Source organism: Aeromicrobium sp. Root472D3, assembly GCF_001426485.1.
Taxonomy (GTDB): domain Bacteria; phylum Actinomycetota; class Actinomycetes; order Propionibacteriales; family Nocardioidaceae; genus Aeromicrobium.
On record NZ_LMET01000001.1, the window covers coordinates 2,587,562 to 2,645,232 of the forward strand.

Consider the following 57,671-nt stretch of genomic DNA (forward strand, 5'->3'; position numbering starts at 1 on the left):
ATGGACTTCGCCTACGGCGGCGCCTTCGTCGAGAGCAGCCCCGAGGCGTACGAGCGCCTGATCCTCGACGTCCTGCTCGGCGATCCGCCGCTGTTCCCGCAGCACGAGGAGGTCGAGCTGGCCTGGAAGATCCTCGATCCCGTGATCGAGCACTGGAGCCGCAGCCCCACGATCGACACCTACCCGTCCGGCACGTGGGGCCCCGCGTCCGCCGACGAGATGATGGCCCGCGACGGCCGCACCTGGAGGCGTCCGTAGCCATGGAGATCGCACTCGAGAAGACCAACTCGTCGCGCATCGCGCGCGCCCTGGTGAAAGCCCGTTCCGCCGCGGGAAGCCCTGCGATGGACATGGTCCTGACGCTGCTGGTCGTCACCGACGACGAGAACGTCAGCGAGGCCCTGCGCACCGCGACGGCACTGTCGCGCGAGCACCCCTCGCGCGTCATCGGCGTCATCCTCGGCGACGGACGCGGCGCCGCCCAGCTCAACGCCAAGGTCAGGGTCGGTGAGAGCTCGTCCGGCGAGTCGATCCTGCTGCGCATCTCGGGCGAGCTGACCCGGCACGCCGAGTCGGTCGTCCTGCCGCTGCTGCTGCCCGACTCCCCCGTCGTCGTCTGGTGGCCCGGCAAGCCGCCGACCGATCCGTCCAAGGACGCGATCGGTCAGCTGGCGCGGCGTCGGCTCACCGACGCGGAGGCGACGTCGTCGCCCGTGCGCTCGCTCAAGGCCGTCGCCCGCTCCTACTCCCCCGGCGACACCGACCTGTCGTGGACGCGACTGACGCCGTGGCGGGCGCTGCTCGCCGCGGCGCTCGACCAGTCGCCCGGCACCGTCACGGGCGGAACCGTCGTCGCCGGGTCGGGCAATCCCGCCGCTACGCTGCTGGTCGCGTGGCTCGAGAGCCGCCTCGGCATCGACATCGTGACCCGGCGCAGCGAGTCGGCGCAGATCGCGTCGGTCGTGCTGAACACCTCGGCCGGCGACGTCGTGATCGAGCGCATCGACTCGGGCTCGTGCCACTTCAGCGTGCCGGGCTCGTCGCCGCGCGAGGTGCCCCTGGGCGCCCGGACGCTGGCCGAGCTGCTCGCCGAGGACCTGCGCCGGCTCGACGCCGACGACATCTACGAGGACACCATCGCCCACATGCTGGAGAGGGACTCATGAGCACCACCGAGATCTTCCCCGACGCCGACGCGCTGGCCGACGCGATCGCCCGTCGGGTCGTCGACCGGCTGGCCGAGGTGCAGCGCAGCGGACGCACGCCGTCGATCGTCCTGACGGGTGGCACGATCGCCGTGAAGGCGTACGAGCGCATCGAGGCCGGTGACGTCGACTGGGCCTCGGTCGACGTCTACTGGGGCGACGAGCGCTTCGTGCCGGCCGGCCACGCCGATCGCAACGACCAGCAGGCGCGCGACGCGTTCCTCACGCGCGTGGGGGTGCCCGCCGAGCGGCTGCACGCCATGCCGGCGTCCGACGAGGGCTTCCCCAGCATCGGGGCGGCCGCCGACGCGCACGCGTCCGTGCTGCCCGACGAGCCGTTCGACCTGGTGCTGCACGGCGTCGGACCCGACGGTCACATCGCCTCGCTGTTCCCCGGGTTCGCCCAGCTGCACGAGACCGAGCGCCGCGTCGTCGACGTCGAGAACTCGCCCAAGCCGCCGCCCGAGCGGCTCTCGCTGACGCTCGCGACGCTGAACCACGCCGCCAGCGTCTGGCTGCTGGTGTCGGGCGACGGCAAGGCCGAGGCCGTGGCGCGTGCCCTGGGCGACGGCACGCTGGACGACTCCCCCGCGTCCGCCGCCCGCGGCACGGCCGAGACCGTCTGGCTGCTCGACGAGGCCGCGGCGTCCCGCCTGCCCTAGGGCCGGCCGCGGGACCCGCACGAACCGCGTCCGCCCACGGCACGATGGCCGTGGGCGGACGCGGTGAGTCGCAGGAGCGGGCTAGAAGATGATCTCGCCGGACTTGCGCTTGGCGCGCAGGCCCTCGACGGCTTCCTTGAGGATCTCGTCGGCCTCGGTCTCGGAGCGACGCTCCTTCACGTAGGCGAGGTGCGTCTTGTACGGCTCGATCTTCTTGGCCGTCGGACGGTTGTCGGAGTCGACGCTCGCCGGCATGCCGCACCGGGGGCAGTCCCACGACTCCGGCACCTCGGCCTCGATCGCGAACTGCAGCTCGGTCGTGTGGTTGTTGATGCAGAAGAACGTCACGAACTGGCGCGGAGCCGCCTCGCCACGCTCGGCCTCACCCATGGGACCGGAGCCGATGCGGCTGCCCCGGATAGCACCTGCTGCCACTAGTTACTCACCTTCAGGAGCAGGCCGAGTGCCACGATGCACACGACCCAGACGACTGCGATACCGACCGTGATGCGGTCGAGGTTGCGCTCGGCGACCGAGGAGCCGCCGAGGGAGCTGGACACGCCGCCACCGAACATGTCAGAGAGGCCGCCACCGCGTCCCTTGTGCATCAGGACCAGCACGATCATCAGCACACTGCTGATCGCGAGGATGACCGAGAAAATCAGAATCACAACATGCCTTCGTTCGTCAGGCGCCGGACAGGTCCGGCATGGCGTAGAAGCGGGCGATCCCGGCGAACTCCTCCGGCTGGAGGCTTGCTCCGCCGACCAGGGCTCCGTCGACGTCCGACTTCGCCATGATGGCGGCGATGTTCGCCGCTTTCACCGACCCGCCGTAAAGGATACGCAATGCAGCGGCCGTCTCCGACGACCAGGTCTCCTCGACCCGTCCGCGGATCGCGGCGCACACCTCCTGCGCGTCCTCGGGCGTCGCGACCTCGCCGGTGCCGATGGCCCACACGGGCTCGTAGGCGATGACGACGTCGGCGAGCTGGTCGGCGGTCAGACCGGCCAGCGAGCCGTCGAGCTGCTCGAGGGTGTGGGCGACGTGGTCGCCGGCCTGGCGGACCTCGAGGCCCTCGCCGACGCACACGATCGGGCTGATGCCCGCCGCGAGCGCCTTGGTGGCCTTGACGTTGACGACGGCGTCGCTCTCGGCGTGGTGCTCGCGCCGCTCGGAGTGACCGACGACGACGTACGAGCAGCCCAGCTTGGCCAGCATGGCCGCCGAGATCTCGCCCGTGTAGGCGCCGCCGTCGTGCTCGGACACGTCCTGCGCGCCGTAGCCGATCGCCAGGTGGTCACCGTCGACGAGCGTCTGCACGCTGCGGATGTCGGTGAACGGCGGGATGACGACGACCTCGGCCTTCTCGAAGTCGTGCTTCTTGTCCTGCAGCGTCCAGGCGAGCTTCTGGACGAGGACGACGGCTTCCTGGTGGTTGAGGTTGGACTTCCAGTTGCCGGCCATCAGGGGCGTGCGTGCGGAGCTCATGCGTCTGCGTTCCTGTCGGTGGATTCTTCGAGGATGTCCAGGCCCGGGAGCGTCTTGCCCTCGAGGTACTCCAGGCTCGCGCCGCCACCGGTCGAGATGTGACCGAACTGCGCGTCGTCGAAGCCCAGCTGCCGGACGGCTGCGGCGGAGTCACCGCCGCCGACGACCGACAGGCCGTCGACCTCGGTCAGGGCCTGCGCGACCGAGCGGGTGCCCTCGGCGAACGACGCCATCTCGAACACGCCCATCGGGCCGTTCCAGAAGACCGTCTTCGAGCCGCGGATCACGTCGGCGAACGCCGCCGCCGAGTCGGGGCCGATGTCGAGCCCGAGCTGGTCGGACGGGATCGCGTCGGCCGCGACGGTCGTCGCATCGGCGTCGGCGAAGGCCGGTGCCACGACGATGTCGGTCGGCAGCACCAGCCGGACGCCCTGCGCCTCGGCCTGCTCGATGTAGCCGCGGGCGACGTCGAGCTGGTCGTCCTCGAGCAGGGACTTGCCGACCTCGTGGCCCTGGGCCTTGAGGAACGTGAAGACCATGCCGCCGCCGATCAGCAGGTTGTCGGCCTTGGACAGCAGGTTGTCGATGACACCCAGCTTGTCGGAGACCTTCGACCCGCCGAGCACGACGGTGTACGGACGCTCGGGGCTCTCGGTCAGGCGCTCGAGCACCGTGACCTCGGCCTCGACGAGCCCGCCGACGGCTGCCGGCAGACGCGTCGCGACGTCGTAGACGCTGGCCTGCTTGCGGTGGACGACGCCGAAGCCGTCCGAGACGAACACGTCGGCCAGGGCCGCGAGCTCGTCGGCGAACGCACCGCGCACGGCGTCGTCCTTGCTGGTCTCGCCCTCGTTGAACCGGACGTTCTCGAGCACCGCGACCTGGCCGTCCTGCAGGGCGGCGCTGATGCGGTGCGCCTGCGCGCCGACCGTGTCGCCCGCGAACAGCACGGGCGAGCCGAGCAGCTCACCCAGCCGCTCGGCGACCGGCTCGAGCGAGTAGTCGGGGTTGGGAACGCCGTCGGGACGGCCGAGGTGCGCCGTCACGAGCACGCGAGCGCCCGCGTCGGCGAGCCGCTTGATGGTCGGCACGCTGGCGCGCACGCGTCCGTCGTCCGCGATCTTCTTGCCGTCGAGCGGCACGTTGAGATCGCTGCGGACGAGAACGCGCTTGCCGCGCAGGTCGCCGAGGTCCGAGACCGTGAGCACGCGCTTAGAGCGTCGAGCCGACGTGGACGACGAGGTCGGCGAGGCGGTTGCTGTAGCCCCACTCGTTGTCGTACCAGCCGACGACCTTGACCTGGTCGCCGATGACCTTGGTGAGGCCCGAGTCGAAGATGCACGACGACGGGTCGGTCACGATGTCGGCCGAGACGATCTCGTCCTCGGTGTAGACCAGGAAGCCCTTCATGGCGCCCTCGGCCGCAGCCTTGACGATCGCGTTGACCTCCTCGACCGTGGTCTCGCGCGAGGCGGTGAACGTCAGGTCGGTGGCCGAGCCGGTGGGCACGGGCACGCGCAGCGCGTAGCCGTCGAGCTTGCCCTTGAGCTCGGGCAGCACGAGGCTGACGGCCTTGGCGGCGCCGGTCGACGTCGGGATGATGCTGAGGTTGGCGGCCCGCGCGCGCCGCAGGTCGCTGTGGGGGGCGTCCTGCAGGTTCTGGTCCTGCGTGTACGCGTGGATCGTCGTCATCAGGCCCTTCTCGATGCCGAGGCCGTCGTTGAGCGCCTTGGCCATCGGTGCGAGGCAGTTCGTCGTGCACGACGCGTTGGAGATCACGGTGTGCGCGGCCGGGTCGTAGAGCTCGTGGTTGACGCCCATCACGACCGTGATGTCCTCGTTCTTGGCGGGCGCGGAGATGATGACCTTCTTGGCGCCGCCGTCGACGTGGGCCTTGGCCTTGGTCGCGTCGGTGAAGAAGCCGGTCGACTCGATGACGATGTCGACGCCGACGCTGGCCCAGTCGAGCTTGGCGGGGTCGCGCTCGGCGAAGGCCGCGATCTTCTGGTCGCCGACGAAGATGTTGGCGTCGTCGTACGTGACGTCGGCGTCGAGACGGCCGAGGATCGAGTCGTACTTGAGCAGGTGGGCGAGCGTCTTGTTGTCCGTCAGGTCGTTGACGGCGACGATCTCGATGTCAGCGCCGGCGGCACGCGCCGCGCGGAAGAAGTTGCGGCCGATGCGGCCAAATCCATTGATGCCTACGCGTACGGTCACGGGAAACTGATCTCCTGCTGGATCGGGTGGGTAACGTCCCCACCCTACCGAGGTGCCGGCCCTACCGGCGAGTCACCTGCGTGTCGCGTTCCCCAGGGAGCCCGCCCGCGGCCGAACGAGATGCTCGTTCCCCAGGGAGGCCGCCCGCGGCCGAACGAGACCCTCGTTCCCCAGGGAGGCCGCCCGCGGCCGACCGTGAGCGAAGCGAGGGGAACCCACCCAAGCCCGATCGCTGACGTCCGCCTCGGTCGCTGGCGCTCCCTCACGGTCGCTCCGCTCCCTGGCGAACGAGACGCTCGTTCCCCAGGGAGGCCGCCCGCGGCCGACCGTGAGCGAAGCGAGGGGAACCCACCCCAGCCCGATCGCCGACCTCCGCCACGGTCGCTGGCGCTCCCTCACGGTCGCTCCGCTCCCTGGCGAACGAGATGCTCGTTCCCAGGGAGGCCGCCCGCGGCCGAACGAGATGCTCGTTCCCGGGGAGGCCGCCCGCGGCCGAACGAGACGCTCGTTCCCCAGGGAGGCCGCCTGCGGCCGACCGTGAGCGAAGCGAGGGGAACCCACCCAAGCCCGATCGCCGACCTCCGCCACGGTCGCTCCGCTCCCTGGCGAACGAACGGGTGGGGTCAGTCGTCGGCGAGGGCGTCGTCACCCAGGGTCGACTCGGTGTCGGGGATGCCGAGGTCCTCGGCGCGCTTGTCGGCCATCGCCAGCAGACGGCGGATGCGGCCCGCGATGGCGTCCTTCGTCAGGGCCGGCTCGTGCAGCTGGCCGAGCTCCTCGAGGCTCGCCTGACGGTGCTCGACGCGCAGCGTGCCGGCCATCTTGAGGTGGTCGGGCACCTCGTCGCCGAGGATCTCCAGGGCACGCTGGGCGCGGGCGCCGGCCGCGACGGCGGCACGGGCCGAGCGGCGCAGATTGGCATCGTCGAAGTTGGCGAGCCGGTTGGCGGTCGCGCGCACCTCGCGGCGCATGCGGCGCTCCTCCCACGCCAGGAGCGACTCGTGGGCACCCAGGCGCGTCAGGAGCGCACCGATGGCCTCGCCGTCACGGATGACGACGCGGTCGATGCCACGCACCTCACGCGCCTTGGCGCTGATGCCGACCCGCCGTGCGGCGCCGACGAGCGCGAGGGCGGCCTCGGGGCTCGGGCAGCTGACCTCGAGGGCCGACGAGCGTCCGGGCTCGGTCAGCGAGCCGTGCGCCAGGAACGATCCGCGCCAAGCCGCGACGGCGTCGCACGACGAGCCCGAGACCACCTGCGGCGGGAGACCGCGGATGGGACGTCCGCTGCCGTCGATCAGCCCGGTCTGACGGGCGAGGGCCTCGCCGTCCTTCGAGACCCGGACGACGTAGTGGGTGTCCTTGCGGATGCCGGCGTTCTGCATCACGAGGATCTCGCTGTCGTGGCCGTAGATCTCGGCGATGTCCTTGCGCAGGCGACGCGCGGCCGCTCCGGTGTCGAGCTCGGCCTCGACCACGATGCGTCCCGACACGATGTGCAGGCCGCCCGAGAAGCGCAGGATCGAGGACACCTCGGCCTTGCGGCAGCACGACTTCGTGATGGTGGTGCTCGCGAGTTCCGCCTTGACCTGGGCCGTCATCGCCATGCAGAAGTTCCCCTACCGAGTCGTCGTCGTCAGGCGTCCGGTCGTGCCGAGACCGCCTGAACGGATCGTGGACACCCTACGCCTGTCGCATGACGTGGCCGAATGCGGCCGCAAGACGTGCGGGGTCGTGCTGGTCGGAGTCGGGGCCCGTCGCCAGGTCGGAGACGAACAGCCGCGCGCCGAGTGCGTGGGCCGTCGCCTCGAGGGTTCCGCGGTCGTCGACCAGGCTCGTGTCGGCGATGACGGCGTCGAGTCGCAGCTCGGGCGCGTGGGCCGCCAGGACGTCGAGGTGGTCGGTGGGGCTCAGCCCCTCGGTCTCGCCGTGCTGCTCGGTCAGGTTGAGCACGAGCGCCCGCCTGGCCGGCGTCGAGATGAGGACGTCGCGCAGCCCCGGCACCAGCAGCGTCGGCATGATGCTCGTGAACCACGACCCCGGGCCGACGACGACCCAGTCGGCCGCCTCGACGGCCCGCACGGCCTCGGGGCATGCCGGCGGGTCGCTGGGGTCGAGCCGCACCGAGATGACCTGGCCGTCGGTCGACGCGACCTCGACCTGGCCGCGGACGACCGTCAGCCGGTCGGGCGCCGACCGCAGGTGCACGTCGGCCTCGATGTCGAGCGGCACGTCGGCCATCGGCAGCACGCGTCCCTGCGCGCCGAGGAGGTCGCCGACCAGGTCGAGCCCGGCGACCTGGTCGCCGAGCTGGTCCCAGATCGCGGCGATCAGCAGGTTGCCGACCGCGTGACCGTCGAGCGGGCCGTCGCTGGAGAAGCGGTGCTGCAGGATGCCGGCCCACGTGCGCCCCCACTCGTCGTCGCCGCACAGCGCCGCCAGCGCCATGCGCAGGTCGCCGGGCGGCAGGCCGCCGAGCTCCTGGCGCAGACGTCCCGACGAGCCGCCGTTGTCGGCGACCGTGACGACCCCGGTCAGCTCGGTCGTCAGCCGGCGCAGCGCCGACAGGCTCGCCGCGAGACCGTGCCCTCCCCCGAGCGAGACGACCCGCAGGTCGCCCTCGAAGCGTTCGGGCCTCTCGGGGCGGGCGGGGCGCGCGATCACTCCCGCCCCAGGTCGCGGTGGACGACCAGGGTGCGGACGCCGCGGGCGCGCAGGCGGTCGGCGAACGCCTCGGACATCGCGACGCTGCGGTGGCGTCCGCCCGTGCAGCCGATCGCGATCGTCAGGAAGTGCTTGTCCTCGTTGAGGTAGCCGCCCGTGAGCAGCGCGACGAGCTTCTCGTACTGCTCGAGGAACTCCTCGGCCCGCGGCTGACCGAGCACGTACTCGCTGACGGGCTGGTCGAGCCCGCTGAGGGGCCGCAGGTCGTCGACCCAGAACGGGTTGGGCAGGAACCGCAGGTCGGCGACCATGTCGGCGTCGATGGGGATGCCGTACTTGAAGCCGAACGACATGACGGACGCGCGCAGGCCCGAGTCGGCGTCCTCGAAGGCCGCGTTGATGCGCTGGCCCAGCTGGTGGACGTTGAGGGTCGTGGTGTCGACGACGATGTCGGCGCGCCCGCGGATGCGGCGCAGGAGCTCGCGCTCGCGGTCGAAGCCGTCCATCAGGCGTCCTTCGCGGCTGAGCGGGTGCGGCCTGCGGGCCGCCTCCTGCCGGCGCACCAGCACCTCGTCGGACGCCTCGAGGTAGAGGATGCGCGACATCACGCCGACGTCGCGCAGCGACTCGAGCGCCTCGACCAGTCCCCCGAAGAACTCGCGCGACCGGGCGTCGACCACGACGGCGAGCTTGTCGATGTCGTCGGAGGCGCTGATGGTCTGGACGGCCCCCGACAGCAGCTCGGGCGGGATGTTGTCGATGACGTAGTAGCCGAGCTTCTCGAGGACCTTCGCGGCCGTCCCGCGTCCGGCACCGGTCATGCCCGTCACGATGACGAACTGCCTGAGCTGGGACATCTAGTCCTCCAAGATCTCGCCGGTCGCGGTGTTGACGGCCGGTGCGGCGTCGCCGGTCGCGAGCGCCTCCACGATGGATTGTGCCGTAGCCGCGCCGATGCCGGGTACCGTGGCGATCTCCTCGGCGCTGGCCGCCCGCAGCTTCTTGACCGAGCCGAACGACTTCAGCAGCGCCTTGCGCCGCGTCGGGCCCAGACCGGCCACGGGATCGAGCACGCTCTCGATCATCGACTTGCTGCGACGCCCGCGGTGGTGGGCGATCGCGAAGCGGTGCGCCTCGTCGCGCAGGTTCTGCAGCAGGTACAGGCCTTCGCTGTCGCGGGGCAGGATGACCGGGTCGTCGTCGTCGGGCAGCCACACCTCCTCGAGGCGCTTGGCCAGGCCGACCAGGGCCACGTCGGTGACGTCGAGCGCCTGCATCGCGGCGTGGGCCGCGGCGACCTGCGGCGGTCCGCCGTCGACGACGACCAGGGCCGGCGTGTACGCGAAGCGCTTGGGCTTGCCGGTCTCGGGGTCGATGCCCGGCCCGTCGTCGTCGTTGTCCTCGCGCGCCTTGAGCAGCGCGGTGAAGCGACGCGTGATGACCTCGTGCATCGCGGCGACGTCGCTCTGCCCCTCGTTGCGGATCGTGAACCGCCGGTACTCGGACTTGCGGGGCAGCCCGTCCTCGAAGACGACCATCGACGCGACGGTCTCGGTGGCACCCAGGTTGGAGATGTCGTAGCACTCGATGCGCAGCGGAGCGGTCTGCAGGTCGAGCGCCGCCTGGATCTCCTCGAGCGCGAGGCTGCGGGCCGTCAGGTCGGACGACCGCTTCATCTTGTGGCGCATGAGCGACTGCTTGGCGTTCTGCTCGACGGTCTGCATCAGGGCGCGCTTGTCGCCGCGCTGCGGGACGCGGATCGTGACGGGCCCCTCGCGCCGCTCGCTGAGCAGGGCCGTGACGGTCGCCGAGTCGGCCGGCATCGCCGGCACCAGCACCTCGCGCGGCACGGCGGACGCCGAGGCGTCCTGGTAGAGCGTCATGAGGGCGCGCTGCACGAGCTCGGGGAACTCGGCCTCGTCGGCCTTCTCAGCGACCCAGCCGCGCTGGCCGCGGATGCGTCCGCCGCGCACGGAGAAGATCTGCACCGCGATCTCGAGCGGGTCGTCGACGAAGCCCAGGACGTCGGCGTCGGTGCCGTCGCCGAGGACGACGGTCTGCTTCTCGAGCACCCGGCGCAGGGCGCCGAGGTCGTCGCGCAGCTTGGCCGCGAGCTCGTACTCCTCGCGTCCGGACGCCTCGAGCATCTTGGTCTCGATGCGCTTGGTGAACCCGGACGTCTGGCCGCCCATGAACGCCAGGAAGTCGTTGACGATCGCACGGTGCTGGTCGGGGCTGACCCGTCCGACGCACGGGGCGGCGCACTTGCCGATGTCGCCCAGCAGGCACGGGCGGCCGATCGCCTTCGACCGCCGGAACACCCCCGCCGAGCACGAGCGCATCGGGAACACCCGCAGCAGCGTGTCGACGGTGTCGCGGATGGCCCACGCGTGGCCGTAGGGGCCGAAGTAGCGGACGCCCTTGCGCTGCGCCCCCCGCATGACGGTGACCCGCGGGAACTCCTCGCCGACCGTGACGGCCAGCCACGGGTACGACTTGTCGTCGCGGTACTTGACGTTGAAGCGCGGGTCGAACTCCTTGATCCAGGAGTACTCCAGCGCCAGGGCCTCGACCTCGGTGCTGACGACCGTCCACTCCACCGAGCTCGCGGTGCGCACCATCTGCTGCGTGCGGGGGTGCAGGTTGGAGATGTCCTGGAAGTACGAGCTGAGGCGGGGACGCAGCGACTTGGCCTTGCCGACGTAGACCACGCGTCGTTCGGCGTCGCGGAACTTGTAGACGCCCGGCTCCGTGGGGATCTCCCCCGGAGCCGGACGGTACGTCGTCGGATCTGCCACCGAGCCGGCCTACGAGCCTGCGAGCGCGGGCGTCGCGGACCGGGCCTCGGCGAGCAGCGGCTTGAGGAACGAGCCGGTGTAGCTCGCCTCGACCTCGGCGACCTGCTCGGGCGTGCCCTGCGCCACGAGCATGCCGCCGCCGCTGCCGCCCTCGGGGCCCATGTCGATGACCCAGTCGGCGGTCTTGATGACGTCGAGGTTGTGCTCGATGACGATGACCGAGTTGCCGGTGTCGACGATGCGCTGCAGGACGAGCAGCAGCTTGCGGATGTCCTCGAAGTGCAGGCCCGTGGTGGGCTCGTCGAGCACGTAGACGGTGCGTCCGGTCGACCGCTTCTGCAGCTCGGCCGAGAGCTTGACGCGCTGCGACTCGCCGCCCGACAGCGTCGTGGCGGGCTGGCCCAGGCGGACGTAGCCCAGACCGACCTCGACGAGGGTGCGCAGGTGGCGGGCGATCACGGGGATGGCCTCGAAGAACTCGACGGCCTCCTCGATCGGCATGTCGAGGACGTCGGCGATCGACTTGCCCTTGTAGTGCACCTCGAGCGTCTCGCGGTTGTAGCGCGCGCCGTGGCAGACCTCGCACGGCACGTAGACGTCGGGCAGGAAGTTCATCTCGATCTTGATCGTGCCGTCGCCGGAGCACGCCTCGCAGCGCCCGCCCTTGACGTTGAACGAGAAGCGCCCCTGCAGGTAGCCGCGCATCTTGGCCTCGGGCGTCTGCGCGAACAGCTTGCGCACGTGGTCGAAGACGCCCGTGTACGTCGCCGGGTTGGACCGCGGCGTGCGGCCGATCGGCGACTGGTCGACGTGGATGACCTTGTCGACCTCGTCGAGACCCGTGATGGTGCGGTGGCGCCCGGGGATCGTGCGCGCACCGTAGATCGAGCGTGCCAGCTGCGTGTAGAGGATGTCGTTGACCAGGCTCGACTTGCCCGAGCCGGAGACACCCGTGACCGCGACGAACATGCCGAGCGGGAAGGCCACGTCGATGCCGCGCAGGTTGTTCTCCTTGGCGCCGAGCACCTTGAGCTCGCGGCCCTTGACCTTCTTGCGACGCTTCTCGGGCACGGGGATCGACTTGCGGCCCGACAGGTACTGGCCGGTCAGCGACTGCTCGCTGGCGTAGAGCTCGTCGACGGGGCCCGAGACGATGACCTGCCCGCCGTGCTCGCCGGCACCGGGGCCGATGTCGACGGCCCAGTCGGCGGCGCGGATCGTGTCCTCGTCGTGCTCGACGACGATCAGCGTGTTGCCGAGGTCGCGCAGGCGCACGAGGGTCTCGATGAGGCGCTGGTTGTCGCGCTGGTGCAGGCCGATCGACGGCTCGTCGAGGACGTAGAGCACACCGACCAGACCTGCGCCGATCTGCGTCGCGAGTCGGATGCGCTGCGCCTCGCCGCCGGACAGGGAGCCGGCGGCGCGGTCGAGCGCCAGGTAGTGCAGGCCGACGTCGAGCAGGAACCGCAGGCGCTCGTTGATCTCCTTGAGCACCCGCTCGCCGATCTGCCGCTCGCGGTCGCTCATCTCGAGGGTCGCGAGGTAGTCGCTCGCCTCGCGGATCGACATGGCCGACACCTCGGCGATGTTCTTCGGGCCGTGCTCGGTGGAGTTGAGGGTCACCGCGAGGATGACGGGGCGCAGCCGGGTGCCGTTGCAGACGCGGCACGGGACCTCGCGCATGAAGCCCTCGAGCCGCTCCTTGCTCGTCTCGGACTCGGTCTCGGCGTGACGGCGCTCGATGTAGGTGATCGCGCCCTCGAACTCGGTGTAGTACGAGCGGACGCGCCCGTAGCGGTTCTTGTAGCGGACGTGCACCTTGGTCGAGTGGCCGTGCAGGATCGCGTCCTGCACCTCGCGCGACAGGTCGCCCCACGGGGTGTCGGCGCTGAAGCCGAGCTCGTCGGCCAGCGCCCCGACCAGGCGCGAGTAGTAGTCGGCCACGTGCGCGGACGCCCACGGGACGACGGCGCCGTCGTTGAGCGACTTCGCGTCGTCGGGGACGACGAGCTCGGGGTCGACCTCCATGCGCGTGCCGAGGCCGTGGCACTCGGGGCACGCGCCGAAGGGGGCGTTGAACGAGAACGAGCGCGGCTCGAGCTCGTCGACCTCGAGCGGGTGGTCGTTGGGGCACGCGAGCTTCTCGGAGAAGCGACGCGTGCGGTTCTCGTCATCCTCGTCGAGGTCGACGTAGTCGATGATCACGAGGCCGTCGGCGAGGTTGAGCGCGGTCTCGATCGACTCGGTGAGCCGCTGCTGCGAGCTGGCCTTGACCTGCAGGCGGTCGACGACGACGTCGATTGTGTGCTTCTTCTGCTTGGCGAGCTTGGGCGGCTCGTCGGACAGCATGTGCACCTCGCCGTCGACGACGGTGCGGCTGAAGCCCTGCGTCTGCAGCTGGCGGAATAGCTCGAGGTACTCGCCCTTGCGGCCGCGGATGACCGGCGCGAGCACCTGGAAGCGCGTGCCCTCGTCGCCGGCCATGATGCGGTCGACGATCTGCTGCGGGGTCTGGCGGGCGATCGGCTCGCCGCACGTCGGGCAGTGGGCGCGTCCGGCGCGGGCGTACAGCAGGCGCAGGTAGTCGTACACCTCGGTGATCGTGCCGACCGTCGAGCGCGGGTTGCGGCTCGTGGACTTCTGGTCGATCGAGACCGCCGGTGACAGGCCCTCGATGAAGTCGACGTCGGGCTTGTCCATCTGACCGAGGAACTGCCGCGCGTACGCCGACAGCGACTCGACGTAGCGGCGCTGGCCCTCGGCGAAGATCGTGTCGAACGCGAGCGACGACTTGCCCGAGCCCGACAGGCCCGTGAAGACGATCAGCGAGTCGCGCGGAAGATCGAGCGAGACGTCCTTGAGGTTGTGCTCGCGTGCGCCGCGGATGACGAGGCGATCGGTCACTGGCTCCCCTGAAAAGTTGTGGATGCAGGGCAGAGTTCTGCCCTCGGTCATGGTAACGACGGCCCCCGACAGTTTCTTTCCGCGGAGCGGGTCGGGCTTCTCACACGTCCCCCGGTTGCGGCGGCGGCGCGGCGCCGCGTGCTCTGGCAGGCTGTGACCCATGACCTACACCGGAGAAGTCGAGGTCGGCGGTCCCGCCGACGTGCAGTCCGCGGGCGACCTGCAGATCACCAAGGTCGCCGTCGGCGAGATGAACAACAACGCGTACCTGCTGCGGTGCACGCTGACCGGCGAGCAGGTGCTGGTGGACGCCGCCAACGAGGCCGACCGTCTGCTCGAGCTGGTCGGCGGCGACGGCCTGGCCCGCGTCGTCACGACCCACCGCCACGGCGACCACTGGCAGGCCCTCGAGACCGTGGTCGAGCGCACCGGCGCCGAGACCGTCGCCGGCGAGCGCGACGCCGACGAGCTGCCCGTGCCCGTCGACGTCCGCGTGCAGACCGGCGCGCGGGTGCGCGTCGGGTCGTGCGAGCTCGAGGTCGTCGAGATCGTCGGCCACACCCCCGGCTCGATCGCCCTCGCGTACGACGACCCCGACGGCATCGTGCACCTCTTCACGGGCGACTCGCTGTTCCCCGGCGGCGTCGGCAAGACCTGGTCGCCCGAGGACTTCGCGACGCTGGTCGACGAGGTCGAGTCCAAGATCTTCGGCGCCTACCCCGACGACACCCGCGTGTACCCGGGCCACGGGCACGACACGACGCTCGGCGTCGAGCGTCCGCACCTCGCGGAGTGGCGCTCCCGCGGGTGGTGACGGCGGTCCCGTGAGCGGGTGGTGGCAGGTGCTGCCGGCCCTCGCGGCCGCCATCGCCGTGACGTGGGCGGTGCTGGTCGCGACGCTCTACGTGGTCGGACGACGCCACGACGACCCAGTGCGGCTGCGCGACGCGCTGCGCCTGATGCCCGACCTCGTGCGTCTGCTGCGCCGGCTGGCGTCGGACGCCTCGCTCCCCCGCGGCGTGCGGCTGCGCGTCGTCCTGCTGGGGCTGTACCTGGCGATGCCGATCGACCTCGTGCCGGACGTGATCCCCGTCGTGGGGTACGTCGACGACGTCCTGGTCGTGATCCTGGTGCTGCGGTCGGTGACGCGCCGGGCCGGGCCGCAGGCGCTCGACCGGCACTGGCCCGGCACGCGCGAGGGCCTGCGCGCCCTGCGCTCGCTGGCCGGGCTCGCCCCGGACGCCCCCACATGACCGCCCGCTGCGCCACACTGGTGCCGTGCTGCTCGCCATCGTCCTCGCCGTCCTCGCCGTGCTCGCCCTGTCGCTGTGGTCGCTGGTGCAGGCCGAGCGCCTGCGGCCCGTCAGGGCCGTGCTCTCGATGGCGGTCGCGATGGTCGCGATCGGCGCGTGGCTGATCACGGCGTGCGGTGTCGAGAGTCTCGACGTCGGCTACGGCTACGTCGCCAGCGGCGGGCCGCTGCCGACCCTGATCGTCGCGAGCCGGCCCCAGCTGGTCGGCGCCGCGCTCGTCTGGGGCGCCTCGATGCTCGTGGCCGGGGTCGTGGGCCGACACCTCACGAGGCGATCCACGCGCACCGCAGACTGACGGCACGAGCGGACGTCACTGCCGGGGCTTGAGCTTGCTGGCCGGCAGCCACGCGATCTGCGAGGCGTCGCTGTGCCGCTGCGTGCGGCTCGGGACGACGTAGACGACCTGCGCCTCGTAGCCGTCGGACGTGCGCCGCCAGCCCAGGACGAGCCCCGGGTACTCCTGCGCGACCTGCGTCGTGAGGTTCGAGAGGTTGACCCAGACGTGGTAGACCGGCGGGGGCTGCGGCACCTCGATCGCGTACGGGTCGGCGGCGGCGAGCGGTCGTCCGTCGATCGAGCCGTTGGGGTTCACCCCCGCAGGATACGTCGATTCGAACAGGTGTTCTAGTCCGCCCCCGACCTCTCCGTCACGGCGCACGGCGAGGTGCTGCCGGTGCACCGAGCCGTGAACCCGTCGGGCAGCCGGGGCGCGGTCGACGGGGAGGCGAACGGCGGCTCGTCCCGCCACGGCCCCTGCTCGATCGTGACCTCGGGCACGGGCAACGGCGTCGTGGTGCGCGGGAACGGCACCACCTCGGCCACCCGCCGGGCATCGGCCACGTCGTCGTCCGAGGCGATCTGCACCCCCGCCCCGACGCACGCGGCCACCGCTGCGGCGGCGAGGACGAGACGTCTCATGCCCGCATTCTGCCCCACCGCGCCGGCGCTCGTCTCGAGTAGCGGATCGACGCCCAGCGCCTACCGTGGTGGCATGAAGCTCATCGGCCCGGTCGCGCTCGCCGTCGTGCTCGCCGTCGCGCCGGCGGCCTGCAGCGGCTCGTCCGACTCGTCCGACGGCGGCACGCCCCGGCTCTCGGCCGCCGAGGCGATGGACGCCACCTGCACCGAGGTGCGGGCCGGCATCGACGAGTTCAACCGCGAGGACTACGCCGGGACCGTCGAGCACTTCGCCAAGGCCAAGGTGCCGGCGAAGGTCTACGCCAAGGTCAACGAGGAGCCGGAGGCCGACGCCCTGCTCGACGCCGTCGAGTACTACGCGAACCTCGCCCCGGAGAACTATCCCGAGGCCGCGCGCAGCTCGGAGAGCTTCGCCCGCAACAAGGTCATCACCCTCGAGCAGTGCGCCTCGGACGAGCCGATCGACGCGACGCCCGGCACCCCCGTCTAGGACGACTCGCGGGTCAGCGACACGTACACCGCGTTGACGGCCACGGCCTGCTCGAGCTCGGTCGAGACGCCGGCGAAGAACTGCGACCGGTAGGTCTCGTCGGTCACGGCGTAGACCGTGAAGTAGAGGCCCGCGAACGCCGAGAGGAACACCGAGACCTGCCACAGGTCGTTGGTGACGGGGATCAACCGCCCGAGCGACGACGGCAGCCGGGTGACGGGCTCCCCCGTCCAGGCCTCGACCGTCGAGTCGGGGATCGTCAGCGAGCCGAACACGACGAAGAACGCGAACAGGCCGAGGCTCAGCAGCAGCACCTGGACCGCCTGGTTGAATAGCAGCACCAGGACGAGGTTGGCCCGCGCGAACCGGGGCAGGTCGGGCGGAACCGCGGCCACGAGGCGCGACGCCTCCTCGGCCGGCGTGCCCGCGCAGCACTCGACGACGCGCGGCCCGACGACCTCGCGCTCGACCTCGCGCACCTCCTCCGGCAGCCGGACGAGCAGGAACACCGCGGCGATGACCGCGAAGAAGCCGACCGCGATCCACAGCACGTGGCGTGGCATCAGCGCCGCGACCTGCCAGACCTCGGCGTTGATGAACAGGAACGTCACGGCGAGCAGCAGCAGCGGCAGCGCGCGGGTCAGCAGCGGGAACATCAGCCCCAGCGAGCTGAACGTGCGCCGCACGGCCCATCGCATCATCGTGCCCATCCGCAGCAGACGACCCGCGAACAGGCCCAGCAGCGCCAGGAAGACCAGCAGGCCGACGGCCGTGCCGAGCGAGCCGCGGTCGGCCCAGGCCGCGCCGACCAGGAGACCCGCCGCGACCGAGACACCCACGATCAGGACGATGACGGCGACGATGCGCTTGCTCGACAGCCACCCCTCGACGGTGTCGGCGCGGTCGCCCGTGAAGTACGGCAGGCCGTGGTCGTCGAACCACGCCTCGATGTGCTCGACGGTGCGGGCATCGGGCCGGGGGGCGGGCACGGTCAGAAGGTGACGGGGAGCTCGTCGACGCCGAACACGAACGACAGCTGGCGGAACGTCAGCTCCTCCTGCGGGCGGGCGAGCGCCAGGTCCGGGAAGCGCTGGAACAGCTTCGGCAGCGCGATCCGCAGCTCCATGCGGGCCAGCTCGGCACCGATGCAGCGGTGGATGCCGTGCCCGAACGCCAGGTGCCCGGACGACGGGACGCGCGCGGGATCGAACTCGTCGGGACGGTCGCCGGCGACGTCCGGGTCGCGGTTGGCGCCGTTGAGCGAGGCGAGGATGACGTCGCCGGCCTTGATCTTCTGGCCGAACAGCTCCATGTCGTGCTTGGCGAAGCGCGGGAACGCGACCTGGACGACCGACAGGTAGCGCAGCAGCTCCTCGACGACCCGGTCGACGTCCTCGGGCGAGCCGCTGCGGACGAGCTCGGCGTAGGCCGGGTCGCGCAGCAGGACGATCGTGCCGAGCGCGATCATGCCGGCCGTGGTCTCGAAGCCGCCCGTGAAGATGCCGTCGGCCAGGCCCGCGAGGTCGAAGTCGCTGATCGTGTCGCCCTCGTCGCGGATGATCTGGCCGAGCAGGCCCGGGCCGGGCTCCTTGCGCTGACGGGCCACGGCCTCGAACAGGAACTTGCGCTGGTCGGACACCGCGCCGAAGGCCGCCGCGCCGCCGTTCGTGGCGTCGAAGCGGTCGCTGCCGAGCTTGGCGAAGGCCTGGCTGTCGGCGTAGTCGAGCCCCAGCAGCGCACAGATGGTCTGGAACGGGATCGGGAACGCGACCGCGGTGCACAGGTCGGCCCCCTGGCCGGCGGCCTCGAGCGCATCGAGCTGCGCGTCGACGAAGTCGCTGATCATGGGCTCGAGACGCGCGAGGCGGCGCATCGTGAACTCCGGCGTGACGATCTTGCGCAGGCGGGTGTGCAGCGGCGGGTCGGTGAAGCCGAGCCCGCCGATGTCGTCGGCCGTCGCCGGTCCGTCACCGTGGAACAGGTGCCGGATGTCGTTGCTGTAGCTGTCGCGATCGGTCAGGATCGTGCGCGCCTCGTCGTGGCCCGTCACGAGGTAGGCCGTGAACGTGAACGGCAGCTCGAGCTTGTGCATCGGCTCGGTCGCGCGCCACCGCGCGATCTCGGGCAGGGCGTCCATACCGTCGCGCTGCAGAGGGATCTTGGTCTGATCGGGGATGAACGACAGCGCGCTGAGGTCGATGCCGTTCTTCTGGATGCGTTTGACGAGCATCCGACCGACCCAACGGCGCACTCTTCCCTTGACGTCGATCACGTGAAGAAACTACACGTCACGCTTGCAGGTTCGCGCCAGCCGGTAGAGGGTGTCACGAAAGCGATGCCCACAGGCACGCACTTTCGATGGGGGCTGCATGACGACCGACACCGCGAATGCCGAGCGACCGACCGAGCTGAAACGGGTCATGGGGCCCAAGCTCCTCCTGCTGTTCATCGTCGGCGACATCCTGGGAGCCGGGATCTACGCCGTCACGGGGCAGATGGCGGGGCAGGTGGGAGGCATCGTCTGGCTGCCGTTCCTCCTGGCGTTCGTCGTCGCCACGATGACGGCGCTGTCGTACCTCGAGCTGGTCACGAAGTACCCGCAGGCCGCGGGTGCCGCCCTCTACGCCCACAAGGCGTTCGGTGTGCACTTCATCACGTTCCTGGTCGCGTTCGCCGTGGTCTGCTCGGGCATCACGAGCGCCTCGACGTCCGCCAAGACGCTCGCCGACAACTTCTCGGGCGGCCTGGAGATCAACGGCTGGATCGACAGCGCGCTGACGCCCGGTGCCATCACGGCCATCGCGATGGGCTTCATGGTCCTGCTGGCGCTGATCAACCTGCGCGGCGTCGGCGAGAGCGTCAAGTTCAACGTCGTCCTGACGCTCGTCGAGGTCGCGGCCCTGACGATCGTGATCGGCGTCGGCTTCTACGTCATCGGCCGCGGTGACGCCGACATGTCCGAGCTCGTGCAGTTCAGCGACTACGGCGACCGGGGCATGTTCCTGGCCGTCACGGCGGCGACGTCGATCGCGTTCTTCGCGATGGTGGGCTTCGAGGACGCCGTCAACATGGTCGAGGAGGTCGAGGAGCCCGAGAAGATCTTCCCCCGGACGATGCTGACGGGCCTCGGCATCGCGGTCATCATGTACATGTTCGTCGCCGTCTCGGTCGTCAGCGTGCTGACGGCACCCGAGCTCAAGACGATCGCCGACTCCGAGGGGCGCGCGCTGCTCGAGGTCGTCTCGAAGGGTGCACCCGACTTCCCGATCGACAAGGTGTTCCCGTTCCTCGCGGTGTTCGCGGTCGCCAACACGGCGCTCATCAACATGCTGATGGCCAGCCGCCTGCTGTACGGCATGTCGCGCCAGCGCGTGCTGCCCAAGCAGCTCGGAGCCGTGCTGCCCGGGCGTCGCACGCCGTGGGCCGCGATCCTGTTCTCGACGCTCATGGCGCTCGGCCTGATCTTCTACGTGACGCGCGATCCCGACAGCAACGTCGTGGCCAACCTGTCGAACGTCACGTCGCTGCTGCTGCTGTGCGTGTTCGCGGTCGTCAACATCGCGTGCGTCGTCCTGCGCCGTCGCCGCGACCCCGACGCGAAGACGTCGTTCCGCTCCCCCGGCCCCCTGCCGGCCGTCGCGGCCGTCCTGTGCCTCTTCCTGGCCGGCCCGTGGGTCGACCGCGACGGCGCGGTGTACGAGATCGCAGGCGTCCTGATGCTGATCGGTGTGGCGCTGTGGGCCCTCACGCTGCTGGTCAACAGGGCCACCGGCACCGGCACCGGCGACCTCGGGGAGCTCACCGACGACGTCGAGGTCGAGTAGACCCCGACACGACGACGAACGGCCGGCCCCCGCGAGGGGACCGGCCGTTCGTGCGTTCGCCTCGGGCGACGAGGATCAGACCTCGTCGTCGGCAGCGCCCGTCGTGACCTTGGGCGTGCCGTCGGGGTTGAGGCCCGCCTTCTCGCGACGGCTCGACACCGTCAGGCTGACGATCGCGGTGATGCTGAGGATGCCGACGATCACGCCGAGGCTCAGCAGCGTCGGGATCTCGTAGACCGGCACGTGCTCGCCACCGTTGATGAACGGCAGCTCGTTCTCGTGCAGCGCGTGCAGGATCAGCTTGACGCCGATGAACGCGAGCAGGATCGCGAGGCCCTGCGACAGGTAGATGAGCTTCTTGAGCAGACCGCCCAGCAGGAAGTACAGCTGACGCAGACCCATCAGCGCGAACACGTTGGCCGTGAAGACCAGGTACGGCTCCTTCGTGAGGCCGTAGATCGCGGGGATCGAGTCGAGCGCGAACAGCAGGTCGGTCGTGCCGAGGGCGATGATGACCAGGAACATCGGCGTGATGGCGCGCTTGCCGTTCTCGTGGACGAACAGCTTCAGGCCGTCCCACTGCTCCGACACCGTGAAGCGCTTGCGCGCCATGCGGACGACCGCGTTCTCGCCGTCGTCGTCGTGGTCGGTGTCCTTCATCAGGTTGTAGCCCGTGTAGAGCAGGAACGCACCGAAGATGTAGAAGATCCACGAGACCTGCTCGATCGCGACCGCGCCCAGCGCGATGAACACCGCGCGGAAGATCAGGGCGATGACGATGCCCACCATCAGGGCTTCCTGCTGGTACTTCCGCGGCACCTTGAAGCTGGCCATGATGATGATGAAGATGAACAGGTTGTCGATCGACAGGCTGTACTCGGTCAGCCAGCCGGCGAAGAACTGCAGACCGAAGTCGCCGTCCTTGATCGTCGAGTCGTTGTGGTAGATCGAGACCCAGATGCCGAAGGCGATCGCGAGTCCGACGTACACGCTCAGGTAGGTCGCGCACTCCTTCATCGACGGCTCGTGCGGACGACGCGCGACGATCAGGATGTCGAAGAGCAGCACCGCGAGCGTCACGCCGATCGTGATCGCCCATTCGGTGGTGGATACGTTCAAGAGAGTCCTCCGGTCTCATGCAGGCCGGAGGTCTCTTCCGCCGCTGGCGCGGCCCGCAACACCGGGTGACTGCAGGGAGTCACCGTGATGACGGCGTTGCGGTTGGGGAATACTCCCCTCCGAGGCACATTCTTGCAGGCAGAGGCCAGATCTGCCTCATCTGAGACCGCCGCACGACGGCGATGTGAGCGCCGTCTCGCCCTCGGACGTCGGCCCGCGTCGCGGCGCCGGCGCCGTGCTCCGTCAGACGCCGGCCTCGAGCATGCCGCGCAGCTCCTTCTTCAGGTCGCCGATCTCGTCGCGCAGGCGCGCCGCGACCTCGAACTGCAGCTCGGCCGCGGCGGCCCGCATCTGCTCGCTGAGCTGCTCGATCAGTGCCGCCAGCTCGCCCGACGGGAGGTTGGCCAGATCGGCCGTGTGCTGGCCCAGCGGCACGGGCGCGCCCTTGCGTCGCTTGTCGCCCGTGGCCGCCAGCAACGAGGCCGTGTCGGCGTCCTCGCGTGCCAGCATGTCGGTGATGTCGCCGATCTTGCGTCGCAGCGGCGTCGGGTCGATGCCGTTGGCCGTGTTGTAGGCGACCTGCTTCTCGCGGCGACGGTTGGTCTCGTCGATCGCGTAGGCCATCGAGTCCGTGATGCGGTCGGCGTACATGATGACCTGGCCCGAGACGTTGCGCGCCGCGCGGCCGATCGTCTGGATCAGCGAGCGCTCCGACCGCAGGAAGCCCTCCTTGTCGGCGTCGAGGATCGCGACGAGGCTCACCTCCGGCAGGTCGAGGCCCTCGCGCAGCAGGTTGATGCCCACCAGGACGTCGTACTCGCCCATGCGCAGCTCGCGCAGCAGCTCGACGCGGCGCAGGGTGTCGACCTCGGAGTGCAGGTAGCGCGTGCGGATGCCGGCCTCGAGCAGGTAGTCGGTGAGGTCTTCCGACATCTTCTTGGTCAGGGTCGTGACCAGCACGCGCTCGTTCTTGTCGGTGCGGGTGCGGATCTGCGTGATCAGGTCGTCGATCTGGCCCTTGGTCGGCTTGACGACGACCTCGGGGTCGATCAGGCCGGTCGGTCGGATGATCTGCTCGACGACGTCGCCCTGCACCTTCTCCATCTCGTAGTTGCCGGGGGTGGCGGACAGGTAGACGGTCTGGCCGATGCGCTCGAGGAACTCGGGCCACTTCAGCGGGCGGTTGTCCATCGCGCTGGGCAGGCGGAAGCCGTGGTCGACGAGCGACCGCTTGCGCGACATGTCGCCCTCGTACATCGCGCCGATCTGCGGGATCGTGACGTGCGACTCGTCGACGACCAGGACGAAGTCGTCGGGGAAGTAGTCGAGCAGGCAGTGGCCCGGCGTGCCGGGCCCGCGCTGGTCCATGTGGCGCGAGTAGTTCTCGATGCCGGCGCACGTGCCGACCTGCTCCATCATCTCGATGTCGTACGTCGTGCGCATGCGCAGGCGCTGCGCCTCGAGCAGCTTGTTCTGGCCCTCGAGCTCGGCGAGGCGCTCCTCGAGCTCGACCTTGATCGTCTCGATCGCCTTGCGCATCGTCGCGGGACCGGCGGCGTAGTGCGTCGCCGAGCCGACGAACAGCTCCTGGTCGTCGCTCAGCACCTCGCCCGTCAGCGGGTGCAGCGTCATGAGCCGCTCGATCTCGTCGCCGAAGAACTCGACCCGGACCGCGTGCTCCTGGTAGACGGGGAAGATCTCGACGGTGTCGCCCTTGACGCGGAACGTGCCGCGGGTCGAGGCGACGTCGTTGCGGACGTACTGGGCCTCGACGAGGGTGCGCAGCAGCTGGTCGCGGGCCATCTCCTCGCCGACCTTGAAGCCGATCATGCGCTCGAGGTACTCCTGCGCCGAGCCGAGGCCGTAGATGCACGAGACCGTCGCGACGACGATGACGTCGCGACGCGTCAGCAGCGACCACGTGGCGGAGTGGCGCAGCCGCTCGACCTCCTCGTTGATCGAGGAGTCCTTCTCGATGTAGGTGTCGCTCTGCGCGATGTACGCCTCGGGCTGGTAGTAGTCGTAGTACGAGACGAAGTACTCGACGGCGTTGTGCGGCAGCAGCTCGCGCAGCTCGTTGGCGAACTGCGCCGCCAGCAGCTTGTTGGGCATCATGACGAGCATGGGGCGCTGCAGACGCTCGGCCAGCCACGCCGTCGTGGCGGTCTTTCCGGTACCGGTCGCACCCAGCAGGACGTTGTCGACGCTGCCGGCCTTGATGCGCTTCTCGAGCTCGGCGATCGCCGCCGGCTGGTCACCCGCGGGGACGTACTCCGAGACGACCTCGATGGGCGCGACCTGACGCTTAAGCTCCGAAACTGACCTCATGCACCGAGCCTACGACCAGCCACCGACAGCGCACCCTAAACTCGTGCGCATGGCTGTCTCGGAACGCCGCGCAGAGCGCAAGAGGGAGATTCTCGAGGCGACCCGGACGTTGTTCGACGAGCGAGGCGTGAGAGACGCCCAGATCGAGGACATCGCACGGGCCGTCGGGATCAACCGCGCCATCATCTACCGCCACTTCTCCGGCAAGGAGGAGCTCTTCGCCGAGACCCTCGTCGGCTACCTCCAGGAGCTCGACCGCACGCTCGGTGCCGCCGACGACCCGTCGCGAGATCCCGAGGACCGCCTGCGGTCCATCACGATCGGCTTCCTCGACTTCGGCGCCCGACTGCCGGCGTTCGTCGACTGCGCACAGGCCCTCCTGCGCCGCCGCGGCGAGGAGCTCATGGAGGAGGTCAGCCAGAAGGTCATGATCGACCTGGGCCTCGCGATGGCCGCCTGCCTGAACCACGTCGTCGAGATCCTCGACGCGGGCGTGGCCACGCGGCAGTTCACGGTGCGCGACCCCAACCTGCTGGCCAACATCTTCTACACGCAGGCCCTCGGCGTGCTCAACCTCGCGACGCTCCAGCTGTCGGTGCGCGAGGACAACCCGGGGCTGCCGGCCGTCGACGCCGTCCCGTTCGACGAGGTCAAGCAGCTCGTCGCCGTCGCGGCCGTCGCGATGGCTCGCGGCACCGACCGCTAGGCGCTCACGCGAAGGCGTCGACCCCGGTGCGCCGGGCCGACAGCGTCCACAGGCGGGCGGCCTGCTCCGGATCGGTCGCGTGGGCGGCGACACCGCGCCGCGGACCGTCCGGGACGTGCGGCTCGGCGACGTCGCAGTCCTCGAGGTACACACCGCCCATGCCGTCGAGCCGAGACGACGTGGCGGCCCACACCTGCGTCGCGGCCCCCTGCTCGGGCGTCTTGAACATCGACGGGTCGACCGGCGTCCCGTCGGGGTTGACCCAGCCCATCTCGACCTGCTCCTCGACCGGCAGGTGCCGCTGGAGCGGCGTCAGGATGCCGCCGGGGTGCAGCGAGAACGCGCGCACGCCGACGTCGCGCCCGAGGGCGTCGAGGTGCAGGGCGAACAGCGCGTTGGCGGTCTTGGCCTGGCCGTAGGCCTCCCACTTGTCGTAGTCGCCGCCCTCGAAGTCGACGTCGTCCCACCGGATGCCCGAGCGCAGGTGGCCCGTCGACGACACCGAGACGACGCGGGCGCCGCCGGGCTCGATGACGGGCCACAGGCGGTTGACCAGCGCGAAGTGGCCGAGGTGGTTGGTCGCGAACTGCGCCTCCCAGCCCGGGCCGCCACGCGTCTCGGGCGTCGCCATGATGCCGGCGCTGTCGATCACCACGTCGAGCGTGCGACCGGACCCGACGAGCCGGTCGGCGAAGGCGGCGACGCTGTCGAGGTCGCCCAGGTCGAGCTCGTCGACCTCGGTGCGGTCGATGCCCGCCAGCTGGTCGCGGGCCTGGTCCGGTCGGCGGGCGGGGACGACGACCCGGGCGCCCGCCTTCGCCAGCGCGCGGGTGGTCTCGAGACCGATGCCGGAGTAGCCGCCCGTGACGAGGGCCGTCGTGCCGGTCAGGTCGATGCCGTCGAGCACCTCGTCGGCCGTCGTGTGCGCCCCGAAGCCGGAGCCGATGGGCGTCTGCGAAGAAGTCATGCCCACGACGCTAGGTGCTGGAGCGCGCTCCAGCGCAACCCCCTGGACGACGCAGGGCCCGACGTCCCTGAGAAGACGTCGGGCCCGGCGGGCGGGGTGGCGGGTCAGGCCTCCAGGATCGCGACGACGCCCTGGCCGCCCGCGGCGCAGATCGAGATCAGGCCACGGCCCGAGCCCTTCTCGTGCAGCAGCTTGGCCAGGTTCGCGACGATGCGTCCGCCGGTCGCGGCGAACGGGTGCGCCGCGGCCAACGACGAGCCCTTGACGTTGAGCCTGCTGCGGTCGATCGAGCCCAGCGGCACGTCGAGGCCGAGCTTGTCCTTGCAGAACGTCGGGTCCTCCCACGCCGCGAGGGTCGTCAGCACCTGACCGGCGAACGCCTCGTGGATCTCGTAGAAGTCGAAGTCCTGCAGCGTCAGGCCCTGACGTGCGAGCATGCGCGGCACGGCGTAGACCGGGGCCATCAGCAGGCCCTCGGCACCCGACACGTAGTCGACCGCTGCGGTCTCGTAGTCGACGAAGTACGCCTCGGGGGTCCACCCGCGCTTCTCGGCCTCCTCCTCGGACGCCAGCAGGACGACCGACGCGCCGTCGGACAGCGGCGTGGAGTTGGCGGCCGTCATGGTGGCCTCGTCGCCGAACGACGTGCCGAACACGGGCTTGAGCTTCGCGAGCTTCTCGACGCTCGAGTCGGGACGCAGGTTGTTGTCCTTCGTGACGCCCTGGAACGGCGTGACGAGGTCGTCCTGCCAGCCCTCGTCGTACGACGTCGCGAGGTTCTGGTGCGATGTCACGGCGAGCTCGTCCTGCGCCTCGCGGGTGATGCCCCACTCCTTGGTCGTGATGGCCTGGCTGTCGCCCATCGACAGGCCGGTGCGGGGCTCGGCGTTGCGCGGCTGGTCGGGCGCCAGGAACGCCGGACGGATCTTGGCGAGCGCCTTGACGCGGCCCTTGTTGTCCTTGGCGCGGTTGGCCTCGAGCAGGATCTTGCGCAGCTTGTCGCCGATCGCCAGCGGGGCGTCGGACGTCGTGTCGGACCCGCCCGCGATGCCGGCGTCGATCTTGCCCAGGGCGATCTTGTTGGCGACCAGGATCGCGGCCTGGATGCCGGTGTCGCAGGCCTGCTGGACGTCGAAGGCCGGGGTGTCGGGCGAGAGCTTCGAGCCCAGCACGGTCTCGCGGGCGAGGTTGAAGTCGCGGCTGTGCTTGAGGACGGCGCCGGCCGCGAACTCGCCGACCCGCTCGCCCTCGAGGCCGAAGCGGTCGACGAGCCCGTCGAGCGCCGCGGTCAGCATCTCCTGGTTCGAGACGTGGGTGTAGACGGTGTTGGAGCGCGCGAACGGGATGCGGTTCCCGCCGATGACGGCGACGCGCCGCACCTGCTGCGGGGTCGCGGAACCGGCGGAAGCCGTCTGCTGCGCGGGGGCCTTCTTGGCCGGGGACTTCTTCGCGGGGGACGTGTCCGCCATGGCGGTCTCCTCGATCGTCGTGAACAGTGGTGGTGAACGTGATGCGCGCCGCAGCCACAGGTGTGGACTGACGTCGAAGCATGACGTTACAGTTTCAGCATCATTCCAGATACCGATGGTATCCGAGAGATAGGACACACCCGACTCATGACTGATCGCTACCAGTCGCTCGCGCACAACCCGATCGGCAAGTTCATCGTCACGAATCTGGGTCTGCCCAACCCGCCCGTGCTGGAGCGGTGGACCGAGGGGTCGCCCCTCGTGAAGGGCACCGTCCTGATCGGCGCCGCGCCGAGGAGCACGATCGGCACGACCCTCAACGCGACGCTCAAGTCGAGCGGCATCGAGGCGGTCGGCGTCCGCGCCGACGGCAAGAAGTACAAGGCCCTGGTCTTCGACGCCACCGGCATCGCCGACACCGCCGGCCTGGCTGACATGCAGCAGTTCTTCACGCCCGCGCTGCGCAGCCTCGCCAGCTCCGGGCGTCTCGTCGTGATCGGCGCCCTGCCCGCCCAGGCGAGCACCGAGACCGCCGCGATCGCCCAGCGCGCCCTCGAGGGCTTCGTCCGCTCGGCGGGCAAGGAGATCGGCGGCAACGGCAGCACGGCGAACCTGGTGTACGTCGGCGAGGGCAGCGAGAAGGCGCTCGGCTCGACGCTCGAGTTCCTGCTCTCCCCCAAGTCGGCGTTCGTGTCGGGCCAGGTCATCCGTCTCGGCCTGACCGAGCTGGTCTCCCCCGACACCGTCGCCGACCCGGCCAAGCCGCTCGCCGGCAAGGTCGCGCTCGTCACGGGTGCCTCCCGCGGCCTCGGTGCGGCGATGGCCCGCACCCTGCACCGCGACGGCGCCGCGATCGTCGGCCTCGACGTCCCCGGCCTCAAGGACGAGCTCGACGCCGTCATGGCCGAGCTCAACGGCACGTCGATCGCCGAGGACATCACGGCACCCGAGGCCCCCCGGGTCATCGCCGACGCGCTCGAGGACGCCCACGGCGGCGTCGACATCGTGGTGCACAACGCCGGCATCACCCGCGACAAGCGCCTCAAGAACATGAAGACCGAGAACTGGAACCTCGTGATCGACATCAGCGTCGGCGCCCCGCAGCGCATCACCGCCGAGCTCCTGCAGCGCTCGCTGCTGCGTCGCGGCGGACGCGTCATCGGCATCTCGTCGATCGCCGGCATCGCGGGCAACAACGGCCAGACGAGCTACGGCACCGCCAAGGCCGGCGTGATCGGCTTCGTCGACGACCTGTCGAAGCGGGTCGCCGAGGCCGGCATCACGGTCAACGCGATCGCACCGGGCTTCATCGAGACCGACATGGTCAAGACCATGCCGCTCGGCATCCGCGAGGCCGGCCGCCGGCTCAGCTCGCTGTCGCAGGGCGGCCAGCCGATCGACGTCGCCGAGGCGATCGCGTGGTACGCGCACCCCGGTTCGTCGGCGATCTCGGGCAACGTCGTGCGCGTGTGCGGCCAGGCCCTGATCGGCGCCTGACGTGACGACCCGCGTCTTCACGTCGGCGCCTCCGACGCTGCCCCTGATGCTCAAGGCGGCGCTGCCCGCCGTCCCCGTCATCGGCGGGCTGCCGGGCGTCAGGCACGCCAAGGGCTCGGTGCCCGACGTCGTCCTCGAACGGCACGGCGTCGTGACCGACCCGCGACACCTCGACGCGTACAACGAGGTCTGCGGGTTCCCTCGCAGCGACACCCTGCCGGCCACCTACCCGCACATGGCCGCGTTCGCGCTGCACATGACGCTGATGACCGACACGTCGTTCCCGTTCGCCCCGATGGGCCTGGTGCACCTGCGCAACACCATCGCGCAGCACCGGCCGATCCGCGTCGACGAGGCCTTCGACGTGTCGGTGCGCGCAGACGACCTGCGTCCGCACCCCAAGGGCTCGCTGATCGACATCGTCACGACCGTCACGATCGCCGGCGACGTCGTGTGGGACGAGACGATGACGCTGTTCTCGCGGCACAAGGGCGGCGCGCCCGAACAGTCCCCCGCCGCCCTGACCGGCGTCGAGGTGCCCGACGGCGTCGTGCACTGGAAGCTCGCCGGCGACCTCGGCCGTCGCTACGCCGCGATCTCGGGCGACCGCAACCCCATCCACCTGTACCCGCTGACCGCCAAGGCGTTCGGCTTCCCGAGCAACATCGCCCACGGCATGTGGACGCTCGCGCGCAGCCTCTCGGCGGTGCAGAACAAGCTGCCCGACGCGTTCACGAATGTCGCCGAGTTCCGCAAGCCGATCCTGCTGCCGACGACCGTCGTGTTCGGGTCGTCGTCCGACGACGACGTGCTGACGTTCGGCGTGAAGGGCTCCCGCAAGCCCGTCCCGCACCTCGTCGGACGCGTCACCGCGCTGCCGTAGGCCCCGGCGCCCCCGGACGTCCGGGGGCGTCGAGGTCGTGCCTCAGCGCTTGGTCAGGGGGCGGATGAGCCCCTCCTGGGCCACCGTCGCGACGAGCGTGCCGTCCTGGCTGAACACGTGGGCCGTGCTGAGCCCGCGCGCACCCGACGCCGACGGCGACGTCTGGTCGTAGAGCAGCCACTCGTCGGCGCGGACGGGGCGGTGGAACCAGATCGTGTGGTCGAGCGAGGCCGGCTGCACGCGGTCCGAGCCGATGAACTGCCCGTGCGGGACGAGGCTCGCCCCCAGCAGGCTCAGGTCGCTGATGTACGTGAACGCCGCGTTGTGGATGATGCGCGAGTCCGGCAGCGTGCCGTTGGCGCGGAACCACAGCCGCTGCACCGCCGGGGTCAGCGCGCGCTGGGGATCGTCCTGGTCGCGGTTGTCGCCGATGTAGCGCATGTCGAACGACGCCCACTCGCGCTCCCAGTGCTCGACGGCCTCGGGACCGCGCATCTGGACGATGTCGAGCATCGGCGTGGCCTCGTCGGGCGTCGGGACCCGGGGCATGCGGTCCTGGTGGTCCCAGCCGCCCTCCTCGACCTGGAACGACGCGGTCATGTAGAAGATGATCTCGCCGTGCTGGCGGGCCGCGACCCGCCGCGTCGTGAACGAGCGGCCGTCGCGGACGTCCTCGACGTCGTAGACGATCGGGATGCTCGGGTCACCGCCCAGGATGAAGTAGAGGTGCAGGGAGTGCACGAAGCGGTCGTCGGGCACCGTCAGCTGGGCGGCCATCAGGGCCTGCGCCGCGACCTGTCCGCCGAAGACCCGCTTGAGGGACGACGCGGCGGGCTGTGAGCCGCGGTACAGGCCCTCCTCGAGGCGTTCGAGATCGAGCAGACCGATGACTTCGTCGACTGAGGCAGGCACGCAAGCACCCTACCGAACCACCGACCGGGCGAGTGCGGCGAGCGAGGCCCGGCGGGGCCCGTGCGTCAGTTCTGCTCGTCCTTGCGCTGGCGCGCCAGGAACTGCTCGAACTGGTCGGCCAGCTCGTCGCCGCTCGGCAGGTCCTCGTCGCTGGCCAGCAGCGACTGCGCGGCACCACGGGTGAACGCGTCGTACTGCTCCTCGAGGCCGCTCAGCAGGCTCGCCCCGCCCTGCTCCTCGATCTGGTCCTCGATCTCCTTGAGGGCGTCGCCCTGGCGGGCGCGCAGGCGCTCGGCGTCGATGACCAGGCCCGTGCGGTCGACGAGGGCGTCGATCAGCGCGAGCGCCGCGGGCGGGTAGTCGATCTGCGCGAGGTAGTGCGGCACGTGGACGACGTAGCCGGCCGCGTCGAGGCCCCACTGGCCGAGACGGTACTCGAGCAGCGACTGCGCCGACGACGGCACGGTGACCTGCGCCGACCACATGTTCTGCCGGTCGACGAGCTCGGGACGTGTGCCATGGGCCGTGATCATCGCGGGGCGCGTGTGCGGGACGCCCATCGGGACGGCACCGAGGCCCAGCGTCAGGGACACGTCGTGCTCCTCGATGACGTCGTGCACCTCGCTCACGAACCGCTCCCAGAGGAAGTCGGGCTCGGGTCCGGCCATCACCAGGTAGGGCTCGCCGTTGCCGTCGTGCTCGAGCACGACCTGCAGCGTCGGGTCGTCGTAGTCGGCGTAGTGGTTCTCGCGGAACGCGATCGTGGGGCGGCGTGCGCGGTAGTCGAACATCTCGTCGAGGTCGAACTCGTGCACGACCTCGCCGTTGCCGGTCAGCAGCTGCTGGGCCGCGAGCCGGGACGCCGATCCGGCCCCGAGGAAGCCGTCGAGGGCGTGGATCAGGATCGGCCCGGACCCGTCACCGGGTGTGGGCTCGTCGCGCAGACGTCGTGGTCGCCAGTTCTTCATCGCCATCGTCAACCACTCACCCGTCCGCGCTATTCCGCGCCAGCACCGCGAGGGTGTCGTCGGCCACCGACCGGGCCGTCAGGCCCAGGCGCCCGAGGATGACGTCGCGCTTGGCGTGGTCGAGGAACTCCTGCTCGACGCCGTGCACCTGCACGGGCGTGTCGACGCCCGCGTCGCGGACGGCCTGCGCGATCGCCGAGCCGACGCCGCCGTGCCGGCCGTTGTCCTCGATCGTGACGACGAGGCGGTGGTCGGCGGCCATCGCGACGAGGGCCGGGTCGACGGGCTTGACCCAGCGCGGGTCGACGACCGTGACGCCGAGACCCTGCGCGCGCAGCAGCTCGGCGGTCTCGACGCCGAGGTGGCCGAACGCGCCGACCGCCACGACGAGGACGTCGGACGTCTCGTCGCGCGACAGCACGTCGGTGGCGCCCACGCGCTCGACGGCGTCGAGGTCGTCGCAGACCGCGCCCTTGGCGAACCGGACGACCGTGGGCGCGTCGTCGACGTCGACGGCCTCGCGCAGCAGCTCGCGCAGGCGCGCGCCGTCGCGGGGCGCCGCGATGCGGATGCCGGGGACGATCTGCAGCAGCGACATGTCCCACATGCCGTTGTGGCTGGCGCCGTCGTCGCCCGTGACCCCGGCGCGGTCGAGCACGAAGGTGACGCCGCAGCCGTGCAGGGCGACGTCGAGCAGCACCTGGTCGAAGGCACGGTTGATGAAGGTCGCGTAGACCGCGACGACGGGGTGCAGCCCGCCCATCGCGAGGCCCGCGGCGCTCGTGACGGCGTGCTGCTCGGCGATGCCGACGTCGAACACGCGGTCGGGGAACTTGTCGGCGAACGCGTCGAGCCCCACCGGGTAGAGCATCGCGGCGGTGATGCCGACGACGTCGGGACGCTCGTCGGCGATGCGGACGATCTCGTCGCGGAACACCGACGTCCAGCCCGCCGGCGCGATGCTCAGCGCGTCACCGGTCGCTCGGTCGAACGGGTTGGCCTGGTGCATCTGGTCGTTCTCGTTGGCGACGGCGATGTCGTAGCCGTGGCCCTTGGTCGTCAGCACGTGCACCAGCACGGGCCCGCCGAAGGTCTTGGCCCGCTCGAGCGCGTGCTCGACGGACTCGCGGTCGTGGCCGTCGACGGGGCCGATGTACTTGAGGCCGAGGTCCTCGAACATGCCCTGCGGGGCCAGGGCGTCCTTGACGCCCTTCTTGATCGCGTGCAGCGCCTCGTAGGCGCGTGCGCCGCCGAAGGGGGTGCGGGTCAGGCGGTCCTTGATCGCGCTGAGCGTCGGCTCGTAGCGCGGGTTCGTGCGGATCTCGGTGAGCCGGTTCGCCAGGCCGCCGACCGTCGGGGTGTACGAGCGGCCGTTGTCGTTGACGATCGCGATGAGCCGGCGGTCGCTGTCGGCGGCGATGTTGTTGAGCGCCTCCCAGGCCATGCCACCGGTGAGCGCGCCGTCGCCGATGACGGCCACGACGTAGTCGTCCTTGCCGAGCAGCAGATTGGCCTTGGCCATGCCGTCGGCGTACGACAGGCTCGTCGAGGCGTGCGAGTTCTCGACCCAGTCGTGCTCGGACTCCGACCGACTGGGGTAGCCCGACAGCCCGCCCTCGCGGCGCAGCGTCTCGAACTCGCCCGCGCGCCCCGTCAGCATCTTGTGGACGTACGACTGGTGGCCGGTGTCCCACACGATGCGGTCGGACGGCGACTCGAAGACGCGGTGGATCGCGATGCCGAGCTCGACGACGCCCAAGTTGGGGCCCAGGTGCCCGCCGTTGGAGGCCACCGAGACGATCAGCAGCTCGCGGATCTCGGCGGCCAGCTCGGTCAGCTCGGCGTCGTCCAGATCGCGGAGGTCGGAGGGTCCCGACAGGTTGGCGAGAATGCTCACGTCTGGCTCCTCCTCGTCTGCGGCTCACCCGGATCGGGCATAGGGGTCAGTCTATCGAGGTCGTCCGAGCGCGCCGTCCGATGGGCCGGGTCGGGGGACGTCGAAGACGGCGATCGTGGGCGACTCGAGGCTGCCGAGCCACACGACGTCGCCGGACTGCCGCACCCCCGTGGGCATCCCGAAGCCGGGGTGCTCGCCGGCCACGTCGTGCACTAGCGCGCCGTCGGGCGAGAACGCCATGGCCCGGATCAGGCGCTTCGGCTGGGGTTGGAGGCGTGGGGGCAGCGACCACACGAGCCGTCGCAGCAGGGGCAGGCGCGGCAGGAGGACGTCGAGCGCCGCGTCGCGCGGCGACGCCACCGCGACCCACACGTTGCCGTCGGTGCCGGTCGAGATGTTGTCGGGGAACCCCGGCAGCACCGTGCCGAACGGCTCCGTGACCCCGGCGCGGTCGCCCGTCAGCCAGGTGCGCCGGAGCGCGTACGCACCGGTCTCGGCGACGACGACGAACGACTCGTCGGCCGCGAGGGCGACGCCGTTGCCGAAGGCGAGGTCGTCGAGCAGCAGCGAGAGCGTGCCGTCGGGATCGCGGCGGAACAGCCGCCCCGTCGGACGGTGCTCGATCAGGTCGCCGCGCCAGTGGTCGATGCCGAACTTGGTCGAGCTGTCGGTGAAGAAGATCGTGCCGTCGCGACCCACCGCGGCGTTGTTGCAGAACCGGAACGGCACGCCCTCGAACGCGTCGGCGAGCACCGTGACGACCCCCTCGTCGACGTGCAGCAGCCCGCGGTGCGCGTCGCAGACCACGAGCCCGCCGTCGGGGTGCACCTCGATGCCGAGCGGCCGCCCGCCGGTCCGGGCGACGACGGTCTCGTCGCCGGTCAGCGGGTCGATCGCGAGCAGGCGCCCGTCGACGACGCCGGTGACGACCGTGCCGTCCGCCAGCACCGCGACGTCCTCGGTGCCGTGGCCGGACGTCTCGACGACGCGCAGGCCGGGCGGTGCCACGGGGTGTCCGGCCCGCGCGGGGGCGGGCGGGGTCCAGCGGGCGGGGTCGACGGACGGCTTGGTCATGCTGCGACCCTAGGTCGCCGGACCGACCTCGCGATAGCGTCCGCGCACGTGCATCATGGCGTCGGCGTCGCCGATCTCGACGTGCTCGACGACCGCCTCGACCAGCAGCCCCCAGCCGACGGGCCGGGGCTCGGTGTCGGCCAGCCGCACGCCCATCCAGCCGGCCGACCCGTCGAGGACGGGGCCCCACCGGCTGTCGGTCCACGTGCCCGACGTGAACGGACCGCCGGGTGCCGGGGCGGTGCCGGCGAAGACGTCGGCGAGGAAGCGGTGCTCGACGCCCAGCACGTTGACGACCCACGTCGCCGGGTCGGCGTCCCAGAAGTCGGAGTCGGCGTCGACGAGACCCAGCACCCGGGCGGGCTCTCCCCCGGCGACCAGCAGCGACGAGATCGTCAGGCCCGCCCGCCCGCGTCCCTCGCCCGTCGCCCACACCGTGACCGGCGACGGCATGCGCCCCCGCAGGCGGCGCAGCGGGTCGCGATCGCCCTCGGGCGGCACGAACGGGTGGTCGGAGTGGATCGTCACGCCCTCAGCCTACGGACGCGCGGCCGCTCGGTGCCCCAGCACGTCGTGCCAACCGGCACGACGTCGTGTCGGGTGTTGACTTAGTTCAAGAGTCGTATTAAACATGACGCATGGCAGACGACCTGGTGCTCGGCATCGACTCCTCGACCCAGTCCACCAAGGCCGTCCTGGTGGACGCCTCGAGCGGACGGGTCGTCGAGCAGGCCTCGGCACCCCACCCGCCCGGCACCTCGGTCGACCCGCGTGCCTGGCTCGACGCCTTCGACACCGCGACCGCCGGCCTGCTCGACCGGGCGTCCGCGCTCGCCGTCGGCGGCCAGCAGCACGGCATGGTCGCGCTCGACGCCTCCGGCACGCCGGTGCACGACGCGATCCTCTGGAACGACACCCGCTCCGCGGCACAGGCCCGGACGCTGATCGACGAGCTGGGCGGGCCCGACGCGTGCGCCGAGGCGGTCGGCAGCGTGCTGGTCGCGTCGTTCACGTCGACCAAGCTGCGCTGGCTGCGCGACCACCAGCCCGACGCCGCCCGACGCACGGCCGAGGTGCTGCTCCCCCACGACTACGTGTCGCGCCACGTCACGGGCGGCGAGGCGTTCACCGACCGCGGCGACGCGTCGGGCACGGGCTACTTCTCGACCGCGGACGACGCGTGGCGTCCCGACCTCGCCGAGGCGGCGATCGGCCACGCCGTCGCCCTCCCCCGCATCGTCGGCCCGGCCGAGACCGCCGCCGTCACGGCCTCGGGCCTGGTGCTCGGCGCGGGAACCGGCGACAACATGGCCGCCGCGCTGGCGCTCGACCTCGGCCCCGGCGACGTCGTCGTCTCGATCGGCACCTCGGGCGTCGCCTCGACGATCAGCACCACGAGGGTCTCCGACGGCACCGGCGCCGTGACCGGGTTCGCGGACGCGACCGGCAACTTCCTGCCCATGGGCACCACGATGAACGCCGCGCGCATCCTCGACCTGCAGTGCGCGCTGCTCGGCGTCGACCACCACGAGCTCGGACGCCTCGCGCTCGCCGCGCCCTCGGGCGCCCACGGGCTGACGATCTCGCCGTACTACGCGGGCGAGCGCACCCCCAACCGTCCCGACGCCACCGGCACGTGGTCGGGCCTGACGGCCGCGACCACCCGCGAGGACGTCGCGCGAGCGGCCTTCGAGGCGCTCCTGTGCTCGCTCGCCGACGCGGTCGACCTCGTGACGTCGATGACGGGCGAGCCGGTCCGCCGCATCCTGATGGTCGGCGGCGCCGCGGCCAACCCCGCGGTGCACGCGCTCGCCCCGGCCGTCCTCGGGGCCCCCGTCACCGTCCCGGCCCCCGGCGAGTACGTCGCGCTCGGCGCCGCCCGCCAGGCCGCCTGGGCGCTGTCCGGATCGTCCACCCTCCCGGACTGGACGCCTCCGGCCTCGGAGACGTACGAGGCCGAGGCGACGCCCGCCGTGCGCGAGGCCTACGCGCAGCTGCGCGACCGCACCGCAGCGTGGCACTGAGCACCCCCACCCCCGACATCCAGCACCCACAACAGATTGGCAGAGCATGACCATCCCCACCCCCGCCCCGTCCGACAAGTTCTCCTTCGGTCTGTGGACCGTCGCCTACGGCGGACGTGACCCGTTCGGCGACGCGACCCGCGCCCCGATGGACCCCGTCTACGCGCTCGAGAACCTCGCCCGCATCGGCGCCTACGGCGTCAACTTCCACGACGACGACCTGATCCCGTTCGGCTCGGACGACGCGACCCGCGACGGCATCATCCAGCGCTGGAAGAAGGGTCTCGACGACACCGGCCTGGTCGTCACGACCGCCACGACGAACCTGTTCACGCACCCCGTCTTCAAGGACGGCGGCTTCACGTCGAACGACCGCGACGTCCGCCGCTTCGCGATCCGCAAGGTCATGCGCAACATCGACCTGGCCGCCGAGCTCGGCGCCAAGGTCTACGTGTGCTGGGGCGGCCGCGAGGGCGCCGAGTCGGGTGCGGCCAAGGACGTCGCGGCGGCGCTCGACCGCTACCGCGAGGCCTTCAACGTCCTGGGCGAGTTCGTCCACGACAAGGGCTACGACATGAAGTTCGCGATCGAGCCTAAGCCCAACGAGCCCCGCGGTGACATCCTCCTGCCGACGATCGGTCACGCGCTGGCGTTCATCGAGACGCTCGACCGCTCCGAGAACGTGGGCGTCAACCCCGAGATCGGGCACGAGGAGATGGCCGGCCTCAACGCGGCGCACGGCTACGCGCAGGCGCTGTGGCAGGGCAAGCTGTTCCACATCGACCTCAACGGCCAGAGCGGACCCCGCTACGACCAGGACTTCCGCTTCGGCGCGGGCAACGTGCGCGGCGCCTTCTGGGTCGTCGACACGATCCTGGCCGGCGGCTACGACGGCCCCGTGCACTTCGACTTCAAGACGCCCCGCACCGAGGACGACAACGGCGTCTGGGCGTCGGCGGCGGGCTGCATGACGAACTACCTCGTGCTGCGCGACAAGGTGCAGGCGTTCCGCGCCGACCCCGAGGTGCAGGCCGCCCTCGAGGCCGCCAAGCTGCCCGAGCTGTCCGTCCCGACGCTCGGCGAGGGCGAGGGCTGGGCCGAGCTCGAGACGGCCACGATGGCCGACCCCGACGAGCTCGCCGCCCGCGGTGCCGCGTTCGAGCACCTCGACCAGCTCGCCCTCGAGCACCTGTACGGGGTGCGCTGAGCGTGGCCCAGACCGTCCGGCACGCCGGGGCCCCCACGGGCACCGAGCAGGTGCGACGCCAGAACACCGGCCTCGTCCTGCGCTCGCTGCGTGCCGACGGTCCTGCCACGCGCACCGAGCTGGCCCGGCGCACCGGGCTGGCCAAGGCCACGGTCGGGACGATCGTGGCCGAGCTCGAGAACGGTCGGGCGGTCACCGAGGGCGACACCGCGTCGCCCTCGGGGCCGTCCGGCCGCGGACGTCCGGGGCGTCCCGTCACCCTGACCGGCGAGTCCGTCATCGGGCTGGGGCTCGAGGTCAACGTCGACTACGTCGCGGCCGTCGCGATCGACCTGGCCGGTCGGGTCGTGGTCGTCGAGACCCGCCCCGTCACGACGGCCGGGCAGCCGCCCAGCGCCCGCGAGCTCGTCGGGCTCGCGACCGACGTCCGGTCGGCCCTGGTGGCCGAGGGGCGCTCCGTCGTCAGCGCGACCGTCGCGGTGCCCGGCCTCGTGGCCCACGACAGCCGGACCGTCTCGTGGGCACCCAACCTCGGCTGGGACGGTCGCGCACTGGCCGACGAGCTCGAGGAGGCCTTCGGGGGCGACTGCCCCACGACCGTCGACAACGACGCCAACTGCGCGGCCCTGGCCGAGGCGTCGCACGGCGTCGCGACCGACGTCGACGACTCGCTGTACCTGACCGGCACGATCGGCATCGGCGCCGGCATCGTGCGCGGCGGGACGATCGTGCGTGGCGGGTCGGGCTTCGCGGGCGAGGTCGGCCACATGCCGATCGGTGCCCCCGCGGCACCGTGCGGCTGCGGACGCCTGGGGTGCTGGGAGGCGTCGGTCGGCCTGCGCGCGATGCTCGCGGCGGTCGGCATGGACGAGCAGTCGACCCCCCTGCGCACCGCGACCGCCGTCGCGGAGCGGGCCTCATCGGACGAGCGGGTGCGCGCGGCCCTGGAGGTGCTGGGCCTCGATCTCGGGCGCGGCCTCGCGACGCTCGCCGCCGTCCTCGACCCGACCGCGATCGTGCTGGGCGGCTACTTCGTCCCGCTCGGCGAGTTCGTCGTGCCGGCAGCCCGGGCCGTCCTGGCCGAGCGCCTGCCGACCGCCGACCTGCACCTGCCCGACATCCGCCTGAGCTCGCTCGGCATCCACGCCGCGGCCCTCGGCGCGGCCGAGCACGCGCTGAGCGACGTGTTCTCCGGCTCCCTGACGCTGTGACCCGCCCGACGCCTCGACGGGCGTCTCACGTCAGGTGGTCGTTCGCCCCGCTGACCCACTCGACGTAGCGCTGCGCGGACCGCTGGACGATCGCGTCGGCACCCGGACCGATGCCGGCCCCGACGTTGTTGTAGAGGTGGTCGTACTCCCACCGACCGACGTGCGCGGCGATGCGGCGCACGACCGCGGCCGACAGCGGGATGCGGTTGGGGTAGCTGCGCAGGAACGTCACTCCCCCGTCGGCGACCGGGAAGATCGCGTCGCCGGCCAGCAGCAGGCCGCGTCCCGTCTCGGGCGGGTCGACCCAGAGCGCGACGGTGCTGCCCGGGAAGTGACCGCCGACCTGGTCGAGCAGCAGGCCGGGGAGCACCTCGAACGCGTCGGTCCACGTGCGCATCGCCGGGACCCGGTGACCGACCCACCGGTCGTCGGCGTCCGCGACCCAGATCGGTGCGTCGTCGAAGGCCGCCGACCACGCCGACTGCGCCCCGTACATGTGCGGGTGGCTGGCGACGATCGCGGCGACGCCGCCGAGCTCGCGGACCCGGTCGACCGATGCCGCGTCGATCAGGCCCGGCGGGTCGAACAGCAGGTTGCCCGCAGCGGTGCGGACCAGCGACGCCCGCTGGCCGATGCCCACGTCGTCGGCGCCGACCGACCAGAATCGGTCCGACACCCGGGTGACGTCGACCGACCGACCCTGCGACCGCAGCCGCTCGAGGGTCGTCCACCTCTGGCCCGCGGCGGGGACGTACTGGCGCTCGTCGTCGCAGATCGGGCAGGGCCCGGGCGCGTCGGCGGAGGGTCCGCGCTCGACGGCGCAGGCCTCGCAGAGCCACACCGTCATCGCGGCACCGGTCCGGTGCGCAGCACCAGCAGCGCCACGTCGTCGTCGACCGTGCCGGGCATCTGCGCGAGCAGCAGCTCGCAGACCTGCTCGAGGTCGAGGTGCTGCGTGTCGGCGAGCACCTGCTCGAGCCACGCGAACCCGTCGTCGAGGTCGTGGTCGCGCCGCTCGATCAGGCCGTCGGTGTAGAGCACCACGGTGCTGCCGACGGGAGCCACGACGTGGTGGTCGACCCGCTCGGCGGCCAGCAGGCCCAGCAGGACGTCGGCCTTGCGGTGCAGCACCGTCGCGACGCCGTCGGGCGAGACCAGCACGGGCGGCGGATGACCCGCGTTCGACCAGCGGAAGGTCATCGCACCGTCGTCGGCGGCATCAGCGAGGTGGGCGACGACCGCCGTCGCGAGCACGTCGAGCTGCAGGCCCGTCACCGCGCCCTCGAGCGACGACAGCACCTCGGCGGGCGTCTGCCGCGCCGTCATCGAGACGCCGCGGGTCAGGTTGCGCAACTGCGCCATCATCGCCGCCGCGTCGCGGTCGTGACCCGTCACGTCGCCGATGACGACGGCGAGGTCGCCGTGCGGCAGCGCGAAGGCGTCGTACCAGTCGCCGCCGACCTGCGCCTCGGTCGAGGCCGGCACGTAGCGCACGGCCACCTGGACGTCGTCGCGCTGCACGGGGCGCGACAGCAGGCTGCGCTGCAGCGTCTCGGACAGCTGGGCCTCGAGCTCGCGGTGCGCCCGCTCGGCCTGCTCGGTCCGGGCGCGTCCCAACGCCCTGCCGACGATCGAGGCGGCCAGGCGGATCGTGTCGCGCAGGTCGCGGTCGACCCTGACCCGCGGCGCCAGTCGCAGCACCAGGACGAACGGCTCGACGCCCGCCCGGGTGGCGCCCGCCACCGCCCACGCGATCCGGGCACCGTCGTCGAGGGTCTGGACGACGACGTGCTCGCCGTCGAGCGGCTCGTCCGGGGCGTCGGGCAGGCCGGTCGTGCGACCGTGCTCGTCGACGGTGGCCTCGCGGATGTCGACGACCTCGAGCTCGTCGGACCCGCCGCGCAGCACCTGCAGCGCGCGGGCACGGACGTCGTCGGCGTCCGCGACGTCGGCGAGCTCCTCGGACAGCCGCGCGAGCAGCTCGACGCGTCGCTGCCCCTGCACCTGGCGGGTCGTCTCGGTCACGACGTCGATGACGCCCTCGATCGTGCCGTCGGAGCCGCGGACCGCCGAGTACGAGAACGTGAAGTAGCAGTCCTCGAGGAAGCCGTGGCGCTCGAGCGGCACCAGGGCGTGCTCGACCAGGAGCGCCTCACCCGTCTCGGCGACGCCCTGCATCATGGGCGCGATCTGCGGCCACGCCTCGGCGAACACGACCTCGGCGGGCGCGCCGATCGCGGCCGGGTGCTTGTCGCCGATGAGCTCGACGTAGGCCTCGTTGTAGAGCACGACGAACGACGGTGCCCACAGCAGCGTCATCGGGAACTTGCTGTGCATCATCAGGTCGACGGTGCCGCGCAACGTCGGGCTCCAGGTGTCGACCGCGCCCAGCGGGGTGGACGCCCAGTCCACCTGGTCGAGCCCCGGGCGCAGGCCGCCGGCTGCCGAGAAGAGATCGCGCTGCACGACACGATCCTACTGAACCGCTCAGCTGGCCAGCGCCGCATCGGCGTCGCGGCACGACGCCGCGAGCCGCTCGACCGGATCGGCCAGCAGCGGCTCGAAGGCCAGCTCGGCCGCGCCGTGCAGCACCGAGTCGCCGCTCAGGCCGGGCAGCGTGACGCGTGCGAGCTCGCGCGGCGCCGTCAGCGCGTGGACGGCCAGCTGCGCCTCCACGTCCTCGTGCACCAGCGGGAACAACGAGCGCAGGTAGCCGCCCAGCACGATGACCCGCGGGTTCAGCATGTTGACGATGCCCGCGATGCCCCGTCCCAGGTGCGATCCCACGAGCCGCAGCTCGGGCGACGCGTCGTGCACGCCCTCGAGGAACTCCCCCAGCGCGCCGACCCGCTCGGGCGGGCAGCCGATCGCCGCGGCGATGGCGTCGGCGCCGATCTCGGTCTCCCAGCACCCGCGCGCACCGCAGTGGCACAGGCGTCCGTCGGGCTGGAACGGCATGTGGCCGATCTCGCCCGCGTAGCCGCCGGCGCCCTCGAGCTTGTGACCGTTGACGATGACACCGGCACCGACGCCGACCTCGCCCGACAGGTAGACGAGGTCCTCGACGCCCACGCCGGCCCCTCGCAGGTGCTCGGCCAGCGCGCCGAGGTCGGCATCGTTGCCCAGCACGGGGACGCCGAGAGCGCCCAGCCGGACGCCGAGGATCTCGGCGAACGGCACGTCGTGCCAGTCGAGGTTGGGCGCGAAGCGCACCAGCCCGTCGTCGGCCCGGATGATCCCCGGCACGCCGACGCCGACGCCGACCAGCGCCGCGTCGGGCTCGACGTCCTTGACGACCAGGCGCATCAGGTCGACGACCGAGCCCGCAACGGCGTGCGGGTCGTGCCCCGCGGGCACCGGTCCGGTCGCGCGGGACTGGATGACCCCGCCGAGACCCACGCGGGCGACCGTCAGGCCGTCGACCCGCAGGTCGACCGCCAGGACGTACGCCCCGTTGCGGGCCTTGACGTCGACCGACGGGCGGCCCGCGCCGAGCCGGGCGCCGGAGGGCTTGGCCTGCTCGGCCAGTCCCAACGACTCCAGCTCGGCGACGAGCCCCGCGATGGTGCTGCGGTTGAGGCCCATGCGCGTCGTCAGCTCGGCCCGCGAGAGCCGGCCCGCCCGGTGGATGTGCCCCAGGACGGTGCCCAGGTTGTGCCGACGCACGTCCTCCTGGTTGGTGCCGACTCCCGCGCGCCCCGCGGAGGCCATGGTTACAGGCCTGTCGCGGAACGCCGCCTGCGCGAGATCGCGTCGACGGTGGCCGCGAGCAGCAGCACGCCGCCGGTCACGACGTAGTTGATCCACGAGGCCTGGGCCAGCAGGCCGAGACCGTTGGCGATCGTCGCGATGACCAGGCCACCGACGACGGCGTTGCTCGCCTTGCCCTTGCCACCGAAGAGGCTCGTGCCACCGATGACGGCCGCACCGACCGCGTACAGCAGCGTGTTGCCGCCACCGGACGCCGTCGACACCTTGCCGCCGTACGAGGCCAGGACGATGCCGCTGACGACCGCCATGGTCGTGCACATCATGAACACCGAGATGCGGATGCGGTCGACGTTGATGCCGGCGCGACGGGCCGCCTCGGCGTTGCCGCCGACGGCGTAGACGTGGCGTCCCCAGGTGGTGCGGCCGAGCGCGAACGTCCAGGCGATCAGCAGGACGACGACCAGCGGGATGACGTACGGGATGCCCTCGATCGGGAAGTTCGGGTTGACGCTGCGGTTCTGGTTCAGGATCAGCGTGATGCCCAGCAGCACGACGGCCATCGCGACGATCTGCACGATGACGACGGCCAGCGGCTGGTGCTGCAGGTTCTGCGCGACCTTGCGGCGGTGCTGCAGCAGACGCAGCGCGGCGAACACGACGATGATGACGACCGCCGCGATCCAGCCGGCCAGGACGCTCATGTTGGTGTTCGCGATCCCGCTGATGACCGGCTGGTCGATGCGGACGGACCCGCCCTCGCCGATCAGCTTGAGCAGGACGCCCTGCAGGCCGAGGAAGAACGCCAGGGTCACGACGAACGACGGGATGCCGAGCTTCGCGACGAGCACGCCCGTGACGATGCCGATGACGGTGCCCGTGAGCAGCCCGGCCACGACGGCGACGGCCCATCCCTGGCCGTGGTCGACGATCAGCAGGCCCATGACGGCGGCACCCGTGCTGCCGGCCACACCGGCCGACAGGTCGATGTCGCCGAGCAGCAGCACCGGCACGAGCGCCATCGCGAGGATGATGATCGAGCCGGCCTGCGTGGCCAGGTTGGCCATGTTGAGGTTCGACAGGAAGCGGTCGTTGGCCAGGCCGAAGACGATGAACAGGACCACGAGTCCGGCGATCGACGGCAGGGCGCCCATGTCGCCGCCGCGCACGCGCTGCACGTAGGCCTTGACGGAGTCGCCGAGGGTGTTGGACTGCGTGAGGTCGTTGGCGAAGCCTGCCTGCTCCGCGTCGCTGATGATGTCAGCCATGAGTGGTGTGTCCCCCGGTTCAGACGGTGGTGGACGGGCGCGGGGCCACGTCGAGGTCGGATGATGTGCCGGTCGTGATGAGCTCGACCACTTGGCGCGAGGTGACGTCCTTCGTCGCGACGTCGGCCGCGACGCGGCCGAGGTACAGCGCGGTGATGCGGTCGGCGACCTCGAACACGTCCGTGAGGTTGTGCGAGATCAGCAGCACGCCGACGCCGGAGTCGGCCAGACGGCGCACGAGGTCGAGCACCTGTCGGGTCTGGGCCACGCCGAGGGCAGCGGTCGGCTCGTCGAGCAGCACGACCTTGGAGTTCCACAGCACCGACTTGGCGATCGCCACGGTCTGGCGCTGGCCGCCCGACAGGCTCGACACGCTCTGGCGCACCGACTTGACGGTGCGGACCGACAGCGACTTGAGCGCCTCGCGTGCCTTGGCCTCCATCGTCGACTCGTCGAGGACGATGCCGTTCTTGCTCTCGCGACCGAGGAACATGTTCTCGACGATGTCGAGGTTGTCGCACAGGGCGAGGTCCTGGTAGACGATCTCGATGCCGAGGGCCGCGGCGTCCTTCGGTCCGTGGACCGAGACCTTCTCGCCCTCGAAGAGGTAGTCGCCGGTGTCGGCGGGGTAGATGCCTGCGATGGCCTTGACCAGCGTCGACTTGCCGGCGCCGTTGTCGCCGACGAGGGCGGTCACCTGACCGGGGTAGATGGCGAGGTCGACGTCGTGCAGGACGTGGACGACGCCGAAGCTCTTGTTGACTCCGCGCAGCTGCAGGAGTGGGGTCGTGTCGCTCATGGTGAGCCTTCCGAGGTGCTGGTTCCGAGATGTGACGGGGGTGGTGCGAGCAGCAGCGGGTGCGGCCCGCCGGCGTGACCGGCGGACCGCACCCCTGGGTGCTACTTGACGCCGTTCTCCTCGCAGAGCTTCGCGAAGTCGGCGGTGCAGATGTCGGAGGCCTTCAGGTCTCCGGCGTCGACGACGGCCTGGACGTTGGTCTTGTCGATCGCGACCGGGTCCAGCAGGATCGACGGGACGTCACGGCTGCCCGTGTCGTCCTTGACGGTGCCCGTGGTCTTGACGTCCTCGCCCTTGACCATGGCGATCGCCGTCTCGGCGAGTGCCTTGGCCTGGCCGGTGGCCGACTTCTGGATCGTCATGCACTGGTCACCCGTGAGGATGTTCTGCAGACCCTCGACCGAGGCGTCCTGACCGGTGACCGGCACCTTGCCGTTCTGGCCGTTCTTCTTCAGGATCGAGATGACGCCGCCCGCGAGGCCGTCGTTGGCCGCGTAGACGCCGTCGACCTTGCCGCTGACCTTCGTGTAGAGCTGCTCGAAGATCGTGACGGCCTTGTCGTTGTCCCAGTCCGGGACGGCCTGCTCGGCGGCGTTCTTGTACGTCGACACCTTGTCGAGGACGCTGTGCGCACCCTCGGAGAACAGGGTCGCGTTGTTGTCGGTCGGCGAGCCGTTCAGGTAGATGATGTTGGCGTCGGTCTTGCCGTCGGCCTCGAGGCACTTCTGCAGGCCCTCGCCCTGCAGGGCGCCGACCTTGCTGTTGTCGTACGAGATGTAGACGTCGGCCGAGCCGCCGAGGGTCAGACGGTCGTAGTCGATCGTCTTGACGCCCTGCTTGGCCGCCTTGGCCTCGATGGCCGCACCCGAGTCGGAGTCGAGGTTGACGATCGCGAGGACCGTCACGCCGTCGGTGATCATGCCGTCGGCGATCGTCGCCATCTTGTCGGCGTCGCCCTCGGCGTTCTGGACGTCGTAGTCGACGTCGGCAGCCTTGAAGGCCGCCTCGAGCGCCGGCTTGTCAGCGCTCTCCCACCGCACGGACGACTTGGTGTCCGGGAGGATGACGCCGATCTTGCCCTTGGCCGCGCTGTCGCCGCCGCCGGTGCTGCCGCCGTCGCTGCCACCACTGCTGTCGCTGCTGCCGCACGCGCTGAGCGCGAGAGTCAAACCCATGACCGATGCCAGCACGAGATTGCGTGTCCGCTTCACCAGACCGCCTCCACTTCCTCCGTTGTGCGTCCTGGCCGAGGATGTTTCGCCCACGTAACGCGTTTGTTGTTTGGGACAACGTATAGCGTGGCGGGGGTCACGTCCAGCAACTCGGACAACAAATTGGTGCGGCGGACGACATTTCGTCCGGTCACGGGCACGACGAAGGGGTGCCGCCGGTTCGGCGACACCCCTTCGTACCCTCTGACCTGCGCAGATGCGCAGCGGACGTCAGTCGAGCAGGCTGCGCAGGACGTACGGCATGATGCCGCCGTTGCGGTAGTAGTTCGCCTCGCCGGGCGTGTCGATGCGCACGACGGCGTCGAACTCGACGACCGATCCGTCGGCCGCGGTGGCCGCGACGTGGACGGTCTTGGGCGTGCGGCCCTCGTTGAGCTCGGTGATGCCCGTGAAGTCGAACGACTCCTCGCCCGTCAGGCCGAGCGACTCGGCCGTCTGGCCCGCGGGGTACTGCAGCGGCAGGACGCCCATGCCGATCAGGTTCGAGCGGTGGATGCGCTCGTACGACTCGGCGATGACGACCTTGACGCCCAGCAGCGCGGTGCCCTTGGCCGCCCAGTCGCGCGACGAGCCCGAGCCGTACTCCTTGCCCGTCAGGACGACCAGCGGGACGCCGGCGGCCGCGTAGGCCTCGGACGCCTCGAAGATGCTCGTGACCTCGCCGTCGCCGACCAGGTTGCGCGTGAAGCCGCCCTCGGTGCCCGGCGCCATCTGGTTGCGCAGGCGGATGTTGGCGAACGTGCCGCGGATCATGACCTCGTGGTTGCCGCGACGCGATCCGTAGGAGTTGAAGTCGCGGGCCTCGATGCCGTGCTCGGAGAGGTACTTCCCGGCGGGGCTGTCCTTCTTGATCGCACCGGCGGGGCTGATGTGGTCGGTCGTGACCGAGTCGCCCAGCTTGAGCAGCACCCGCGCGCCCGACACCTCGGTGACGTCGTCGGGCTCGAGCTTCATGCCGTCGAAGTACGGCGCCTTGCGGACGTACGTCGAGTCGGCGTCCCACTCGAACACGTCGCCGTCGGGCGTCGGCAGGTTCTGCCAGCGCTCGTCACCGGCGAACACGTCGGCGTACTCGCGGCTGAAGGTGTCGGAGTCGATCGACGACGCGATGACGTCCTCGATCTCCTGCGGCGTGGGCCAGATGTCCTTCATGAAGACGTCGTTGCCGTCCTCGTCCTGGCCCAGCGCGTCGTTGAACAGGTCGACGGCCATCGAGCCGGCCAGCGCGTACGCGATGACCAGCGGGGGCGACGCCAGGTAGTTCATCTTGATGTCGGGGTTGATGCGACCCTCGAAGTTGCGGTTGCCCGACAGCACCGCGGTGACAGCGAGGTCACCGTCGTTGACGGCCTTGCTGACCTCGGGGATCAGCGGCCCGGAGTTGCCGATGCACGTCGTGCAGCCGTAGCCGACGAGGTTGAAGCCGAGCTTGTCGAGGTAGACGTTGAGGCCCGACTTCTCGTAGTAGTCGGTGACGACCTTCGAGCCCGGTGCCAGCGTCGTCTTGACCCACGGCTTGCGCTGCAGGCCCTTCTCGACGGCCTTCTTGGCCAGCAGGCCCGCGCCGATCATGACCGACGGGTTGGACGTGTTGGTGCACGACGTGATCGCGGCGATCGTGACGGCACCGTGGTCGATGTCGAACGACGTGCCGTCCTCGAGCGTGACCGACTGGACGTCGGACGCGTCGGACGAGCCCGCGTAGTCGGCCAGGGCCGTCTGGAACGACGACGCCGACTCGGTCAGCGAGACGCGGTCCTGCGGGCGCTTGGGGCCGGCGATCGACGGGACGACGTCGCCGAGGTCGAGCTCGAGGTACTCCGAGAAGCGCGGCTCGTGGTCGGGGTCGTGCCACAGGCCCTGGGCCTTCGCGTAGGCCTCGACGAGCGCGATCTGCTCCTCGTCGCGACCCGTCAGGCGCATGTACTTGGTGGTCTCGTCGTCGATCGGGAAGACCGCGATCGTCGAGCCGTACTCGGGGCTCATGTTGCCGATCGTGGCGCGGTTGGCCAGCGGCACCGCGCCGACGCCCGAGCCGTAGAACTCGACGAACTTGCCGACGACGCCGTGCTGGCGCAGCTTCTCGGTGATGACGAGCACGAGGTCGGTGGCGGTGGCGCCCTCCGGCAGCTCGCCCGACAGCTTGAAGCCGACGACGCGCGGGATCAGCATGCTGATGGGCTGGCCGAGCATCGCTGCCTCGGCCTCGATGCCGCCGACGCCCCAGCCGACGACGCCCAGGCCGTTGACCATCGTGGTGTGCGAGTCGGTGCCGACGCAGGAGTCGGGGTAGACCAGCGTGCTTCCGTCGGCGAGGGTCTTGTCGAAGACGACGCGGGCGAGCTTCTCGATGTTGACCTGGTGCACGATGCCGGTTCCGGGCGGGACGACCTTGAAGTCGTCGAACGCACCCTGTCCCCAGCGCAGGAACTGGTAGCGCTCGCGGTTGCGCTCGTACTCGATCTCGACGTTGCGCTCGAAGGCCTCCGGCGTGCCGAAGACGTCGGCGATGACGGAGTGGTCGATGACCATCTCGGCCGGCGCGAGGGGGTTGATCTTGGTGGCGTCGCCGCCCAGGTCGGCCATCGCCTCGCGCATCGTGGCGAGGTCGACGACGCAGGGCACGCCGGTGAAGTCCTGCATGATCACGCGGGCGGGCGTGAACTGGATCTCCTTGGAGGGCTCGGCGTCGGCGTCCCAGCCGGCGAGCGCCTCGATGTCGGCCTGCGTGATGTCGGCACCGTCCTCGGTGCGCAGGAGCGATTCGAGCAGCACCTTGAGGCTGAACGGGAGGGTCGAGACGTCGAGCCCCTCACCGGTCACCGCACCCAGACGGTAGTAGTCGTACGAGGCGTCCCCGACTGAGAGGGAGTCCTTGGAATTGAAGCTGTCGACGGCCATCGTCATTCTCCTTCGAGAGGTCTGTTCCATCCTGCCCAGCGGCGCCCGACGGCGCACGGTCAGGCTCACCTAACCCGGGACCACGATGTATCTTGATATCAAGATACATGATGTCGAGACGATCCGCACGCGACGCGCGCCGTCAGAACAGGTCGGGGAACCGGAGCACCTGGGCGAAGAACGCGATGTAGGCCAGCGCGACCGACAGCAGGCCGACGACGCCCAGCACCTCGATGACGGTCAGCACCCGGCTGCGTCGCTCGGACGTCACGGCGCGCTCCCCCACCCCCAGCACGACGCGCGTGCCGACCAGCCGGTCGGCGAGCCCCCGGTCGGTCGACAGCAGGAGGGGGACCAGCAGCACCAGCAGCGCGAGGTAGGCCGCTCCCCCGACGTGCCAGGCCTCGGGCGTCAGCCGGCGCAGCACCGTCGGCAGGCCGACCGGGACGGCGGCCGCGGCGAGGTCGAGCAGCACCGCCATCACGACACCGCGCAGCACGCCGCGCAGCGCGCCGGTGGGGGCACCGGTCCGGACGTCGACGACCGCGAGCCCGACCCGGTGCTTGCCGATGCTGTGGCCCCGGAGGCCCTGCCGCAGGCCGTTGTTGACCACGACGAACAGCTCGCCGACGATGAGCCCGACCAGGACGAGGTGCTCCGACAGCGTCACCGACCAGAGGTCGCGCGTCGCACCGTCGTCGACGGCGAGCTGCACGACCTCGGCGACGACGTAGAGCAGCGCGCCCGCCGAGAACGCGGCGCTGAACAGCAGGGCGTCCTGGCCCAGCGCCTCGCGCCGCAGCCGGCGGACCGTGCTGGCCGTGGTGGTCCCGGACGTGCCGCTCGTCGTCATGGTGCTCCTATCGCATCGACCGCACGTAGGCCACGAGCTTGCGCCCGTCCCGCACGCGGTCCTCCCAGGTGATGCCGATCCCCAGCAGGACGGCGCTGACGACGGCGATGAGCACGACCCGCGGCGCGGCGTTCGCGTACGGCCCGATGTTGAACAGCACGATCAGCAGCAGGATCGACGTGCCGGCCACGAACGGGGCCTGCCAGCCCAGCCGGACCGCGACCGCGAGCACGACGAGAGCGCCGAGCCCGAGCAGCAGCGCGCGGAGCCCGGTGGGATCGGCCAGCGACTGCGGCACGCTCGGCAGCAGGGCGAGGGCCAGTCCGGGGCCGAGCAGCGTCCAGGTGCTCGCATCGGGGCGTCGGGCCGTGGCCCAGACCCCCGCGGCGAGCGCCGCGGCGCCGAGGGGAAGCGTGTACGCCTCGACGAACGAGAAGCCGCTGTCGACGATCAGGGCGACGTACGCGACCACCAGGGCCGACATGCCCGGCCACACCAGCCAGCGGCGTCCGCCGGCGACGAGCGCCAGGGCGATCAGTCCGACGCCGGCGACCGTCCAGCGCACCGCGATGCCGCCCGATCCGGCGGGCACCAGCAGGGCGCCGGCGAGCGCTACCCCGGCCGCGATCTCGACGGCCGGCGAGACCGGGTGGTCGGGACGGACGAGGCGGGCGGCAGCCATCAGCAGCAGCGCCACGACGACGGCGACCAGGGGCGGCACGACGGAGTCGTCCACGTCGAGCAGCCCGACCGTCGCCGCGGCGCCGGCGACGAGGAGGCCGGTACCGATCGCCGCGTGCGCCCGGGCGAGCCCGACGTCGCGGCTCGCGAGCGCGACGGCCCCGAGGACCACGCCACCCACGAGCCAGGTCGCCGCGGACACACCGTGCGACGCCAGGGCGAGGGCCGAGGCGGCCAGGACGAGCGCCAGCGCGACGGGGGTCGGCACCGACGCCGGGCCCTGCGGCTCCGCGCCGGGGCGCAGCCGGGACCAGGCCGCGGCGGCGGCCAGGAGCAGCAGCACCGCCGCGACCCCCCACACCGCGGGGCGCAGGGCGACGACCGACGTGACCGAGCCGAGTGCCAGCGTCGAGCCCAGGACGGCGCCCCGCCGCGCCCGGACGGGCGCGAGCTCGGGCCATGCCGTCACCCACCACGTCGTGGCGAGCAGGCCGACGAGCACGACCGGCACGACCCACGCGGCGTGGTCGTCGACCACGGTGGCGTCGAGACGCGCGCTCCAGCTCGATCGCCAGACGTTGTCCAGGATCGAGCCCGCCGTGCCGAGCGCCTCGCCCACCAGCACGAGCTGGACAACCGCGACCGCAGCCACCGCGGGGACCGCTCCGGCGCGGGCCCCGCGCATCCAGTCGGTGGACCCCCTGGACGTGGCGGCCGTCAGCACCACCGCGAGGACCGAGAGGACCGCCCAGGCGACCTCGAGGCTGCCGGCCTCGACCGCCGGCGTGACGACCAGGGCCGAGGCACCGACCACGGCCAGTGCCACCGCCGGGATGCGCACGACCGGCACGACCGACGCGATGACGACCGACGCGACGACCATGAGCAGCAGCGGCCCGCCGTGGCCGCCCCGCGCGACGTCGTCGAGCGCGGGATGGGTCAGGAGCTCGACGACGGCCGCCCCGTAGGCGAAGACGTAGAAGCCCGCCACCACGACCCGGGCGACCGACGTCATCGACGCCGAGCCCACCGGCCGGGTCGCGAGCGCCAGCACCCCGGCGACCACGAGCGCGAGCAGCGCCCGCCACGCGAAGTCCCAGTCGTCGCCGATCGCACCGGCACCGACGCCGGCGACCGTGATCGCGATCCCGCCCGCGACGGCCGGGACCACGAGGTCGGCGCGGACGTGCGGGCGCGCCCACGCCGAGATGCCCGCGGCCAGCGCCAGCGCGACGACACCCCAGACGAGCCACCCGCCCGCGACCTCGAGCGCGCCGAGGCCCACGAGGTCCTCGTGCCGCGCCGCGAAGAAGTCGAGCGTCAGCAGGGCCAGGAACACCGACCACACGGCCTCGGCCGACGCCCGCAGGGGACGGCGGGTGACCCACACGCCGAGCCCGCCGAAGACGGTCGTGACGGCCAGCAGGATCAGCGTGCGTCCGGCCAGGCCGATGTCCTCCCACGACCGGGTGACGAAGATCGACGCGGCCACGACCAGGCCGAACGCTCCGAGCACCAGCAGGATCGTGCCGACCGACCACGATCGATCGGTCGCGGTCGGCGCGGCCTCCGGCGGGCGCATGCGCCAGGCGGGGTCGGGGGCGGGCTGCGGGCCGGCGCCCGGCGCGGCCGGGACGGGCTCGGCGGCGGGCTGCGGTGGCGGAGGCGCGGGGAACACGGGTGTCGCGGGGCCCGGCACGAACGGCGGCGGCGGCTGGGACGGAGCGGCCGGAGCGGCAGGCGCCTGCGGCGGCGGGGACGGGGACGGCACCGGCGGCGCGGGCGTCGACGGCGCGGGTGCCGGTGGCGCGGGGTGCGCGGCGGCCCGACCCGGTGCGGCCGCGCGCGGACGGCGGGCGGCACGGCCGAGCAGGTCGTCGGCCTGCAGCAGCACCTGCCACAGCTGACGCACCTCGACCGACGTGAGGTCGAGCCCGCAGTGCGGGCAGGCGGGTTGCCCCGCGATCGCGCCACGACAGTCCGGGCAGGCCTGCGGGTCGGCGAAGCGCATGCCCACACTGTGTCGTGCGTGGCAGTCGGGCACAAGCACCGGTGGTGCGCGTCGGACCGCCGCCGGTTCCGCGGGCCGCACTACCGTGGGCGTCATGGCCAAGACCCCGGCGACACCGCCGCTCCTGCGCGTCAGCGACCTGCACCGCAGCTTCGGCGAGCTGCACGTCCTCGAGGGGCTCGACCTCGAGCTGCGCAGCGGCGAGGCGCTGGCCCTCGTGGGCCCCAACGGCGCCGGCAAGTCGACGGCCCTGCGCTGCATCGCCGGGGCCGACCAGGCCACGAGCGGCACGGTCGAGCTCGACGGCGAGCCGCTCGACGAGCGGTCGGCCGCGACGCGTCGCGACCTCGCCGTCGTGATGGACGATCTCGACTTCTTCCCCGACCTGAGCGTCGTCGAGCACCTCAACCTGCTCGCCCGCGCCCACCGGGTCGCCGGTGCCGACGCCGTCGTCGACGCCGTGCTGGCCGACGTCGGCCTCGAGCACCAGGCCGCGCAGCTGCCGGGCACGCTGTCGTCGGGGCAGCGACGCCGGCTCGCACTGGCCAGCGCCTTTGTCCGCCCCCGGCGGCTGCTGATCCTCGACGAGCCCGAGCAGCGTCTCGACGCCGCGGGCCTCGCGTGGCTGGCCGAGCGGCTGAACGCCGAGAAGGCCGACGGACTGGGCGTCCTGCTCGTCAGCCACGACGCCGGCCTCGTCGAGGCCGTCGCGGACTGGATCCTCGACCTCGGCGACCTGTGACGACCGTCGAGGCGACCGGCGCCCGCTCGCTGCGCCGGCAGATGCGGGCGTGGCGTCGCGACCGCGCCGACACGACGCTCTACGAGCAGGCCTCCGAGGCGTACGTGTGGGTCTTCACGATCGTGCTCGGCGGCGCGATGGCGATCAGCGCCATGGTGCAGACGCGGGTGAGCATCGCCTCGGCCTGCACCACGTCGACGTGCGACGACGCGCGCACGTCGCTCGTCTGGGCCACCGTGGCCGGCATGGTCGCCACGACCCTGGCGGCGGCACAGGCGATCGGTCCCGTCATGGTGACGCCGGCCACCGGCGCGTGGCTGCTGACGACACCCGTCGACCGAGGCCCGTTGCTGCGCCGCCGGCTCGTCGCGGCGGCCGCTGCCGCGGCCGTCGCGTGCGCGGCGGTCGTCGCGGTCACCGGGCTGCTGGCCGGGCTCGGGTACATCGAGATCGGTGTCCTGTCGGCCGGCACCGCGCTCGTCGGGGCCGGGGTCACCGCCTGCGCCGCGATCTGGCAGGCCCGCGACGGCCGGCCCACCCGGATCGCCGCGCTGCTGCTGGCGACCGCGACCGCCGTGTGGATGCTGCTCGTCGCGCTGGACGTCGAGCCGTCCACGACCACCGGGTGGCTCGGGCGTCCCGCCGGCTGGGTCGCGGCCGGCGTCGCAGGAGCGGCCGCCGTGGCGCTGATCGTCCGAGCGGCCGCACGGGTCCCGCGACTGCTGCGCGCCCAGCTCGTGCCCGGCGGCTCCCTGCTCGCGAGCCTGTCGGGCGCTCTCGCCGGGCTCGACCTGTCGCTGGCGTACGACGTGCTGGTCGCCCGGCGGTGGCGCGACCGGGCCACGGTGCGGCCGTCGCGCGGCGGCCCCGAGGGCCTGTGGGCGCTGGTGTGGCGCGACGTCGTCCGGCTGCGGCGGGCCCCGGGTGCGCTCGCGGCCCTCGTCGCGGCGCTGCTCGTCCCCTACGTCGTGCTGCGCCTCGACCTCGACGACACCACGGTGCTCGCCAGCGCGCTGGCCGCCTTCCTCTGCGGGCTGTGGTCGTTCTCGGCACTGCGGACGACGGGCCGCAACCCCGGCCTGGTGCGCTGCTTCCCGATGTCGCTGGCCGAGGTGCGGTCGGCGACGCTCGTCGTCCCCGGCGGGCTGCTGCTCGTGTGGTCGCTCGCCGCCGCGCCGGCGATCGGGCGGTCGCTCGACGACCCGACGGTCGCCGACACGCTGTTCGTCTCCGTCGCGACGGGCGCCACGGCACTGGCGGCGATCGCCCGGTGGATGCTCGCGCCGCCGCCCGACTACTCCATGCCGCTCATCGCGTCACCGACCGGCGCGATCCCCACCGGCCTCATCGGCAGCGCCCTGCGCGGCTTCGACATCGTCTTCCTCGGCGTGGTGCCGATGCTCGTGGCCCCGAACAGCACCGGCGCGCTCGTCTCGCTCGCGCTGACCGGCTCGGTCGTCAGCTACCTCGTCGCCCGCCGCTCACCCCGCTGAGCGCTTCCTCCCCGTGCGGGCAGCGGGCTCAGCGCGTGGCGGTGGGGGCCAGGACGGCCACGCACTCGACGTGGTGCGTCATCGGGAACAGCGCGAACGCGCGCAGACCCGCCAGCTCGTAGCCCCGCGCCGCGAACGACGCGAGGTCGCGGGCCAGCGCGGCGGGATCGCACGCGACGTAGACGATGCGGCGCGGCGCCAGGTCGACGATGCCCTGCACGGCCTTCTTCGCGCCCGTGCGCGGCGGGTCGAGCACCACGACGTCGGCGGTCTCGCCCAGCAGTCGCTGACGCAGGGCCCGCTCGACCGTCTCGCCGACCAGGGTCACCTGCGGCACGTCGTGCAGGTTGCGGCGGGCGTCGCGCGAGCCTCCCGGGTCGGACTCGACGCTGAGCACCGTGCCGGACTCCCCCACCCCGTCGGCCAGGAACGACGTGAACAGGCCGACGCCCGCGTACAGGTCGAGCACGGTGTCGCCGGCTGAGACATCGGCTCCCTCGAGCACCGCCGCGACCAGCGTCTCGGCGGCTGCCGGGTGCACCTGCCAGAACCCCGAGCCCGAGACGCGGAAGTCGACGTCGCGGACCTGCTCGGTCACGGCGCCGCGACCGCCGCGGACCGTCCCGTCGGTCGCGACGACCCCGCCGACCTCGGCCTCGACCTCGTCGCTGATGCTCGCGTCGGTCACCAGGAGCCGGTCGCCGGTGGACGAGACGATGCCCTCGACCGAGGTGTCGTCCCACGTGCGCCCGGTCACCCGCGGCAGGTCGGGGTGGGCGATGAGGCACCGCTCGACCGGGACGATCTCGTGCGAGCGGTGGCGGCGCAGACCCGGACGCCCGTCGGGGTCGACCGCGAACTGCACGCGGGTGCGCCAGCCGAGGGCGTCGGGCGTGACCGCCTCGACCTCGACGGCGCGGTCGATGCCCGCCAGCCGACGCAGCTGCTCGCTCACGACGTCGCCGAGCAGACCGCGCTGCACCGCGGGGTCGACGTGCTGGAAGTCGCAGCCCCCGCACCCGCCGGGGCCCGCGTAGGAGCACGGCGCCTCGACCCGGCCCGGGGCGGCCCGCAGCACCTCGACGGCGTCGGCGCGCAGGAAGCTCGACGTCCGCTCGGTGATCGCGAGGCGCACCGTCTCGCCCGGCAGGGCGTGGCGCACGAAGACGACCTGCCCGTCGAGGCGCGCGACGCAGTGGCCGCCGTGCGCGACGGGACCGACCTCGACGACCGGGCCGGCCTCGTCGACCGGGGGTGCCGTCGTCATCGGTCGCGGAACCCGCGGCGGACGTCGCCGGGGGCGGGTCGCGGCTTGGCGAGCTTCTTCTTGGCGCGACCGGCCGAGCTCAGCTGGTACGGCACGCTCGTGACCATGACGCCGGGCATGAACAGCAGACGCCCCTTGAGCCGCAGCGCGGTCTGGTTGTGCAGCAGCTGCTCCCACCAGCGGCCCACGACGTACTCGGGGATGTAGACCGTGATGATGTCGCGCGGGCCCTGCTTGCGCAGCTCCTTGACGTAGCGGATGACGGGGCGCAGCAGCTCGCGGTAGGGCGAGTTGACGACCTTCAACGGGATCGGGATCGCCAGCTCCTCCCACTGCTTCATCAGCGCAGCCGTCTCGGCCGGGTCGAACTCGACCGTCAGCGCCTCGAGCGAGTTGGGGCGCGACACCCGGGCGTACGCGAGCGCCCGCATCGTCGGCTTGTGCAGCTTGCTGACCAGCACGATCGCGTGGACGCGCGATGGCAGCGTCACGTCGGTGTCGTCGATCGCGAGCTCGTCGGACACCCGGTCGTAGTGGCGCCCGATGCCGCGCATCAGCAGGAACACCAGGACCATCGCGACGATCGCGATCCACGCGCCGGCGAGGAACTTGGTCAGCAGGACGATGACCAGGACCGTCGCGGTCATGCCCAGGCCGATCGCGTTGACGATGCGCGAGCGCTTCATGCGCGACCTGGCCGCGGGATCGGTCTCGGTGCGCAGGTGGCGGTTCCAGTGCTTGATCATGCCGAGCTGGCTCAGGTTGAACGAGACGAACACGCCGACGATGTACAGCTGGATGAGCTTGGTGACCTCGGCGTCGAACGCCTGGATCAGGACGATCGCCGCGAGCGCCAGCACGATGATGCCGTTGCTGAACGTCAGGCGGTCGCCGCGCGTGTCGAGCTGGCGCGGCAGGAAGCCGTCGCGGGCCAGGATCGAGCCCAGCACCGGGAAGCCGTTGAACGCGGTGTTGGCGGCGAGCACCAGGATGATGCCAGTGCACGCGATCGTGAAGTAGAACAGCGGCGTGAAGTCGCTGTAGAGCGTCTTGGCGAGCTGACCGATGACGGTGTCCTGCGAGTAAGAGTCGCCGACCGGCATCCCGTTCGGGCGCAGCAGCTGCTCGGCAGGGTTCTCGACGTAGCGCAGCTTCATCAGGTCGGCCAGCACGATGATGCTCATCAGCATCGTGATTGCGAGGGTGCCGAGCAGCAGCAGCGTCGTGGCGGCGTTCTTGCTCTTGGGCTTCTTGAACGCGGGCACGCCGTTGCTGATCGCCTCGACGCCCGTCAGGGCCGCGCAGCCCGACGAGAAGGCGCGGGCCAGCAGGAACACCATCGCGACGCCCGTCAGGCCCTGCTCGAACTGCCCCTCCGGAGCGATGTCGAACTGCGCGCTGGGCACCGTCGGCAGGTCGCCGAACAGGTAGCGGGCGTAGCCCCACAGGCCCATCATCAAGATCGCGACCATGAACAGGTAGGTCGGGATCGCGAACGCCGAGCCCGACTCCTTGGTGCCGCGCAGGTTGATCGCCATCAGCAGGACCACCAGCGCGGACGCGGCCGTCGCCTCGTGCCCCTCCAGCCACGGCAGCGCCGAGGCGGCGTTCTGCACCCCCGACGAGATCGACACCGCGACGGTCAGCACGTAGTCGACCAGCAGGGCGCTGCCGACCGTGAGGCCGGCGGTCGGGCCCAGGTTGACGGTCGCGACCTCGTAGTCGCCGCCGCCGCTGGGGTAGGCGTGGACGTTCTGGCGGTACGACGCCACGACCGTGATCAGCACCAGCGTCACGGCGATGCCGATCTTCCAGTTGAAGGCGTAGGCCGACAGGCCGCCGATCGACAGCGTCAGGAAGATCTCGTCGGGTGCGTACGCCACCGACGACAGCGCGTCGCTCGCGAACACCGGCAGCGCGATGCGCTTCGGCAGGAGCGTCTCACCGAGCTGTTCGCTGCGGAGCTTG

50 protein-coding genes (2 of these 50 running past the window's edge) are annotated in these 57,671 nt (G+C 71.4%); 16 read left to right on the forward strand and 34 right to left on the reverse strand.

Going from position 1 to position 57,671, the window contains the following annotated elements; translation table 11 throughout:
* The 3 genes in view from zwf to pgl are tightly spaced (at most 2 nt apart) and all read left to right on the forward strand, a layout consistent with a single transcriptional unit that may run on beyond the window.
* Positions 1–258 carry the 3' end of a glucose-6-phosphate dehydrogenase gene (gene zwf / locus ASD10_RS12785; RefSeq protein ID WP_056610525.1) on the forward strand. It extends 1,269 nt beyond the left edge of the window, so 258 of the gene's 1,527 nt are visible here — the last part of the coding sequence; the start codon falls outside the window, past its left edge; its stop codon occupies positions 256–258.
* Positions 259–260: 2 nt separating this feature from the next.
* Positions 261–1,166 carry a glucose-6-phosphate dehydrogenase assembly protein OpcA gene (locus tag ASD10_RS12790; RefSeq protein WP_056608995.1) on the forward strand — a complete coding sequence of 302 codons (906 nt, stop codon included), beginning with the start codon at positions 261–263 and terminating at the stop codon, positions 1,164–1,166.
* Complete coding sequence (gene pgl, locus ASD10_RS12795; RefSeq protein WP_056608997.1) at positions 1,163–1,867, forward strand: 6-phosphogluconolactonase; 705 nt, start codon at positions 1,163–1,165, stop codon at positions 1,865–1,867. The genes ASD10_RS12790 and pgl overlap by 4 nt, the downstream gene beginning before the upstream one ends.
* A gap of 81 nt (positions 1,868–1,948) precedes the next feature.
* Here pgl and ASD10_RS12800 read toward each other — a convergent pair whose 3' ends face one another.
* From ASD10_RS12800 to uvrA, 10 genes are all read right to left on the reverse strand, one after another.
* The gene (locus ASD10_RS12800; protein ID WP_082556189.1) at positions 1,949–2,302 is read right to left on the reverse strand and encodes an RNA polymerase-binding protein RbpA; all 354 of its coding nucleotides are present in this window, start codon (positions 2,300–2,302) and stop codon (positions 1,949–1,951) included.
* Positions 2,302–2,538, reverse strand: a complete 237-nt coding sequence (secG, locus tag ASD10_RS12805) for a preprotein translocase subunit SecG (protein ID WP_056609001.1) — start codon at positions 2,536–2,538, stop codon at positions 2,302–2,304. Before secG ends, ASD10_RS12800 begins: the two co-directional genes overlap by 1 nt.
* A gap of 16 nt (positions 2,539–2,554) precedes the next feature.
* Positions 2,555–3,358 (reverse strand): triose-phosphate isomerase, encoded by an 804-nt coding sequence (tpiA, locus tag ASD10_RS12810; protein WP_056609003.1) that lies wholly within the window; start codon positions 3,356–3,358, stop codon positions 2,555–2,557.
* Complete coding sequence (pgk, locus tag ASD10_RS12815; RefSeq protein ID WP_056609005.1) at positions 3,355–4,566, reverse strand: phosphoglycerate kinase; 1,212 nt, start codon at positions 4,564–4,566, stop codon at positions 3,355–3,357. The genes tpiA and pgk overlap by 4 nt, the downstream gene beginning before the upstream one ends.
* Before the next feature lie 4 nt (positions 4,567–4,570).
* Complete coding sequence (gap, locus tag ASD10_RS12820) at positions 4,571–5,575, reverse strand: type I glyceraldehyde-3-phosphate dehydrogenase (protein ID WP_056609007.1); 1,005 nt, start codon at positions 5,573–5,575, stop codon at positions 4,571–4,573.
* A gap of 623 nt (positions 5,576–6,198) precedes the next feature.
* Entirely contained in the window at positions 6,199–7,182 is a 984-nt protein-coding gene (whiA, locus tag ASD10_RS12825; RefSeq protein ID WP_056609009.1) for a DNA-binding protein WhiA, read from the reverse strand.
* A gap of 76 nt (positions 7,183–7,258) precedes the next feature.
* Positions 7,259–8,239 carry a uridine diphosphate-N-acetylglucosamine-binding protein YvcK gene (gene yvcK / locus ASD10_RS12830; RefSeq protein ID WP_200938268.1) on the reverse strand — a complete coding sequence of 327 codons (981 nt, stop codon included), beginning with the start codon at positions 8,237–8,239 and terminating at the stop codon, positions 7,259–7,261.
* The gene (gene rapZ / locus ASD10_RS12835; protein WP_056609011.1) at positions 8,236–9,096 is read right to left on the reverse strand and encodes an RNase adapter RapZ; all 861 of its coding nucleotides are present in this window, start codon (positions 9,094–9,096) and stop codon (positions 8,236–8,238) included. Before rapZ ends, yvcK begins: the two co-directional genes overlap by 4 nt.
* On the reverse strand, positions 9,097–11,037 hold the full coding sequence (uvrC, locus tag ASD10_RS12840) for an excinuclease ABC subunit UvrC (RefSeq protein WP_056609012.1): 1,941 nt from the start codon (positions 11,035–11,037) through the stop codon (positions 9,097–9,099). It lies immediately after the preceding gene.
* Positions 11,038–11,046: 9 nt separating this feature from the next.
* Entirely contained in the window at positions 11,047–13,941 is a 2,895-nt protein-coding gene (gene uvrA / locus ASD10_RS12845) for an excinuclease ABC subunit UvrA (RefSeq protein ID WP_056609014.1), read from the reverse strand.
* 160 nt (positions 13,942–14,101) lie between these two features.
* Here uvrA and ASD10_RS12850 point away from each other — a divergent pair, with 160 nt between their 5' ends.
* From ASD10_RS12850 to ASD10_RS12860, 3 genes are read left to right on the forward strand one after another with little or no spacing between them, the layout of a single operon-like run.
* Positions 14,102–14,755 (forward strand): MBL fold metallo-hydrolase, encoded by a 654-nt coding sequence (locus tag ASD10_RS12850; protein WP_056609016.1) that lies wholly within the window; start codon positions 14,102–14,104, stop codon positions 14,753–14,755.
* A gap of 10 nt (positions 14,756–14,765) precedes the next feature.
* Entirely contained in the window at positions 14,766–15,194 is a 429-nt protein-coding gene (locus tag ASD10_RS12855; protein ID WP_056609018.1) for a YkvA family protein, read from the forward strand.
* Between the two features lie 25 nt (positions 15,195–15,219).
* A complete protein-coding gene (locus ASD10_RS12860; protein ID WP_056609020.1) occupies positions 15,220–15,549 on the forward strand; it encodes a hypothetical protein in 330 nt (109 codons plus the stop codon).
* Positions 15,550–15,564: 15 nt separating this feature from the next.
* On the opposite strand, the gene ASD10_RS12865 is transcribed toward ASD10_RS12860, so the two are convergent.
* A complete protein-coding gene (locus ASD10_RS12865) occupies positions 15,565–15,846 on the reverse strand; it encodes a hypothetical protein (RefSeq protein ID WP_056609021.1) in 282 nt (93 codons plus the stop codon).
* 32 nt (positions 15,847–15,878) lie between these two features.
* Complete coding sequence (locus ASD10_RS12870; RefSeq protein ID WP_056609023.1) at positions 15,879–16,172, reverse strand: hypothetical protein; 294 nt, start codon at positions 16,170–16,172, stop codon at positions 15,879–15,881.
* 73 nt (positions 16,173–16,245) lie between these two features.
* On the opposite strand from ASD10_RS12870, the gene ASD10_RS12875 reads away from it, so the two are divergent.
* Complete coding sequence (locus tag ASD10_RS12875) at positions 16,246–16,662, forward strand: hypothetical protein (protein ID WP_056609025.1); 417 nt, start codon at positions 16,246–16,248, stop codon at positions 16,660–16,662.
* Here ASD10_RS12875 and ASD10_RS12880 read toward each other — a convergent pair.
* Together ASD10_RS12880 and ASD10_RS12885 are read right to left on the reverse strand one after the other, a co-directional pair.
* Positions 16,659–17,651, reverse strand: a complete 993-nt coding sequence (locus ASD10_RS12880; protein ID WP_056609027.1) for a hypothetical protein — start codon at positions 17,649–17,651, stop codon at positions 16,659–16,661. The two genes, ASD10_RS12875 and ASD10_RS12880, sit on opposite strands and share 4 nt — an antisense overlap.
* A 2-nt stretch (positions 17,652–17,653) precedes the next feature.
* Positions 17,654–18,892: a cytochrome P450 gene (locus ASD10_RS12885; RefSeq protein WP_056609029.1), complete on the reverse strand. Its 1,239-nt coding sequence runs from the start codon at positions 18,890–18,892 to the stop codon at positions 17,654–17,656.
* 139 nt (positions 18,893–19,031) lie between these two features.
* Between ASD10_RS12885 and ASD10_RS12890 the strand changes: the two genes are divergently transcribed.
* Entirely contained in the window at positions 19,032–20,486 is a 1,455-nt protein-coding gene (locus ASD10_RS12890) for an APC family permease (RefSeq protein ID WP_056609031.1), read from the forward strand.
* Between the two features lie 75 nt (positions 20,487–20,561).
* On the opposite strand, the gene ASD10_RS12895 is transcribed toward ASD10_RS12890, so the two are convergent.
* Complete coding sequence (locus ASD10_RS12895; protein WP_056609033.1) at positions 20,562–21,605, reverse strand: TerC family protein; 1,044 nt, start codon at positions 21,603–21,605, stop codon at positions 20,562–20,564.
* Positions 21,606–21,848: 243 nt separating this feature from the next.
* The gene (uvrB, locus tag ASD10_RS12900; RefSeq protein WP_056609035.1) at positions 21,849–23,933 is read right to left on the reverse strand and encodes an excinuclease ABC subunit UvrB; all 2,085 of its coding nucleotides are present in this window, start codon (positions 23,931–23,933) and stop codon (positions 21,849–21,851) included.
* A gap of 49 nt (positions 23,934–23,982) precedes the next feature.
* Here uvrB and ASD10_RS12905 point away from each other — a divergent pair, with 49 nt between their 5' ends.
* Positions 23,983–24,639: a TetR/AcrR family transcriptional regulator gene (locus tag ASD10_RS12905; protein WP_056609037.1), complete on the forward strand. Its 657-nt coding sequence runs from the start codon at positions 23,983–23,985 to the stop codon at positions 24,637–24,639.
* Between the two features lie 4 nt (positions 24,640–24,643).
* On the opposite strand, the gene ASD10_RS12910 is transcribed toward ASD10_RS12905, so the two are convergent.
* Together ASD10_RS12910 and ASD10_RS12915 are read right to left on the reverse strand one after the other, a co-directional pair.
* Positions 24,644–25,606, reverse strand: coding sequence for an SDR family NAD(P)-dependent oxidoreductase (locus tag ASD10_RS12910; protein ID WP_056609039.1), 963 nt, complete (start codon positions 25,604–25,606; stop codon positions 24,644–24,646).
* Positions 25,607–25,710: 104 nt separating this feature from the next.
* The gene (locus ASD10_RS12915; RefSeq protein ID WP_082556190.1) at positions 25,711–27,075 is read right to left on the reverse strand and encodes an acetyl-CoA C-acetyltransferase; all 1,365 of its coding nucleotides are present in this window, start codon (positions 27,073–27,075) and stop codon (positions 25,711–25,713) included.
* A gap of 147 nt (positions 27,076–27,222) precedes the next feature.
* On the opposite strand from ASD10_RS12915, the gene ASD10_RS12920 reads away from it, so the two are divergent.
* Both ASD10_RS12920 and ASD10_RS12925 read left to right on the forward strand, forming a co-directional pair.
* The gene (locus ASD10_RS12920) at positions 27,223–28,572 is read left to right on the forward strand and encodes a 3-oxoacyl-ACP reductase (protein WP_056609041.1); all 1,350 of its coding nucleotides are present in this window, start codon (positions 27,223–27,225) and stop codon (positions 28,570–28,572) included.
* A gap of 1 nt (position 28,573) precedes the next feature.
* A complete protein-coding gene (locus tag ASD10_RS12925) occupies positions 28,574–29,455 on the forward strand; it encodes a MaoC family dehydratase (protein ID WP_056609043.1) in 882 nt (293 codons plus the stop codon).
* Positions 29,456–29,497: 42 nt separating this feature from the next.
* Here the strand turns inward: ASD10_RS12925 and ASD10_RS12930 are convergent, their stop codons facing one another.
* From ASD10_RS12930 to ASD10_RS12950, 5 genes are all read right to left on the reverse strand, one after another.
* A complete protein-coding gene (locus ASD10_RS12930; protein WP_056609045.1) occupies positions 29,498–30,367 on the reverse strand; it encodes an acyl-CoA thioesterase II in 870 nt (289 codons plus the stop codon).
* 65 nt (positions 30,368–30,432) lie between these two features.
* On the reverse strand, positions 30,433–31,335 hold the full coding sequence (locus tag ASD10_RS12935) for a PAC2 family protein (protein WP_082556310.1): 903 nt from the start codon (positions 31,333–31,335) through the stop codon (positions 30,433–30,435).
* A 16-nt stretch (positions 31,336–31,351) separates the two neighbouring features.
* The gene (dxs, locus tag ASD10_RS12940) at positions 31,352–33,232 is read right to left on the reverse strand and encodes a 1-deoxy-D-xylulose-5-phosphate synthase (protein ID WP_056609051.1); all 1,881 of its coding nucleotides are present in this window, start codon (positions 33,230–33,232) and stop codon (positions 31,352–31,354) included.
* Positions 33,233–33,283: 51 nt separating this feature from the next.
* Positions 33,284–34,306 (reverse strand): SMP-30/gluconolactonase/LRE family protein, encoded by a 1,023-nt coding sequence (locus tag ASD10_RS12945; protein ID WP_082556191.1) that lies wholly within the window; start codon positions 34,304–34,306, stop codon positions 33,284–33,286.
* A 9-nt stretch (positions 34,307–34,315) separates the two neighbouring features.
* On the reverse strand, positions 34,316–34,834 hold the full coding sequence (locus ASD10_RS12950; protein WP_056609054.1) for a flavin reductase family protein: 519 nt from the start codon (positions 34,832–34,834) through the stop codon (positions 34,316–34,318).
* Positions 34,835–34,944: 110 nt separating this feature from the next.
* Here ASD10_RS12950 and xylB point away from each other — a divergent pair, with 110 nt between their 5' ends.
* From xylB to ASD10_RS12965, 3 genes are read left to right on the forward strand one after another with little or no spacing between them, the layout of a single operon-like run.
* A complete protein-coding gene (gene xylB, locus ASD10_RS12955) occupies positions 34,945–36,330 on the forward strand; it encodes a xylulokinase (RefSeq protein ID WP_056609057.1) in 1,386 nt (461 codons plus the stop codon).
* Positions 36,331–36,376: 46 nt separating this feature from the next.
* Positions 36,377–37,537, forward strand: a complete 1,161-nt coding sequence (gene xylA / locus ASD10_RS12960; RefSeq protein ID WP_056609060.1) for a xylose isomerase — start codon at positions 36,377–36,379, stop codon at positions 37,535–37,537.
* 2 nt (positions 37,538–37,539) lie between these two features.
* Positions 37,540–38,748: an ROK family transcriptional regulator gene (locus tag ASD10_RS12965; RefSeq protein WP_056609062.1), complete on the forward strand. Its 1,209-nt coding sequence runs from the start codon at positions 37,540–37,542 to the stop codon at positions 38,746–38,748.
* 25 nt (positions 38,749–38,773) lie between these two features.
* Here the strand turns inward: ASD10_RS12965 and ASD10_RS12970 are convergent, their stop codons facing one another.
* The 9 genes from ASD10_RS12970 to ASD10_RS13010 all read right to left on the reverse strand — a co-directional run bounded on the left by ASD10_RS12970 (position 38,774) and on the right by ASD10_RS13010 (position 52,201).
* Entirely contained in the window at positions 38,774–39,595 is an 822-nt protein-coding gene (locus ASD10_RS12970; protein WP_056609064.1) for a hypothetical protein, read from the reverse strand.
* Positions 39,592–41,214: a PP2C family protein-serine/threonine phosphatase gene (locus ASD10_RS12975; RefSeq protein WP_056609066.1), complete on the reverse strand. Its 1,623-nt coding sequence runs from the start codon at positions 41,212–41,214 to the stop codon at positions 39,592–39,594. Before ASD10_RS12975 ends, ASD10_RS12970 begins: the two co-directional genes overlap by 4 nt.
* Positions 41,215–41,235: 21 nt before the next feature.
* Positions 41,236–42,459: an ROK family transcriptional regulator gene (locus tag ASD10_RS12980; RefSeq protein WP_056609068.1), complete on the reverse strand. Its 1,224-nt coding sequence runs from the start codon at positions 42,457–42,459 to the stop codon at positions 41,236–41,238.
* 2 nt (positions 42,460–42,461) lie between these two features.
* Positions 42,462–43,724 (reverse strand): sugar ABC transporter permease, encoded by a 1,263-nt coding sequence (locus ASD10_RS12985; RefSeq protein WP_056609070.1) that lies wholly within the window; start codon positions 43,722–43,724, stop codon positions 42,462–42,464.
* Between the two features lie 19 nt (positions 43,725–43,743).
* The gene (locus ASD10_RS12990) at positions 43,744–44,523 is read right to left on the reverse strand and encodes an ATP-binding cassette domain-containing protein (protein ID WP_056609071.1); all 780 of its coding nucleotides are present in this window, start codon (positions 44,521–44,523) and stop codon (positions 43,744–43,746) included.
* A 101-nt stretch (positions 44,524–44,624) separates the two neighbouring features.
* The gene (locus tag ASD10_RS12995) at positions 44,625–45,734 is read right to left on the reverse strand and encodes a sugar ABC transporter substrate-binding protein (RefSeq protein ID WP_056609073.1); all 1,110 of its coding nucleotides are present in this window, start codon (positions 45,732–45,734) and stop codon (positions 44,625–44,627) included.
* 231 nt (positions 45,735–45,965) lie between these two features.
* Complete coding sequence (gene acnA, locus ASD10_RS13000) at positions 45,966–48,656, reverse strand: aconitate hydratase AcnA (protein ID WP_056610538.1); 2,691 nt, start codon at positions 48,654–48,656, stop codon at positions 45,966–45,968.
* Positions 48,657–48,798: 142 nt separating this feature from the next.
* A complete protein-coding gene (locus tag ASD10_RS13005) occupies positions 48,799–49,509 on the reverse strand; it encodes a hypothetical protein (RefSeq protein ID WP_056609076.1) in 711 nt (236 codons plus the stop codon).
* A gap of 7 nt (positions 49,510–49,516) precedes the next feature.
* Positions 49,517–52,201, reverse strand: a complete 2,685-nt coding sequence (locus tag ASD10_RS13010; protein ID WP_157432587.1) for an SCO7613 C-terminal domain-containing membrane protein — start codon at positions 52,199–52,201, stop codon at positions 49,517–49,519.
* Positions 52,202–52,295: 94 nt separating this feature from the next.
* On the opposite strand from ASD10_RS13010, the gene ASD10_RS13015 reads away from it, so the two are divergent.
* Complete coding sequence (locus ASD10_RS13015) at positions 52,296–52,943, forward strand: ABC transporter ATP-binding protein (protein WP_056609079.1); 648 nt, start codon at positions 52,296–52,298, stop codon at positions 52,941–52,943.
* Positions 52,940–54,436 carry a DUF6297 family protein gene (locus ASD10_RS13020; RefSeq protein WP_056609082.1) on the forward strand — a complete coding sequence of 499 codons (1,497 nt, stop codon included), beginning with the start codon at positions 52,940–52,942 and terminating at the stop codon, positions 54,434–54,436. Before ASD10_RS13015 ends, ASD10_RS13020 begins: the two co-directional genes overlap by 4 nt.
* Before the next feature lie 28 nt (positions 54,437–54,464).
* Here the strand turns inward: ASD10_RS13020 and ASD10_RS13025 are convergent, their stop codons facing one another.
* On the reverse strand, positions 54,465–55,703 hold the full coding sequence (locus ASD10_RS13025) for a class I SAM-dependent RNA methyltransferase (RefSeq protein WP_056609084.1): 1,239 nt from the start codon (positions 55,701–55,703) through the stop codon (positions 54,465–54,467).
* A protein-coding gene (locus ASD10_RS13030) for an APC family permease (protein WP_056609086.1) crosses the window boundary here: on the reverse strand, positions 55,700–57,671 show its 3' portion. It continues 41 nt past the right edge of the window; 1,972 of the gene's 2,013 nt are visible here — the last part of the coding sequence; its start codon lies off the right edge, out of view; it ends in the stop codon at positions 55,700–55,702. Before ASD10_RS13030 ends, ASD10_RS13025 begins: the two co-directional genes overlap by 4 nt.

What these genes read in the sequence shown, in the direction of transcription:
- ASD10_RS12935 (WP_082556310.1), bottom strand. Translation starts at nt 31,335, where the DNA reads ATGAAGAACTGGCGACCACGACGTCTGCGCGACGAGCCCACACCCGGT.
- uvrB (WP_056609035.1), bottom strand. Translation starts at nt 23,933, where the DNA reads ATGAGGTCAGTTTCGGAGCTTAAGCGTCAGGTCGCGCCCATCGAGGTC.
- ASD10_RS12885 (WP_056609029.1), bottom strand. Translation starts at nt 18,892, where the DNA reads ATGCTCGTCAAACGCATCCAGAAGAACGGCATCGACCTCAGCGCGCTG.
- ASD10_RS12945 (WP_082556191.1), bottom strand. Translation starts at nt 34,306, where the DNA reads ATGACCAAGCCGTCCGTCGACCCCGCCCGCTGGACCCCGCCCGCCCCC.
- ASD10_RS12850 (WP_056609016.1), top strand. Translation starts at nt 14,102, where the DNA reads ATGACCTACACCGGAGAAGTCGAGGTCGGCGGTCCCGCCGACGTGCAG.
- acnA (WP_056610538.1), bottom strand. Translation starts at nt 48,656, where the DNA reads ATGGCCGTCGACAGCTTCAATTCCAAGGACTCCCTCTCAGTCGGGGAC.
- ASD10_RS13015 (WP_056609079.1), top strand. Translation starts at nt 52,296, where the DNA reads ATGGCCAAGACCCCGGCGACACCGCCGCTCCTGCGCGTCAGCGACCTG.
- ASD10_RS13025 (WP_056609084.1), bottom strand. Translation starts at nt 55,703, where the DNA reads ATGACGACGGCACCCCCGGTCGACGAGGCCGGCCCGGTCGTCGAGGTC.
- whiA (WP_056609009.1), bottom strand. Translation starts at nt 7,182, where the DNA reads ATGGCGATGACGGCCCAGGTCAAGGCGGAACTCGCGAGCACCACCATC.
- ASD10_RS12790 (WP_056608995.1), top strand. Translation starts at nt 261, where the DNA reads ATGGAGATCGCACTCGAGAAGACCAACTCGTCGCGCATCGCGCGCGCC.
- ASD10_RS12910 (WP_056609039.1), bottom strand. Translation starts at nt 25,606, where the DNA reads ATGACTTCTTCGCAGACGCCCATCGGCTCCGGCTTCGGGGCGCACACG.
- ASD10_RS12980 (WP_056609068.1), bottom strand. Translation starts at nt 42,459, where the DNA reads ATGGCCTCCGCGGGGCGCGCGGGAGTCGGCACCAACCAGGAGGACGTG.
- ASD10_RS13005 (WP_056609076.1), bottom strand. Translation starts at nt 49,509, where the DNA reads ATGACGACGAGCGGCACGTCCGGGACCACCACGGCCAGCACGGTCCGC.
- ASD10_RS12920 (WP_056609041.1), top strand. Translation starts at nt 27,223, where the DNA reads ATGACTGATCGCTACCAGTCGCTCGCGCACAACCCGATCGGCAAGTTC.
- ASD10_RS12970 (WP_056609064.1), bottom strand. Translation starts at nt 39,595, where the DNA reads ATGACGGTGTGGCTCTGCGAGGCCTGCGCCGTCGAGCGCGGACCCTCC.
- ASD10_RS12875 (WP_056609025.1), top strand. Translation starts at nt 16,246, where the DNA reads ATGAAGCTCATCGGCCCGGTCGCGCTCGCCGTCGTGCTCGCCGTCGCG.
- pgl (WP_056608997.1), top strand. Translation starts at nt 1,163, where the DNA reads ATGAGCACCACCGAGATCTTCCCCGACGCCGACGCGCTGGCCGACGCG.
- tpiA (WP_056609003.1), bottom strand. Translation starts at nt 3,358, where the DNA reads ATGAGCTCCGCACGCACGCCCCTGATGGCCGGCAACTGGAAGTCCAAC.
- ASD10_RS12990 (WP_056609071.1), bottom strand. Translation starts at nt 44,523, where the DNA reads ATGAGCGACACGACCCCACTCCTGCAGCTGCGCGGAGTCAACAAGAGC.
- ASD10_RS12905 (WP_056609037.1), top strand. Translation starts at nt 23,983, where the DNA reads ATGGCTGTCTCGGAACGCCGCGCAGAGCGCAAGAGGGAGATTCTCGAG.
- xylB (WP_056609057.1), top strand. Translation starts at nt 34,945, where the DNA reads ATGGCAGACGACCTGGTGCTCGGCATCGACTCCTCGACCCAGTCCACC.
- ASD10_RS12915 (WP_082556190.1), bottom strand. Translation starts at nt 27,075, where the DNA reads ATGGCGGACACGTCCCCCGCGAAGAAGTCCCCGGCCAAGAAGGCCCCC.
- rapZ (WP_056609011.1), bottom strand. Translation starts at nt 9,096, where the DNA reads ATGTCCCAGCTCAGGCAGTTCGTCATCGTGACGGGCATGACCGGTGCC.
- xylA (WP_056609060.1), top strand. Translation starts at nt 36,377, where the DNA reads ATGACCATCCCCACCCCCGCCCCGTCCGACAAGTTCTCCTTCGGTCTG.
- ASD10_RS12870 (WP_056609023.1), bottom strand. Translation starts at nt 16,172, where the DNA reads ATGAGACGTCTCGTCCTCGCCGCCGCAGCGGTGGCCGCGTGCGTCGGG.
- ASD10_RS13010 (WP_157432587.1), bottom strand. Translation starts at nt 52,201, where the DNA reads ATGCGCTTCGCCGACCCGCAGGCCTGCCCGGACTGTCGTGGCGCGATC.
- ASD10_RS12890 (WP_056609031.1), top strand. Translation starts at nt 19,032, where the DNA reads ATGACGACCGACACCGCGAATGCCGAGCGACCGACCGAGCTGAAACGG.
- ASD10_RS12985 (WP_056609070.1), bottom strand. Translation starts at nt 43,724, where the DNA reads ATGGCTGACATCATCAGCGACGCGGAGCAGGCAGGCTTCGCCAACGAC.